52 protein-coding genes, 1 tRNA gene and 2 pseudogenes (1 of these 55 running past the window's edge) are annotated in these 57,671 nt (G+C 46.0%); 12 read left to right on the forward strand and 43 right to left on the reverse strand.

Annotation, left to right across the window (positions count from 1 at the left end; translation table 11 throughout):
• The first annotated feature begins 173 nt into the window (after positions 1-173).
• A complete protein-coding gene (locus tag H8K33_RS10570; RefSeq protein WP_186891010.1) occupies positions 174-1,070 on the forward strand; it encodes a polysaccharide deacetylase family protein in 897 nt (298 codons plus the stop codon).
• A gap of 26 nt (positions 1,071-1,096) precedes the next feature.
• Here the strand turns inward: H8K33_RS10570 and H8K33_RS10575 are convergent, their stop codons facing one another.
• From H8K33_RS10575 to H8K33_RS10685, 23 genes are all read right to left on the reverse strand, one after another.
• Positions 1,097-1,684, reverse strand: a complete 588-nt coding sequence (locus H8K33_RS10575) for a 4'-phosphopantetheinyl transferase family protein (protein ID WP_186891011.1) — start codon at positions 1,682-1,684, stop codon at positions 1,097-1,099.
• Between the two features lie 30 nt (positions 1,685-1,714).
• The gene (locus H8K33_RS10580) at positions 1,715-2,170 is read right to left on the reverse strand and encodes an excinuclease ATPase subunit (RefSeq protein ID WP_186891012.1); all 456 of its coding nucleotides are present in this window, start codon (positions 2,168-2,170) and stop codon (positions 1,715-1,717) included.
• A 74-nt stretch (positions 2,171-2,244) separates the two neighbouring features.
• On the reverse strand, positions 2,245-3,474 hold the full coding sequence (locus H8K33_RS10585) for a beta-ketoacyl-ACP synthase (RefSeq protein ID WP_186891013.1): 1,230 nt from the start codon (positions 3,472-3,474) through the stop codon (positions 2,245-2,247).
• Positions 3,471-4,202, reverse strand: coding sequence for a 3-oxoacyl-ACP reductase FabG (fabG, locus tag H8K33_RS10590; protein WP_186891014.1), 732 nt, complete (start codon positions 4,200-4,202; stop codon positions 3,471-3,473). The genes H8K33_RS10585 and fabG overlap by 4 nt, the downstream gene beginning before the upstream one ends.
• Before the next feature lie 89 nt (positions 4,203-4,291).
• Complete coding sequence (locus H8K33_RS10595; RefSeq protein WP_186891015.1) at positions 4,292-4,777, reverse strand: hotdog family protein; 486 nt, start codon at positions 4,775-4,777, stop codon at positions 4,292-4,294.
• Entirely contained in the window at positions 4,770-5,972 is a 1,203-nt protein-coding gene (locus H8K33_RS10600; RefSeq protein ID WP_186891016.1) for a beta-ketoacyl-ACP synthase, read from the reverse strand. Before H8K33_RS10600 ends, H8K33_RS10595 begins: the two co-directional genes overlap by 8 nt.
• 7 nt (positions 5,973-5,979) lie before the next feature.
• Entirely contained in the window at positions 5,980-6,564 is a 585-nt protein-coding gene (locus H8K33_RS10605; RefSeq protein WP_246443516.1) for a DUF3261 domain-containing protein, read from the reverse strand.
• Entirely contained in the window at positions 6,554-9,001 is a 2,448-nt protein-coding gene (locus H8K33_RS10610; protein WP_343043813.1) for an MMPL family transporter, read from the reverse strand. The genes H8K33_RS10605 and H8K33_RS10610 overlap by 11 nt, the downstream gene beginning before the upstream one ends.
• On the reverse strand, positions 8,998-9,627 hold the full coding sequence (locus tag H8K33_RS10615) for an outer membrane lipoprotein carrier protein LolA (protein ID WP_186891018.1): 630 nt from the start codon (positions 9,625-9,627) through the stop codon (positions 8,998-9,000). Before H8K33_RS10615 ends, H8K33_RS10610 begins: the two co-directional genes overlap by 4 nt.
• Positions 9,621-10,067 (reverse strand): acyl-CoA thioesterase, encoded by a 447-nt coding sequence (locus tag H8K33_RS10620; RefSeq protein WP_186891019.1) that lies wholly within the window; start codon positions 10,065-10,067, stop codon positions 9,621-9,623. The genes H8K33_RS10615 and H8K33_RS10620 overlap by 7 nt, the downstream gene beginning before the upstream one ends.
• A 17-nt stretch (positions 10,068-10,084) precedes the next feature.
• On the reverse strand, positions 10,085-11,641 hold the full coding sequence (locus tag H8K33_RS10625; RefSeq protein WP_186891020.1) for an HAL/PAL/TAL family ammonia-lyase: 1,557 nt from the start codon (positions 11,639-11,641) through the stop codon (positions 10,085-10,087).
• Positions 11,628-12,611: an LpxL/LpxP family acyltransferase gene (locus tag H8K33_RS10630; RefSeq protein ID WP_186891021.1), complete on the reverse strand. Its 984-nt coding sequence runs from the start codon at positions 12,609-12,611 to the stop codon at positions 11,628-11,630. The genes H8K33_RS10625 and H8K33_RS10630 overlap by 14 nt, the downstream gene beginning before the upstream one ends.
• A 4-nt stretch (positions 12,612-12,615) precedes the next feature.
• Positions 12,616-13,407, reverse strand: a complete 792-nt coding sequence (locus H8K33_RS10635) for a glycosyltransferase family 2 protein (RefSeq protein ID WP_186891022.1) — start codon at positions 13,405-13,407, stop codon at positions 12,616-12,618.
• Between the two features lie 16 nt (positions 13,408-13,423).
• On the reverse strand, positions 13,424-14,500 hold the full coding sequence (locus H8K33_RS10640; RefSeq protein ID WP_186891023.1) for a class I SAM-dependent methyltransferase: 1,077 nt from the start codon (positions 14,498-14,500) through the stop codon (positions 13,424-13,426).
• The gene (locus tag H8K33_RS10645; protein ID WP_186891024.1) at positions 14,494-16,368 is read right to left on the reverse strand and encodes an AMP-binding protein; all 1,875 of its coding nucleotides are present in this window, start codon (positions 16,366-16,368) and stop codon (positions 14,494-14,496) included. Before H8K33_RS10645 ends, H8K33_RS10640 begins: the two co-directional genes overlap by 7 nt.
• The gene (locus tag H8K33_RS10650) at positions 16,361-16,921 is read right to left on the reverse strand and encodes a COG4648 family protein (RefSeq protein WP_186891025.1); all 561 of its coding nucleotides are present in this window, start codon (positions 16,919-16,921) and stop codon (positions 16,361-16,363) included. The genes H8K33_RS10645 and H8K33_RS10650 overlap by 8 nt, the downstream gene beginning before the upstream one ends.
• A 9-nt stretch (positions 16,922-16,930) precedes the next feature.
• A complete protein-coding gene (locus tag H8K33_RS10655; protein ID WP_246443518.1) occupies positions 16,931-17,194 on the reverse strand; it encodes an acyl carrier protein in 264 nt (87 codons plus the stop codon).
• Positions 17,195-17,206: 12 nt separating this feature from the next.
• Positions 17,207-17,461, reverse strand: a complete 255-nt coding sequence (locus H8K33_RS10660) for a phosphopantetheine-binding protein (protein ID WP_186891026.1) — start codon at positions 17,459-17,461, stop codon at positions 17,207-17,209.
• Positions 17,454-18,242, reverse strand: coding sequence for a lysophospholipid acyltransferase family protein (locus H8K33_RS10665; RefSeq protein ID WP_186891027.1), 789 nt, complete (start codon positions 18,240-18,242; stop codon positions 17,454-17,456). The genes H8K33_RS10660 and H8K33_RS10665 overlap by 8 nt, the downstream gene beginning before the upstream one ends.
• The gene (locus tag H8K33_RS10670; RefSeq protein WP_186891028.1) at positions 18,229-18,996 is read right to left on the reverse strand and encodes a beta-ketoacyl synthase chain length factor; all 768 of its coding nucleotides are present in this window, start codon (positions 18,994-18,996) and stop codon (positions 18,229-18,231) included. Before H8K33_RS10670 ends, H8K33_RS10665 begins: the two co-directional genes overlap by 14 nt.
• 335 nt (positions 18,997-19,331) lie before the next feature.
• Positions 19,332-19,985 carry a DsbA family protein gene (locus H8K33_RS10675; protein ID WP_186891029.1) on the reverse strand — a complete coding sequence of 218 codons (654 nt, stop codon included), beginning with the start codon at positions 19,983-19,985 and terminating at the stop codon, positions 19,332-19,334.
• Between the two features lie 35 nt (positions 19,986-20,020).
• Positions 20,021-21,130, reverse strand: coding sequence for an anhydro-N-acetylmuramic acid kinase (locus tag H8K33_RS10680; RefSeq protein ID WP_186891030.1), 1,110 nt, complete (start codon positions 21,128-21,130; stop codon positions 20,021-20,023).
• A 77-nt stretch (positions 21,131-21,207) separates the two neighbouring features.
• Positions 21,208-22,602 carry a M23 family metallopeptidase gene (locus H8K33_RS10685; RefSeq protein WP_186891031.1) on the reverse strand — a complete coding sequence of 465 codons (1,395 nt, stop codon included), beginning with the start codon at positions 22,600-22,602 and terminating at the stop codon, positions 21,208-21,210.
• Between the two features lie 264 nt (positions 22,603-22,866).
• Here H8K33_RS10685 and tyrS point away from each other — a divergent pair, with 264 nt between their 5' ends.
• From tyrS to H8K33_RS10700, 3 genes are read left to right on the forward strand one after another with little or no spacing between them, the layout of a single operon-like run.
• The gene (gene tyrS / locus H8K33_RS10690; protein WP_186891032.1) at positions 22,867-24,126 is read left to right on the forward strand and encodes a tyrosine--tRNA ligase; all 1,260 of its coding nucleotides are present in this window, start codon (positions 22,867-22,869) and stop codon (positions 24,124-24,126) included.
• Positions 24,123-24,578 (forward strand): D-aminoacyl-tRNA deacylase, encoded by a 456-nt coding sequence (gene dtd, locus H8K33_RS10695; protein ID WP_186891033.1) that lies wholly within the window; start codon positions 24,123-24,125, stop codon positions 24,576-24,578. The genes tyrS and dtd overlap by 4 nt, the downstream gene beginning before the upstream one ends.
• A 10-nt stretch (positions 24,579-24,588) precedes the next feature.
• On the forward strand, positions 24,589-25,257 hold the full coding sequence (locus H8K33_RS10700) for a histidine phosphatase family protein (RefSeq protein ID WP_343043814.1): 669 nt from the start codon (positions 24,589-24,591) through the stop codon (positions 25,255-25,257).
• Between the two features lie 106 nt (positions 25,258-25,363).
• Here H8K33_RS10700 and H8K33_RS10705 read toward each other — a convergent pair whose 3' ends face one another.
• Positions 25,364-26,731 (reverse strand): amidohydrolase, encoded by a 1,368-nt coding sequence (locus H8K33_RS10705; RefSeq protein ID WP_246443519.1) that lies wholly within the window; start codon positions 26,729-26,731, stop codon positions 25,364-25,366.
• Between the two features lie 666 nt (positions 26,732-27,397).
• Here H8K33_RS10705 and H8K33_RS10710 point away from each other — a divergent pair.
• Positions 27,398-27,646, forward strand: a complete 249-nt coding sequence (locus H8K33_RS10710; protein WP_186891034.1) for a DUF6289 family protein — start codon at positions 27,398-27,400, stop codon at positions 27,644-27,646.
• Between the two features lie 654 nt (positions 27,647-28,300).
• Here the strand turns inward: H8K33_RS10710 and H8K33_RS10715 are convergent.
• Positions 28,301-29,134: an FtsW/RodA/SpoVE family cell cycle protein gene (locus tag H8K33_RS10715; protein ID WP_186891035.1), complete on the reverse strand. Its 834-nt coding sequence runs from the start codon at positions 29,132-29,134 to the stop codon at positions 28,301-28,303.
• A 320-nt stretch (positions 29,135-29,454) separates the two neighbouring features.
• Between H8K33_RS10715 and H8K33_RS10720 the strand changes: the two genes are divergently transcribed.
• The 4 genes from H8K33_RS10720 to H8K33_RS10735 all read left to right on the forward strand — a co-directional run bounded on the left by H8K33_RS10720 (position 29,455) and on the right by H8K33_RS10735 (position 35,181).
• The gene (locus H8K33_RS10720; RefSeq protein WP_186891036.1) at positions 29,455-30,153 is read left to right on the forward strand and encodes a FadR/GntR family transcriptional regulator; all 699 of its coding nucleotides are present in this window, start codon (positions 29,455-29,457) and stop codon (positions 30,151-30,153) included.
• Positions 30,154-30,480: 327 nt separating this feature from the next.
• Positions 30,481-31,887, forward strand: a complete 1,407-nt coding sequence (locus H8K33_RS10725; RefSeq protein ID WP_186891037.1) for a glycoside hydrolase family 88/105 protein — start codon at positions 30,481-30,483, stop codon at positions 31,885-31,887.
• 55 nt (positions 31,888-31,942) lie between these two features.
• Positions 31,943-33,229 (forward strand): DUF4861 family protein, encoded by a 1,287-nt coding sequence (locus tag H8K33_RS10730; RefSeq protein WP_246443521.1) that lies wholly within the window; start codon positions 31,943-31,945, stop codon positions 33,227-33,229.
• A gap of 104 nt (positions 33,230-33,333) precedes the next feature.
• Positions 33,334-35,181: a glycoside hydrolase family 28 protein gene (locus H8K33_RS10735; protein WP_186891038.1), complete on the forward strand. Its 1,848-nt coding sequence runs from the start codon at positions 33,334-33,336 to the stop codon at positions 35,179-35,181.
• A gap of 59 nt (positions 35,182-35,240) precedes the next feature.
• On the opposite strand, the pseudogene H8K33_RS10740 reads toward H8K33_RS10735, so the two are convergent.
• The 7 genes and pseudogenes from H8K33_RS10740 to H8K33_RS10770 form a co-directional block, all read right to left on the reverse strand.
• A pseudogene (locus H8K33_RS10740) lies at positions 35,241-35,750 on the reverse strand (sulfite exporter TauE/SafE family protein); the annotation flags it as partial.
• Positions 35,751-35,849: 99 nt separating this feature from the next.
• Positions 35,850-37,109, reverse strand: coding sequence for a serine hydrolase domain-containing protein (locus tag H8K33_RS10745; protein ID WP_222613385.1), 1,260 nt, complete (start codon positions 37,107-37,109; stop codon positions 35,850-35,852).
• 216 nt (positions 37,110-37,325) lie between these two features.
• Positions 37,326-37,508, reverse strand: a pseudogene (locus H8K33_RS19900) (transposase); the annotation flags it as partial.
• Positions 37,509-37,668: 160 nt separating this feature from the next.
• Positions 37,669-39,039: a pectate lyase family protein gene (locus H8K33_RS10755; RefSeq protein WP_222613386.1), complete on the reverse strand. Its 1,371-nt coding sequence runs from the start codon at positions 39,037-39,039 to the stop codon at positions 37,669-37,671.
• A gap of 188 nt (positions 39,040-39,227) precedes the next feature.
• Positions 39,228-42,173 carry a TonB-dependent receptor gene (locus H8K33_RS10760; RefSeq protein ID WP_186891041.1) on the reverse strand — a complete coding sequence of 982 codons (2,946 nt, stop codon included), beginning with the start codon at positions 42,171-42,173 and terminating at the stop codon, positions 39,228-39,230.
• Positions 42,174-42,834: 661 nt separating this feature from the next.
• Entirely contained in the window at positions 42,835-43,407 is a 573-nt protein-coding gene (locus H8K33_RS10765; RefSeq protein WP_186891042.1) for an outer membrane beta-barrel protein, read from the reverse strand.
• Positions 43,408-43,626: 219 nt separating this feature from the next.
• Positions 43,627-44,082: an Lrp/AsnC family transcriptional regulator gene (locus tag H8K33_RS10770; protein ID WP_186891043.1), complete on the reverse strand. Its 456-nt coding sequence runs from the start codon at positions 44,080-44,082 to the stop codon at positions 43,627-43,629.
• A gap of 283 nt (positions 44,083-44,365) precedes the next feature.
• Here H8K33_RS10770 and rocF point away from each other — a divergent pair, with 283 nt between their 5' ends.
• On the forward strand, positions 44,366-45,289 hold the full coding sequence (gene rocF / locus H8K33_RS10775) for an arginase (protein WP_186891044.1): 924 nt from the start codon (positions 44,366-44,368) through the stop codon (positions 45,287-45,289).
• 52 nt (positions 45,290-45,341) lie between these two features.
• Here rocF and cueR read toward each other — a convergent pair whose 3' ends face one another.
• Positions 45,342-45,749, reverse strand: a complete 408-nt coding sequence (cueR, locus tag H8K33_RS10780; RefSeq protein WP_186891339.1) for a Cu(I)-responsive transcriptional regulator — start codon at positions 45,747-45,749, stop codon at positions 45,342-45,344.
• Positions 45,750-45,754: 5 nt separating this feature from the next.
• Entirely contained in the window at positions 45,755-48,163 is a 2,409-nt protein-coding gene (locus H8K33_RS10785) for a heavy metal translocating P-type ATPase (protein WP_186891045.1), read from the reverse strand.
• A gap of 212 nt (positions 48,164-48,375) precedes the next feature.
• Between H8K33_RS10785 and H8K33_RS10790 the strand changes: the two genes are divergently transcribed.
• Positions 48,376-48,579 carry a heavy-metal-associated domain-containing protein gene (locus tag H8K33_RS10790; protein ID WP_186891046.1) on the forward strand — a complete coding sequence of 68 codons (204 nt, stop codon included), beginning with the start codon at positions 48,376-48,378 and terminating at the stop codon, positions 48,577-48,579.
• 110 nt (positions 48,580-48,689) lie between these two features.
• On the opposite strand, the gene H8K33_RS10795 is transcribed toward H8K33_RS10790, so the two are convergent.
• On the reverse strand, positions 48,690-49,427 hold the full coding sequence (locus H8K33_RS10795) for an LrgB family protein (protein WP_186891047.1): 738 nt from the start codon (positions 49,425-49,427) through the stop codon (positions 48,690-48,692).
• Position 49,428: 1 nt separating this feature from the next.
• The gene (locus H8K33_RS10800) at positions 49,429-49,836 is read right to left on the reverse strand and encodes a CidA/LrgA family protein (protein WP_186891048.1); all 408 of its coding nucleotides are present in this window, start codon (positions 49,834-49,836) and stop codon (positions 49,429-49,431) included.
• Between the two features lie 663 nt (positions 49,837-50,499).
• Here H8K33_RS10800 and H8K33_RS10805 point away from each other — a divergent pair.
• Positions 50,500-51,885 carry a hypothetical protein gene (locus tag H8K33_RS10805; RefSeq protein WP_186891049.1) on the forward strand — a complete coding sequence of 462 codons (1,386 nt, stop codon included), beginning with the start codon at positions 50,500-50,502 and terminating at the stop codon, positions 51,883-51,885.
• A gap of 507 nt (positions 51,886-52,392) precedes the next feature.
• On the opposite strand, the gene H8K33_RS10810 is transcribed toward H8K33_RS10805, so the two are convergent.
• The 7 genes from H8K33_RS10810 to petA all read right to left on the reverse strand — a co-directional run.
• Positions 52,393-53,154, reverse strand: a complete 762-nt coding sequence (locus tag H8K33_RS10810) for a substrate-binding periplasmic protein (protein WP_186891050.1) — start codon at positions 53,152-53,154, stop codon at positions 52,393-52,395.
• Between the two features lie 352 nt (positions 53,155-53,506).
• Positions 53,507-53,582, reverse strand: a tRNA-Thr gene (locus H8K33_RS10815).
• A 69-nt stretch (positions 53,583-53,651) separates the two neighbouring features.
• Positions 53,652-54,131 (reverse strand): ClpXP protease specificity-enhancing factor, encoded by a 480-nt coding sequence (locus tag H8K33_RS10820; protein WP_186891051.1) that lies wholly within the window; start codon positions 54,129-54,131, stop codon positions 53,652-53,654.
• A gap of 75 nt (positions 54,132-54,206) precedes the next feature.
• Entirely contained in the window at positions 54,207-54,818 is a 612-nt protein-coding gene (locus tag H8K33_RS10825; RefSeq protein WP_186891052.1) for a glutathione S-transferase N-terminal domain-containing protein, read from the reverse strand.
• 100 nt (positions 54,819-54,918) lie between these two features.
• Complete coding sequence (locus tag H8K33_RS10830; protein WP_186891053.1) at positions 54,919-55,683, reverse strand: cytochrome c1; 765 nt, start codon at positions 55,681-55,683, stop codon at positions 54,919-54,921.
• A gap of 25 nt (positions 55,684-55,708) precedes the next feature.
• The gene (locus tag H8K33_RS10835; RefSeq protein ID WP_186891340.1) at positions 55,709-57,121 is read right to left on the reverse strand and encodes a cytochrome b; all 1,413 of its coding nucleotides are present in this window, start codon (positions 57,119-57,121) and stop codon (positions 55,709-55,711) included.
• On the reverse strand, positions 57,121-57,671 hold the 3' portion of the coding sequence (gene petA / locus H8K33_RS10840) for a ubiquinol-cytochrome c reductase iron-sulfur subunit (RefSeq protein WP_186891054.1). The gene runs 64 nt beyond the window's last position; the window shows 551 of its 615 coding nt (coding positions 65-615); the start codon falls outside the window, past its right edge; its stop codon occupies positions 57,121-57,123. The genes H8K33_RS10835 and petA overlap by 1 nt, the downstream gene beginning before the upstream one ends.

The raw sequence follows: 57,671 nt of genomic DNA on the forward strand, positions 1-57,671 counted from the left end.
TGGCAAAACGCACGATGGACAGCGTTGCATCTCTTGCTGGGGCGGCCAGCCGCAGCGGCGAGATGCGCCTTGCCATCCTGCGTTTTGCCAAGAACGCATTGCCCAAATATTAGGTCAACACGCCCTAATAGACAATGCCGTAAAATCCTAACATTTCAGTCTCTGCCGCTAAGATGAACTACATCTATTTTCGCTATCTATTGTTTTTATTCATATATATTCCCTTTTTGAATACTTCACATGCAGAGCAGCCACAAAGTATCTCGATTAACTCACCCGCCGCCTCCCCTACTCCCATTCGATTTCTACTGACATTTGATGATGGCCCTAGTGCCTCCGAGTATGACAATCCTAGCGAAAAAATATTGAATGTTCTGAAGACGAATCCTTTTCAGAACGACATCAAAGCCATTTTTTTTACTCAAACTCAGGCCAAAGGCGCTGGCGGTTCTGAGCATGGTCGTAAGCTATTAAAACGAATGCATGACACGGGTCATGAGCTGGCCTTTCATACAGCGACACCAGGACATGCCAATCATCGCTTTTTATCTGAACAAGAATTGCGGTGTTCATTGAAACAAGGTATTGCTGACTTGACGGATGTGCGAAGTAGTTCACCACAGTTAGTACGGCCACCATTTTGGAGTTATGACGAAAAGACTTTAGCGATCTACCATGAAAATAATCTGCAGATGTTATTGACGGATTTGAGTGCCAATGACGGTGTGATTTATGTCTTTAATTTTAGTTTTACCAAGCGCAAGAATATGCGCAAAATGTTGTTGGCCTTGCGCCCACGCTGGCAGGCGGGAGAATTACCGAACCTTGATGGTGCAACGCCTATCGTCGTGACTTTCCATGATATTAATCGTTACACCGCGAGTCACATGGAAGAGTATCTAGAGATTTTGCTAGATGTGGCAAAAGAATTAGAGATGCCGACGACAACACTTCCTTTTTACGACAAGCATGATGAGATGCTGCGCGCTGCCCTGTTGAAAACGACTAAAGATAGTAGTGTTAAACCAGCGTTGCCGGGAATTTGGAATTGGCTATGGAGCTGGCTTTGAAGCTGATTCTGAAGTTAGATTGGTCACTAAATGACCTCTAGTATTTCTGGCGTTTGAGTAAAAGCTTTGTCGCTACAAACAGCAATGGCAAGTTCTGGATGAGGTAGATGGCGTAAATCCTGGCAAGCTAGATGTAATTTCAACTGCGCCTCTTGAGCCGCCCAACAACGATAAAAATACTCACTCTGTTCTGCTGTGCTTAAAGCATGTAACGTCGCATTTTGTTGTGCATCGAAACTATGTGCGGCTAGCGCCAACACATCACGTTGTCTATCAATGACTTCAATATCTAAACCGATTTTTGCGTCGGTTCTGATACCGCAAGCGATCCATTCCCAGCTATGTGAAATACTAAATCCAGGTTTTTCGGTATTCAGTAAATTTAAATAGGGTGCATTGTTTGCTTGTTCGATTAACGGCACTGCTGCTGCTGATATGCCCAAATGCAAAGCGAGATGTTGGCGGAGTAAGTAACGACCAACGAGAAATTGTCTGGCGCGTTCCGCTCTCTGAAAACGAAGGTAACGCGCCATCTCGTCGTGAGAAAGATCGCATTTCAGACTATCTAAGCGCGAGTCTGGAAAGTCTTTGAGATGAGCAAGGTAAATGTACATAGTGAGATTTCACCTTGCTCAACGATACGATTAATTTTTGATCTTAACGAAGTCGCCTTTAAGTGCGACACCTGCCATGATTGCGCCCGCATGGCATTCAAATTCTGTTTCGCTGGAGAATTCCACGTTGTTGTAATTGCTGACGATATTGATGACCGCATTGGCGCCTAGCTCTTTGGCACGTGCTTGTAGTTGCAACATAGCGGATAAGAATACCCAGTTACAGGCTTTTTCATCCGATTTGCCGAAGGCATTGGTTTTTTTACTGGTTTTGTCGGACACAAATCGTTGCTCAATTGCTGGCGTTGCTTGTTTGCCGAAATAGAATTTGACTGAATCGCCCAGACGCGCAGTGGCATCATTCGCTGCCATACCTCCTACTATTGGTAACATCACTTTTCTATCATTTGCATGTGCGTCATTGCTTGCAAGATTGAGTGTAGTGACGAGTGCTATGCTACAGACAGCGAAGATGAAGGGTTTCATTTTTTATTTCCTTATAGTGATTTACAAGTGAAGATTTAAGATCAAAAATTTGGCATTAAAGTGCTTTTAGTTTCTCACATCCATTTTTTAAAAATGAGTGATGTATTAATGCCGCCAAACGCAAAATTGTTTGACATCACATAATCGCAATGAATTTCTCTCGCTTCATTGCTGATGTAATCAAGTACCGCGCATTGTGGGTCTAATTGCGTCAGATTGATAGTCGGCGCAAACCAGCTTTCACGCATCATTTGTATGCTGATCCAGGCTTCTAAAGCACCGCAGGCACCTAAGGTATGTCCCATATAACTTTTTAAAGAGCTAATCGGTATGCGTGCGCCAAATACTTGCGCGGTGGCATGCGATTCGGCGATGTCGCCGTGTTGCGTACCAGTGCCGTGAGCATTTACGTAGCCAATATCATCGGGCTGCAAATTGGCATCTTCTAAAGCTAATTGCATCGCGATCTTCATAGTTTCTGCATTCGGTTGAGTGACATGACAACCATCGCTATTCGTACCGAAACCAACCAACTCTGCGAAGATGGTAGCGCCGCGTGCTCGTGCATGTTCGAGCTCTTCCAATATCAGACAACCAGCGCCTTCACCTATCACCAAACCATCGCGCTTGGCATCGAATGGACTAGGCGTGGTGTCTGGTGCTGTGTTCTTAACACTGGTCGCGAATAAGGTGTCGAATACCGCAGCTTCGGTGGCGCAAAGTTCTTCTGCGCCGCCAGCGACCATCGCGATTTGTTTACCGCTACGTATCGCTTCATAAGCGTAACCTATTCCTTGACTGCCAGAGGTGCAGGCCGACGAAGTCGTAATGACGCGACCGGTAATGCCGAAGAAAACACCAACATTGACGGGTGCGGTGTGGGCCATCATCTTGATATAGGTGGTGGCGTTAATGCCCTTGGTGGTGCGCTCTTCCATCATGCGTCCAAAATCGCCGATGGCGCTGGGTGTGCCGGCCGATGATCCAAAAGACACGCCCATCTTGCCACTGGTCAGTAGCGGATGTTCCAGCAAACCGGCCTGTTCCAGCGCTAGTTCACTGGCACGGGTTGCCATTAATGCGACCCGACCCATGCTGCGTATGGCCTTTCGGTGGTAACGCTCATTCAATTCGAATGGTGCGGCGGGTACGCCTAATTGCGTATTCAGGCCTTCATAGTCGGCCCAATTGTCCATGCGCACGACAGCATTTTTGTAGCTACCTAAATGCTGGCGTATGCTGGTCCAATCATTACCGAGTGGGCTAATACCTGCCATGCCTGTGACCACGACTCTATGATTCATGCCATACCTCCATTCACGGAAATAACTTGTCGTGTGACATAGGCGGCGTCTTCATGCATCAGAAAACTGACGACCGCGGCGACTTCTTCCGGTTTGCCGACCCGGCGCGCGGGTATCAGTTTCATGGCTTCTTCTAAAGGCACTTCACTGATCATATCGGTTTCGATTAATCCTGGTGCAACGCAATTTACGGTGATGGCGCGTTTTGCCAGTTCGATTGCCAAAGCTTTGGTGGCACCGATAATCCCAGCTTTGGCGGCGCTGTAATTCACCTGTCCACGATTGCCGATCAAACCAGATACCGAGGCCATGGTAACGATGCGCCCTGGTTTGCGGCGCTGTACCAGTGGCATCACCAAGGGATTGAGTACATTGTAAAAACCGTCCAGATTGGTTTGCATGACGAGATCCCAATCTTCACCTGACATCGCCGGAAAAGCATTGTCGCGCGCGACGCCCGCATTGCACACTACACCATAGTAGCAACCGTGTTCTTCTATATCCTGATTCAGGATCGTTGCAGTTTGTTCGCGTTGACTAATATCAAATTGCAATACGCGCACCTTCCTGCCTAGTTTGATGATGTCTTGTGCGACGGCGTCTGCCTGCTGACGTTCGCTACGACAATGCAGGACGAGGTCGTAACCATCACGTGCTAAGCGCAAGGCAATCGCTTTGCCTATGCCACGTGAGGAACCTGTTACGAGTATGCTTAGATTTTTATTCATAAAAATGTCGTACTTATTTTTTGGAAGCCACTTATTTGGGCAAATTATTTGTAGAGCTATTTTTTACTGACCTGAGGTATTGCTCAAAATCATATCGGTTTTCCTTGCAGAAAATCCGCAACATTGTTGGGCTGAAACACAGTAATGGTGGCCGTCGCTAAGGCTGTTTCAGGATGCTTTGTATCGTGTATTGTGCATTCAAATGCACCCAAACCATTATCACCCTGTAAAGCGCGATGAATATGAACGTGCAAAATAGCGCCCAGTGTAAACTGTGCCGCCCGGCTTTCAAAGCGTCGTGTCCCAAGCAAGAAGCCCACTTTGACAGCTTCACCTCTGGTATGCGCCAGATAGCCAGCATGGGCAGCGATTGCTTGTGCCATGTACTCAATGCCAACCCAAGCACCGACACCGTTACCATCATAAAACAGGCTGGTTGCATGGATAGTGACTTCGGCACACAGATTTTCTTCGTCCGCCATGACGACGCTATCTAATAAGACCATAGGATCTTGATGCGGAACCAGTTTATGAATAGGCGGATAGCTGCGTGCTTCTTCCTTCACTTTATTCATGGTCTACCCTCCCTAATATCAGGCTGGCATTTGAACCGCCAAAAGCAAAGGAATTACTGAGCGCATAACGTAGCGGTCTGCCAAGCTTGCTCTGGCTTTGACTTAAATTGAGCGTCGGTAATTCGGGATCAGGTACGCCATCCCATAAATGCGCGGGCACCTGACCTTCAGGATTGTCGTCTTGCATGCTAATCCAGCATAAAGCAGCTTCGATTGCCGCCGCCGCACCCAGCGTATGCCCCGTGAAGCCTTTGGTGGAACTGACCAAAACTTGTTCACCAAATAACGCATGAATTACGCGGGACTCCATCGCATCATTTTGCAGTGTAGCAGTGCCGTGCATATTGATGTAGTCGATATCTGCGACAGAGATTTCTGCACGATTCAGCGCTTGTTGTATCGCCAAAATAGCGCCAGCACCTGTCGGATCAGGGGCTGACATATGATGGCCGTCCGAAGATTCTCCCCAGCCTAGTAAAGCAACAGTAGAAGGTTCTTTGGACATTAAGAACAAAGCCGCACCTTCACCAATATTGATGCCATCGCGATGCAGGCTCATAGGTCGACATTGTTGCTTGCTGACGGATTCCAATGCCGAAAAACCGGCGACCGTAAACGCGCACAGGCTATCTACGCCGCCAGTAATCACGGCATCGCATACACCCATCTTAATTAATCGGGCGGCGCTCGCCATCGCTTTGGCACTGGAAGAACAAGCGCTGGAATGCACATAAGCAGGTCCACTCACTTGCAATTCGGTGGCAAGAAAATCAGCAACTGAGCCCATCTCTTGTTGCGCGTAGTGAAAATCTGGTGGCAATACACCATGTTCAGCGTGATAGCGTAAGGCTTGTTCAGTGCCGCTAATACCTGAGGTACTTGTACCCAGCACGATACCTATGCGATCTGCGCCGTATTTTTGTCTCGCGGCTTCTATCTCAGGGCGAATTTGCTGTAATGCAGCTAGCGCCAGTTGATTATTCCGACTGCCGAATTTTAATTGTAAGTGAGGCGGCAGATGACTAATCTCAGGTAACTTGGATGTCACCACGCCCAACGGCAAGCTGTTGCCGCTGGACCAGGCATCGGTCATGCGAATACCGGTACACGCGTGCTTGAGTAAGTTCTGCTTAACCTCGTCTAGCTGGTCGCCCAGCGCGCAGATAATGCCGCATGCATTGAGAAAAAATGTCATAGGATTTTTATTCTTTGGCTGTCTGTATGGTCAGGCGATATTTGTAATGCAGATTATCCAAAGTCACGGTGCCTGCCCAGCGTGCTTCTTCGCTGTAATGAATCTTGGCGATGACGGTATCGTTCTCATACAGCACACGATCACGGCCAATTTCGGTGATGCGCCATGATGGGGGTAAATGTTGTGCGATAACTTCCACTGGCCACAGGGTTAACTGAATATCCTCCAGCACATCTTCGGCACGCACTTGTTGCGGCAACATGAAGTGACGCCAGGTTTTGATTTCTTTGCCATCAAAATGCACAGTCAAAACGCGTTGTCCAAATGCCAGACCCACTAATTCCAAGCGCTCTTTATCAATTTCTAATGCAGCATCAAGATCATCCGTTTTATTTTCACGTTCTACTTTTAAGTGCTGCTGAATACTGATATTCGCGCCCAGTGTTGCTGGTGTTAGTTTCAGATTAAGACGTTTTGCCGCAGGCGGTGGCGCTTCGCTGCATGCACTCAGCAGGACTACCATGCTGAGGCTGATTGCGAGATGTTTGAAATGCTTGAAGGCCATAGTTGTCCATGTCAGATTAGCTTGCATCGGTTTCTCCATGAGCGGTAGAGGTTTGCGCCGTATTTTTATTGTGAATGAAAAAAGGCACAATAAACCAGACCAAAGCCGTGCCAATTAACATCGTTAATCCAAAGGCACGCAAAGCGGGCGTATTGCTCAAAGCAAGCAAGCCAAATGAAAGTATGGTGCTGGCGGCGGATAAGCCAGTTGCCAACCACGCTAAGTTTCTGGATTGTGTTGCTGCCTCTTCAGTGGTTTGGCGGTTTTGTTCTTGCATAAAAATGCCGTAATCTACCCCTATACCTAGCAGCAACATTAGGGCCAGTATATGAAATAACTGTAAGGCCTGAGCACTGATACCCAGTAGCGCTAGTGTAAAAATACTTGCCAGCGCGGCTGGTGCCAGCGTGCGCCAGGTGTCCTTGCGATAACGGTGAAACATCAGGCCGAAAACGAGCAAATAAGCGCCGATTAATACCCAGCCCATATTCTGACGATAGCGTCCAAGCACAGAAGAAATTTCGGCAATCTTATCAACCCATTGCACACCTTCTACGCCCGTAGCAAGTTGACTTAACTTGCTAATTTCGCCGTACTTCAAACCCTTGATCGCGACGATGCTGGCGTAATGATTGTCTATCTTGCCCAGCCATAAATGACGCGTGGCCTGACTCGCCGTGCTTAGGAAAAAGTTCTCTACGGTCAGTGTCTGGTTTGACTCTAATAAATGTTGCCGTATGTTTGCCTGCCACGCTGCATCTTCTTCGATTTTTTCAGCAATGATTTTGAGTGGGCCGTCTTTGCTTAAAAGCTTGTCTTCTATTAGTGCGCGATTATCGGTTTGGGTTTTCATTGAAGGCACCCAATTGGAAATCGCCTGATAACCACTTAATACTTTTTGTGTGATCAGCGGATCTAAAGCACGTTTTAAATTCTCTTCACGTTGCAAAACAACTTCTGCCGATTCGCCGCGTACCAGAAAATATTGTACCGGTGTTGGCGCATCTAACAATTTACCAAACTTCATTTGATCGCTGACCAGATGTTTGGGTGGCGTTTGCAGAGAACGGATATCGTCATTGGTACTAAGACGTGATAAACCATAAACACTGACGACACAAATCAATAGCGCGACGATCCAGAGACTACGTGACTTCTGCGGCAGCATGAAAAATTGCAAGAGATGATTGTAGCGCTCAACCAGTTTGCCACTTTTCAGTGAGTTCGCATGGACCAATTGTGGAAACCAGCAAACCACGGTGAACCAGGCAAAGATCAGACCCACCGCAGAAAATACTGCCATGTGGCGTAAGCCTGGAAATGGCGTTAACGCTAATCCAAGATAACCAATAATCGCACACAATAACGTCAGCAAGAGACCAGGAATTAACTGTCTGAGCAAAGTTCGGGAATCGACTTGGGCGGTTCCCAGACGATGGCAAAGAAAATAAATACCATAGTCCTGTGCGATGCCAATCAGACTGGCGCCAAATACTAGCGTCAGTAAATGAATGCGATCAAATAGTAAAACGCATACCGATAAAGCACCTAAGAAACCAACGCCGATTGACAGCAATATCAGGCCGATAGGTTTCAAGGAATGAAAGCTGATCCACATCAATACGATGATACCAATCAGCGAACCTAAGCCTATCGTTGACACTTCTTGATTGGCTTGCTGTCCTGCGGCAGCAGCATGCAGCACGACGCCGGTGCTGATGATCTCGATTTTGTTGTTGGGATTTTGTGATGCGCTGGCACGTGCTGCCGTCGCTGCCTGTTCTAGTAGTGGAATAACTTTTTCTTGCGCGGTTAACGAAAATGCGGGCGGCACTAGAGTAATAGGTAGCAGGATGTATTGCTGTTTGGCGTCTGCCACGAACAGATGACCATCACGTGGACGCACTGGCGTTTCTTGTGCTCGCTCTTGTACCCAGGTGTCGAAAGTGCCAAAAGGATCGTCTTGAAATGCACCGAGTTTAGGACCAGAGAACGCACTATAAAGTTTGCTTAATGCGGTATTTGCCCATGCCTCGGATGTGCCGGTTTTAAGCTGATTTTGTTGTTGTACGGTGAGTAAGCCTAGGCGATTTTTTTGGAATGGTGCCAGCCAATCGCTTTGGGTTTTTTCACTTAAGCTGGTGATGTCAAATAAGTCTTTGTGCGTGGCGAGCACTTGGGTGTAGGCATTCGCAGCTTTTTTTGTATCTTCCCAGTCTTCTGCACCAATCAAAACGATGACACGCTGTTGCGCAGCATCGACCATGTGGGTAAACGATTGCTGCAATACCGGATCGCGTTCTTGCACGGGTAACAGCGCCAGAATATCGGTATCTGGTGTGATGCGTTTACCCAGCCACAGATAGCTATTGTGAGCCACCAATAAAGCAACGACCAATGCCCAGATGGCGAACCAGCCCCAGCCCTTGGTTTTCATCGAAAAAAGTAAATTCAGGCGTTTCAAAATAAAGCAGCCTCTTCCGCGGTGATGGCAGTTTCACCAGTTTTGATCTCAGAAAAAACGATGCTGGTGCGATCACCGCTAGCTTCGTTCATTTGTATATTTTTGACGTAGATGCCACCGTCCAGTGCGATCACGCCTATGGCCTTAGCTAAAGCAGCTTCGCGGGCCTTGAGATTGACTTTCCAACTAGTTACGTCAACGCTACCTTCAACTTCAAACAAAGATTCGAGCTGGCTTAAATCGCCAGACAAGAGGGAAAACAAGACACTGTTAATCATACGCACGACGGGCTCTTGCTTAGCATCTAAACGCATCGCCATGCGTTCACCTTGAAAATGGACGATCTCGTCGCGCGTCAGGCGTAAGGTATTTGGAAACGGTTGCAAGGTGCGCCACAGCACGCCTTTGCTCGCCAGTACGCAGAAGCGTCCATTCGATAGTAGCGGTTTTTTCATACCCACCAAATGCTTGGTTTGGTCGAAACGACCACAAAGAACTTTTGGTTTTGCCAGCATGTTTTGAATGGCAGGCACCGGGTTTGCAGCTAAGGCTTGATCGCTGAAAAAGCCAGACAGCAGTATCAAATTCAGGCAGAAGATTTTAATTTCTATTTTAATTTTTAGCATGCTGGTATTCCTAATTTTTCAAACAAAATCGGAGGCGAGACAAAACACATTTCGCCTTTATGTATGTCTACCGCGACTTGTGTGGTGCTGGCGCGTGTCAGTCTTTGTCCGTTGCTGGCATCGCTGATCAGATAATTAATCACTAAGCGGTTTTCCCATTCCACAATCTCGGCACGCAATGTCAGCTTTTGTCCAAAACTGGCAGAAGCGATGTAACGCAATTGCATGTCGATGACAGGCCAGGCATAACCCGATGCTCTCATCTGTTCATAGTTGTAATTGATCTTATCGAGCAGCGCGCATCGCACAATTTCCAGATACTTCACGTAATTACCATGCCAGACAATTTGCATAGGATCGAGATCAAAGAACTGCACTTGCAGTTCTGTTTCTGCGAACCATTTGCTGATCTGCTTATTTTTACGGATGATTTTAGACATAAGGTTTGAAAACCAGTTTACACATACAGTTGCCAGTTTTGCGACCGCATACTTTCCAGTAATTCGCGCAACTCTGGGTCTAAACGACGATCCTCTTGTATCGGTGCAATTTGTGTTTCCAGCGCTTGCATCATCTGAGTGACCGATGGCGATAGTGTTAGTTCAGGATTGCTTTGCTGGCGCAACCAAACACCCTGTCGCACTGTAATGAGTAAAGCGGCTGCAACCTGTTCTGTCAATTCAAGCACGCGCAGGCAATCACGGGCGGCAATTGTGCCCATGCTGACTTTGTCTTGATTATGGCATTCAGTTGAACGCGAAAAGACCGAAGCTGGCATGGTGAGTTTTAGTGCTTCGGCAGTCCAGGCCGATGCGCTGATTTGTAAGGCTTTCAAACCGTGATTAATCGCTGCACGTGGACCTTGCATGCCAGATAAATTGGCGGGTAAACCATGGTTGTAACGGCTATCGACCATCAATGCCATTTGACGATCCAACAAATCTGCCAGATTGGCCACCGCATTTTTCATACCGTCCATGGCGAAAGCAATATGGCCGCCGTAGAAATGTCCGCCATGTAAAACGCGTTCATTATCGGCATCGATAATCGGATTGTCGTTAGCGCTGTTTAATTCATTTTCAATCGCCTGACGGAAGAACGGCAGGGCATCAGCCAGTACACCGATCACGTGCGGCGCGCAACGTATCGAGTAACGATCTTGCAGGCGTTTGCCATTGCGTTCTGCTTCGCCCGCAGGTAAATCTTGACGCAGCCAAGCCGCGATGTTTTGCATACCAGCGTGCGGTTTCACTGAAAACAGGGTTTCATCGAAATGGTGAGCGTTACCGTCTAAAGTAATCGAGGCCATCGCTGTAATGCGGGTAGTCAATTGGGTCAAATACGCAGCTCTATCGTAGGCCAGACAGGCCAGCGCAGTCATGACTGCTGTGCCATTCATAATGGCCAGACCTTCTTTAGGGCGCAGGCGTAAAGGCTGCATGCCAGCTTCTTGCAATGCTTGTGCCGCCGTAATTTGTACGCCATTGCGCATGACTTCACGTTCGCCGCAAAGGACAGCTGCTAAGTAAGACAGCGGTGTTAAATCGCCGCTGGCGCCGACCGAGCCTTCGGAGGGAATTAGCGGCAATAAATCGGCATCGAGCAGGCCGGCGATTTGCTCTAATAACTCTATGCTGACACCAGAAAAACCCTTGGACAAGGAAGCCAGACGTGTCGCCAGTACCGCGCGGGTTTGCTCTGCATCCAGATATTGACCGAGGCCGCAGCCATGATAGGTGTACAAATGATGAGGCAATTCAGCGACTAAATCGGCGGGAACATTGACGGTGCAAGAATCGCCGTAACCCGTTGTCACGCCATAAATCGTGCCCTCTTCGCGTAGCAAGCGATCTAAAAAATCAGCACCACGGGTAATCGCCGCACGAAACTCGGGCGCGGTCGATAGTTTTGCCTGCGCCTTGGTTTGCGCCAGCGCGACGATATCTTCTATCGTTAAACGGGAGCGATCAAATTGAACCACAGGTTGGGAGGAATTGAGGTCAGCGGGATGCATCAGAAATATCCAATTGGGAAGCGGCACTGCTGGTACTGTCACCAGCCAGATGCCAAAAATCATAAAAATTAAACCATTGTAGCGGTGCACGTTCGCAAAAAGCGCCTAAGCGTTCAGCGTACTTGCTCGCCAATGTTTGAAATGTCTGTTCTCGTTCTGAGCGTTTGGGGTTGACCGATTCGCAGAGTAATTCGAAGTGCACTTGTGGCACACCATTAACGGGTAAGGAGAACAAAAGATAGACAGGGCAGCGTAATAAACTAGCCAAGACATACGGACCTATGGGGAACGCGGCTGGTTTCCCTAAAAAACTGGCGATAGTCACGCGTGGGTTGGGCGATACCGGTACACGATCGCCTGCGATCACCACAAAACCACCTTGCGCGACTCTTTCCGCTAACAGTATCGCGGTAGCGGGTGTCATGTCGGTCACTTGCAATAAATCGAGCTGACTGTCTGGATTAAGTTTTGCCATCATGCGATTGAAACTTTGTGCATGTTTGGTATGCACTAAGATAGTCAGTCTGACTTCGGGAAAGCGACGCGATAAGACACGACACATATCAATATTGCCCAGGTGTGAACAGATTAATATCGCACCCTTTTTTTCCACGACTTGTTGGTGCAAAGATTCTTGTCCGTAATATTCGACCTGATCAACCTTGAACAAACCGCCCCATAACAGCATCTTGTCGAGTATGGTTTCGGCAAAGGCCGCGAAGTGATGGATCACACCGAGTAAGCTGGTTGAAACTTGCAAAGACGTATGCGTGTTAAGTTGTTGCAAGTAGGTTTGCGATGCGTTTCGCGCTTTTTTTTGCGTCAGTACATACCAGCACAACACCGGATACAAAACGATGCGGAAAGGCCAGCGCCCGAGCAGACGGTAGATCCAAAAGAGCAAACGCATGCCAGCCACAAAACTGACTTCATTCAAACTGGCCCAATGCATTTTCTTTGATTCTTGCATGATGCTAGTCTCGTTTTTTCTGTTTGGTGCGCTTTATTGTACGCATCAATAAATGTGGCAGACGCAACAGCATGCCAAAAAATAGGCGGGTATGCATGGCGGTGATCAAAGCGTTATCGCGCCATACGCGGAAATGTGAGACACCATCGGCTGGGTAGCCAACCCGTGTACCTTCATTCACCACTTCAAGTCCATCCCAATACAGACGTACCAAAATATCCGTATCAAAATTCATACGCGAACCAATTTTGTGTCGCGACATTAACGTGATCACGGGGGCAACAGGGTAGACTCGAAAGCCACACATAGAATCGCGGATGGCGAAGGAGAGTGTATTAATCCAAACCCAAACATGAGTTAGGTAACGTGCATACAAGCGCAGCTTGGGAACCGATTCATCGTAAATCGGATAGCCAGCGATGACTGCGGCTGGATATGTCTCTGCTTGTTTTAAGAATCTTGCGATATCGGCGACACAATGCTGACCATCGGCATCAACTTGCAGTAAATGGCTATAGCCATTTTTTGCCGCGTACTCAAATCCAGTTAAGACCGCCGCACCTTTGCCCTGATTTTGTACATGCCTTAACAATACGACTTGCGCTGAATATGTTTGCTGTAGCTGATCAAGTACCGTTGCACATGCATGGCTACTGCCATCATCCACCAAGATACAAGGTGTGTCAAAACGCAGCACCGCTTCAACCACCGCCGCAATGGCATGCTCATGGTTATAAACGGGAATCACCACGCAGGGCTTAAAGCTAGGATTCGAATTAGAGTTCAACGCAGACATAGAGATCAATAAAAATTTAAGCTACTTTTGCAAAACGCAATAAGGAATGGCAATAGCCAATACCATCGCGCGCTGTGAGCAATTTTAATCCCGCCGCTTCTGCCAAACGGATGTAATCAGTGCTCTCGTAAATTTTGCTATTACCACTCGCCATCGCCGTGAAATAAGGCGAGGTATTGATTAAGCAATAGGAGGCGATGTCGTATTGTTGCCTATCCCAAAAAGTATCCATAATCAGCAATTGTCCATTCGGCACTAATGCCTTTGCTGCTCGTTCTAAGATGCTGAAAATAGCGGATTCGGAGAAGCAACTGAGAAATTGGCTCATCCAGATCAGATCCATGTTCTCGGGCAAGGTCGCTGTGGTATCGAGTAAATTAGTCGGATGAAAATGCGCACGCTCATGCAAACCTTGTGCATTCAAATTTTCTTCCGCAACTTTGAGCTGCACTGGTAGGTCAACCAAATGCAATTCAGTTTCTTGGTTATAACTTAATGCCGCATAACTAAATTTACCGGTATTCGCGCCAATATCCATTACACGTCGTGGCGCAGTCGCAAATACGTCAGGCATGATGCTCGGGAAGGAGGTATCGGAATAAAAATGATCAAAATCGAACCAACTGGTTTTTGCCGGTTCTGGCAGCGTCGATAAACCTTCATAAATTGTCGCCCATGGACCCAAATTCGCCAGACCCAGTGGCTTTTCTTCGTCTAGCGATTGCTCAAGCTGGAACAGGCCTTGGTAGCAGACATCATGCGTGAAGTTGATATTGATTTGCGTGATGGAATCCGTCAGTACGCAATAGCCTGTTTTATCCAATACATAATGGCCCTCACGTAAATAGACGATGCCAGCAGACAAGCAAGTTTCCAGCACCAGTTTTAAAGCATAGCGACTCCATTTCTCTGTCGCCACTAAATTTTCTAGTGAGATACCTTCGCTACCTGCATCAGCCAAAGCTTGCAACATACCTCGTTTCCATGCATAACGTACGCACTGGAACACGACTGGGCCGAAAGCAATTTTTTGTGCTTCAAAACGTGCGGCAAAAGCACTTTGTTTTTCAGGCGAGAATTTTTTATTTAACATGGAGTTTGAGCTTGTTCAAATAAAACACGACCCCCGGCATGTTGCCCGGCGTCTGAGAAATAACGGAACTGTAAGGCTTGTTTTTGTGCTTGATGAATCAGTTCCATATACACGGGTGTTTCTGCACAGATGACTTGTTGAAATTTGAGCGCTTGAATACCGCAGAAATTTTCTGGTAACGCAAAATACTGTCTGCCGAAATGAATTGCCCAATCAACTTGCACTACACCGGGAAGTACAGGTGCAATAGGAAAATGTCCTTCAAAATACAGCAAGTCTTGAGGGACAATAATTTCGAGAAGTGCGCGCTCAGGCTCTTGTTCTAATAGGCGCCAGTTCGGCTTTATCGGTTGTTTCTTTAATGTATTTGAATCGCCTTGGACTTCAAGTTTGTCTTGGCTTTGTTCTATATTTTCTAATTTGTCTAATAAAGCCAGCAACTGCGCCTGTGTTGTCTTACCTTGTGAATTGACAGGTAAAGCATCCAGATAGCGCCACCGACGTGGTAAGGCGATGGCTTCGACATGCTTGCTGAGTATGCCGCGCAATTGTTGATTCAATGCGAATTTCCCTTGCTCTTGCAAAATCGCTTGCCCTTGTTCCGTTAACACGATGAAGGCGTAGATGTTTTGTCTCTGACTATTCTGTTCAACGAGCAGTTCAGTATTAAGCAACAAGCGAGCTTCATTTACGAGCCCGCTAGACAGCAAAGCCTTTTCCATCAAATCGAGCGAGATACGTTTTTCTTCTATTTTGACTATGCGATCTTGACGTCCGAGTAATTGAAAATGCTGTTGGTTTATCGCATTGACCTGATCGGCAAGGCGGAACCATGTGGTATCAGGCAGATGTGGTGATCGGATTTCTAGCAAATTATTATCGGCAGCAATACGCCACGCCAGTTGCGGGAAAACCTGCCAAGCTTCTTGGTGCGTTTGAACACGCTGACGCCAGGCGATGCCACCTGTTTCTGAGCTGCCATAGACTTCAATTGGCGTTTGTCCCCAGAGCGATTGGATCGCCTCGACGCTGCTTATACTTAAAGGACCACCAGAAGAAAAGACCGCGCGCAATTGCGTTTTTATTTTGGCCCAATCCAGGTGTGCAGGCAAACGTTTCAAATGCGCGGGACTGGCTATTAATGCGCAAGTACCTGTTGCCAAATGCTGCTGTAATTGCTCAGGAAAATTGAGCGCATCCGCATAGATTGCACGGCCTGTGGCAAAAGGCCACAGCACTTTAAATAATAGGCCATAAATATGTTGATGCGACACCGTGGCGTAGATGGTCGCTGAGCCTAGTTTTTCGCCAAAGAGTGACTCTAGCGTAGCAATTTCGGTGGACAGTTGCGACCATTTTTTGGGAATGGCTTGTGCTTCACCAGTACTGCCTGAGGTGTACACGATCAAAGCAGGAAACTCATCTGCTAATACTGGCAGAAAATCAGTACGCGCCATACTGGCTGCGAAAGCAGAATTGACGATTGCAGGCAATTGAGTTTGAAGTTGCGTCTGAAGTTGCGTCTGAAATTGTGTTCGCAGTTGCGTCCTGTATTGATCAGGAAATTCACCGATAAAGACATCGACTTCTTTGACCAGATTGCGGCAATTATTTTCTAAAGTATCTGCTGGCAGAACAACCGTTTTGTGCGCATGCCATGCGGCAAATAATGCTGCCGCGAATTCTATGCTGTCGTTGAGATAGAGTGCGATTTTGTGCTGCGGTATTTGACTGATGTTTGCATGCCAGGTCGCTACTTTTTGGGTGAACATCTCGCGCGTAATCGCGGTCTGAGCTTGCCATCCTATGATGCTGACAGATTTCGCAGCAACAGACTTAGTAGATAAATTTTGGTGAAGATTAAACATGATGACGGCGCTTAAATCGAATTCGAACCAGATATTCGATCACAAATAAACTTCCCATCAAAAGATAGGAAACCACGCCGGTGTACAGCGTCCAGATTTCTTGCGATGCCCAGATCGCGGTGATCAGTGCCATGCTGCCATTAAACACAAAGAAAGCACACCATACTTTCGTCACATTGCGGGTATAGCGAACCGCCACGTCCGGCAAGTCAGGCTCGGTAATCCGTGCAAAGCGTTCCACCATAGATTGTGGTGTCGAGAGACTGTAAGCAAACGCGATGAGAAAAGCCAGATTGACTAAGACCGGATAGAGTTTCAGGGGCAATAAAGCGTTGGTCCAAACGGCAGCCAATACCATCATTAATCCGCACAACGCCGACCAGCGCGCCAGCTTACTGATTTTCAATGCAGGTAAACGTGTTGCAACTAAAACGAGTAATAACACAGCCAACCAGCGCGGTTCTACCTGCCCTTTGCCAAACCAGATTGCCAAGGGATAGATTAGGGTAAGAATGACCGTGAGCGCGGTCAACAAGCGGTGGTCAATGGACATTACTAGACATTACTCCGGTTTTAAATTCGAGAGTGCGTCGATCACATCACCGATAGTACGAATTTGCTTGAATACTTCTGGCTGCAAACGCAAGCCCGTCATTTGTTTTAATCTGACCGCCAGATCAACCGCATCAATGCTGTCGATATCCAAATCAGCATATAAATTGGACTCCAGCGTGAGGTTGGACTTGTCCAGTTCAAACATGTCTGCTAACAGATCAACGACCCATACAAACAATTCATCTTTACTCATTTCACTAACAACAACCATGGCCGTATTTCCTTACTTCTTTCTTTGGGTTTCAATTAATTTTGCCAGCGCATTCACCGAAGCGAAATGTTGGCGCGTGTCTTCTGCGTCGGCAGAGAGGGTGATGCCGTAGCGCTTCTGTAGTGCGACGCCCAATTCCAATGCATCGATCGAATCTAAGCCCAAACCATCGACAAAAAGTGGCGCGGCGTTATCAATGTCGGCAGGCTCTATGTCTTCGAGTTGCAAAACATCAATGATCAATTCTTTGACTTCTTGTTCAAGCATGATGTGCTTTTTCCTGGTTAAAATAGTGTTGTAAAAATTCTGTCAGATGACGTGCTGCCATCACTTCAGAATCGCCTGTCTCGGTAAAACTTTGAATCGGAATATCGTCTTTTACATCAATAACAAACTGCACTTGCCGCTCTGGAATTCGCCACCAAGGCTCACCTTTACCTAAGGTTTGAGGTTCACAATGAATGACTACTGGCGTCAAGTTTTGTAAGCCCCGAACCGCGATATTTGCAGCACCCCGTTTTAGCTGTATGTCACCGTTGGCCGGTGTTCTTGTTCCCTCAGGAAAAATAATTAAATTATTCCCGTCCTTGAGTGTAGCGATGCAAGCTTCTAATAATTCGCTACCTTGCTCGTTATTGATATAGGCCGCCGCCCGCACTGGACCACGGGTAAATAAATTATTCCATAGGCCACTTTTGACGATGCAATCAGCATGCTTTACAAACGCCATTAAGAAAACCGTATCAATCAAGCTGGGATGATTAGCGAGCAACAATAGCCCCTTCCGTTCCAGTTTTTCTTCTCCAATAATTTGATAACGTAGTACACCCAAAAAACTCATTAAACCAATGAAGCCGCGAAAGCTATAACGAATAATGGCTCTGGCGAAATGTATCCGTATCCTCGGCCGTCTAACAAAAAAATATAAGCAAGGAAAGACCAGCAGCCACAAGATAATTCCACCTATGCCAAATGCACTAAAGCTAAATCCGGTCGCGAACAGTCGCCATAGACGTCCAGCCTGTTGCCGTAACTTAGACGGTGACATTATTGCGTGACCAAAGCCAACGTTGATTACCCACAATGCGTTCCAATATGAGTTGCTCGCTTAAGTAAAAACGCAAAATTTCTAATCCTGGCGGAGGAAGGTCAATTGCTATGTCATTGTTTTCGTTCGAGCTCGCTTGCGCATTATTCCAATGCAAGCTAAAACTGTCTTTAGTTACTGGAACGATTAACCAAGCCCATGCATAGGCTTGCTCAATGCATTCTTCGAATTCATGAAAAAATTCTGGCAATGCTTGTTCATAATTAACCAGTAACACTGCTTTCGCGCCATCTTCAAGTAATCCACATGCTTCTATGATTGCATGTTCTATCGTGCTTGAACCCGCCGCAATCGCGATATGATTACTGCGGTCTTTACGCGCAATGGAGAACAAGCCTGCCGTCGCATTATGAACAGCCGAACTAAAACCTATGGGTGAAACGCTTCCTTCCGCTATTTGTTCTTTAATGAGCTCAATTGAGTGAATAACCTCGCCATGGCGTGAGCAAAAAATCGTTGGTACTTCGTTCACATCATCCACGCAGGCATAAGCAACTTCCAGCGCCATGCGACCAAGTAATCGAGCACGACGACGCAGCATCGCTGGCATCGCTTTAACTGCTGGCGATTCCCCATCAGATTCTTGTATGACAGATGCATGCTGCAACCATTCTTGCCAAGCCTGATCCGAATTGAGTCCAGGTGCCCATTGCGCATGTTTTGCTATTGAGAAATGAACGCGATTTGAAGACATAAAAATAGAGGAAATTACACCAAGGGCGGAGCTGAAAAGAACTTATACATTGAACACTCAGTAACTACCACTATTTATTGGTACCAATGTAGGAATGAAGTATTTGTCTAGAAGTTTATCGCCAAAAATAAGTTAGCAATAATATCATGCGCAACAAGGGAACTCAATTCAAATAGCTATCTTCGAGCGATCTCAAAAATTGAAATAATGATGGGTAACAGCCAATTTCCATCGGTTACGCAATAAAACAAACGATGTTTTCGAGAGTTTGAAATAAATGTCATTTAAGTAAAATTTACTTAAATGACAATCAAAACTTAACGCCAGCACTCCCACTACACTACGGAAATTTCTCTCAAATTCTCGATAAGAATTTCCGCTTTCACATAACCAGAACTCAGCATATGCAATCCATCCTCGCGCACCAATAACAACACTGGAAAACCTCGCACACCCCATTGTTGAATCTGTTGGAAATGTTGACGTGTTTCGTCTTTGCATTCGGCGGAGCATAAAGTTTCTAAAAAACTTTCTTGATCAAAGATTTCACTTTGCTCATATTCATTCAAAGCCTTCACTGCAATCTCCGCTAACACCGCTTCTTTGGTGATATCTTTAGCCTCGGCATAAAACGCGTGCTGAATTGCCTGAAACACTGCAAAGTTAATGATAGTCGGCATGTCTTGCGTCAGCATTTTCGCTGCAACGACTGCACGACAAGCAGGTTCCGTATCATAAATAAAGTCTGGTTTATTCAGACCCGTCATATCAAACGGCAAGCCACTTACTTGCTGCACTTTCTCCCAATGTGACAAGATCATGTCGCGCTGATCTGCGTCCATTTTTTGGGTGTTATAAGCACGTAGTCCTCCAAGCACAATATCTAACTCAGCGTCTGGCATGTCAGCCAAAAATCTTTGCAGCTCCAAACTAAATCCATAGCACCAAGAACACATTGGATCGGCAATATAGAGAAATTTTAATGTCATCTTATTTGTCGCTATCTATCTTAGAATGAGAAAAATCAAGCTGGGTACAATGCACCCAGAACACGTGCGCCGCGTGCAGCAGTTACTTCACTCAGGCTTGCCGTCTTCCCCTGCACAAACCTCTGCGCTAACCAAGCAAAAGCGATTGCCTCAACGTGATTGGCCGCGATCCCCAAACAGTCTGTTGTATCCACATGGAGCTGCGGCATTCTGCGTGCAAGTTCGTGCATCAATGTCCGATTACACGCCCCGCCTCCGCATACATAAACTGCCCGGCAATCCGGCGCAAACTCGGCAATTGCTTCACTGATTGTCTGCGCGGTAAAACTGCACAAGCTGGCCTGAACATCAACTGGACTAAGAGCACTGAGCTTATCCAATTTCGCTTGCAACCAAGGTAGGTGAAATAAATCTCGCCCGGTACTTTTTGGCGGAGGCGTTCGTAGAAACACTTCATCACATAAGCTGGCCAACAGTGTCGAATCACACTGACCCTGCGCTGCCCACGCACCATCTGCATCATAAGCAACACCATGGTGTTGATGTATCCACGCATCCATCAACAAATTGCCCGGCCCAGTATCAAATCCTATGGTCCGACCGTCTGCGTATAAAACACTAATATTACTAATACCACCAACGTTTAACACCACACGGCACTCGCCTGACTTGGCAAACATCGCACGATGAAATGCAGGAACTAAAGGAGCGCCCTGCCCGCCCGCTGCAATATCGCGACTACGAAAATCGGCAATCACATCAATGCCAGTTAATTCAGCAAGGAGAGCCGGATTATTCGTTTGTCTGGTGAAACCCAAATCGGGTCGATGCCGTATTGTTTGGCCATGTACGCCGATGGCTTGCACTTGGCTATCAGGACATTGAAGGCGCAACTCACTCACACAGTCAGCATAGATTGTCGCTAATTGATTCGCCAATAAGGCTTCGCGTTCAATTTCGTTTTCACCAGCTTGTTGCAACGCCATCGCTTGTTTCTTCAAATCGACCGAAAAAGGAAGGTGCGCGCTAGCGAGCAATTGCAAACTTGCACCTTCGTGCTCTGGCATCTTGACCAAGACACCATCAACGCCATCTAAACTAGTTCCTGACATCAGACCAATGTAATGTGTCGATTTTTCTCGCATATTGAAAGGCCTAAAATAAGTGAGCAAAACAAAAAAGCCGAACTAAGTTCGGCTTCCATTAAATGGAGAGTTTTGAATTAACGTGCCGCCACCAAAATTGCGGAATTTCGCTCTGGTCGCAACAGATCAAAACGATGTGCCATATCGGCAGCGACAGCTCTGAATTTCGGCAATTCATGTGCCGCCAGCGCAGCCGCACTTTGCACGCTAATCGTATTTGGATCACGTGGTTCGTTATTCACACGGAATTCATAATGCAAATGTGGCCCAGTTGACCAACCTGTAGAACCAACATAACCAATGACTTGACCTTGGCTTACGCGCGTGCCTTTGCGCGCACCTGGTGCGAAGCGGCTCATGTGCGCGTACGCAGTACTGTAGCCATTCCAGTGCTTAATGATCACCATATTGCCGTAACCGCCTTGCGGGCCAGCATGATCAATGGTGCCATCAGCAGAAGCACGAATCGGCGTGCCAGTGACAGCCGCAAAATCGATGCCTGTATGGCGTTTCCATTTCCCAGAAATGGGATGCACACGCATAGAGAACCCGGACGAGACGCGAGAGAATTCTAATGGCGATTTCAAGAAAGCTTTCTTCAAAGACTTACCGTCGAAACTATAGTAACCACCCTCGCCAGCACCTTCATCAAACCAGACCGCTTGTGATAATTTTCCAGAATTTTTAAATTCACCAGATAATAAACGACCAGTCTTGACCAATTCGCCGTTCAGCCAGAATGTTTCATACACAACGTTAAAATAATCGCCCCGTTGCAAGCGACGAAAATCAACGCTGGTTTCAAACATCTTCACGATTTGATCTGCTACAGCCGCTGGAATCAAGGCTTTGTCAGTTGCGACGAATAATGATGATTGAATATCGCCTGAGCGCATCTCGATACGGCGCTCTAATTGCTCACTCACCTCGGCAGCTTGAAAGCCATTTTGATCATGACGTGATACTAACAATGTTTTAGCACCATTATCAGTACCATCTAAACCCACACGCAACCATTCCAAAGTGCCTTCGTCGGTGGTTTTGACGCGTATCGATTTACCAGCACGCGCTTGTAAAACGCCACGCGCAATTGGGTCTGTTTTCAAAAAATTGCTAGCATTCACATCATCAACACCCAAACGCTGAAGTAAAGATGCCAGCGTGTCGCCACGTTGTATCTTCTCTTCTTTCACATAGTGCTGTTGCTGTAACACGATTTTAGAAATTTGCTCATCTAAAGATGGCAAAACCAAGTCTTGAGTCACCGTCTTGACCGGGAGATTGGAAGCGTCTGGTGCTAATGGAGCAACACCGACCGCACCCACTGCACATACAGCAAAGAACAAACCCGTAAACGGAATCACACGCGATGCACGCATACCACGTGCGTTCGCAATACTGACTTCGATCAGGGATTTGACTTTAACTTGCGTAGTTGCAGCTAATTGACGGAATTTATCGGATAAACGCATGCAATAAGTTAAAATTGATATTTCGCTGTCAGATCATGAAATCTGGCACCAAATAGCTTGTTTGCAAACCCACTTCTTTTATTTTTATTAAGTTATTGTCTAAAATGGGGGCGAAAATTAGTCGCCCGATTGTAAAGCAAATGGCGAATAATGCAAGCTAACGATTATGCGAGCGAGCGATTTTTTTCGCTAGTCTTGTTACAAAACTTTTTGACCTACTTTGATTCATCTCGAATTCTATTTAATTAATTAGCAAATACCATCATGACTTCGCCACAACCAAATGACAAAGCGCCAAGCGCAACCACTCTTTTGCCGCTTTCTGATGCAGTGCAGCACGCATTGGCAGTTACCAAACGCGGTGTCGATGAATTACTAATTGAATCGGAATTTGCACAAAAACTAGCGCGTAGCGAAAAAACAGGTAAGCCACTACGCATTAAATTAGGACTTGATCCTACAGCACCTGATTTGCACCTGGGTCACACCGTGGTGCTGAATAAGATGCGCCAATTGCAAGATTTAGGGCATACCGTCATTTTCTTGATTGGTGACTTCACCTCGATGATCGGCGATCCATCTGGTCGTAACGCAACTCGTCCGCCACTCACCCGCGAACAAATCGAAGAAAATGCGCAGACGTATTTCAAACAAGCTTCTTTAGTATTAGATCCTAGTAAAACGGAAATTCGCTATAACTCCGAGTGGTGCGATCCGCTTGGTTCACGTGGATTGATCCAGCTATCATCTAAATACACAGTCGCGCGCATGATGGAGCGAGATGATTTCACCAAGCGTTTTAAAGCCGGTACACCAATTTCTGTACACGAGTTCTTGTATCCATTGATGCAGGGCTATGACTCTGTCGCTTTACATGCAGATCTCGAACTGGGTGGAACTGATCAAAAATTCAATCTGTTGGTCGGTCGTGAGCTACAAAAAGACTACGGACAAGAACAGCAATGTATTTTGACCATGCCTTTATTAGAGGGCTTGGATGGCGTCGAAAAGATGTCCAAGTCTAAGAACAACTACATCGCGATTACCGAGCCAGCGAACACCATGTTCGCCAAAGTCATGAGCATTTCTGATGAAATGATGTGGCGCTACTATGATTTGCTGTCATTCTGTTCTTTAGAACAGATCGCGCAATACAAGAAATCAGTTGCTGAAGGACAAAATCCACGCGATATCAAAGTCGCGATTGCCCAAGAAATCGTCACGCGTTTCCACAACAAGCAAGCGGCGGAAGATGCTTTAGCAGATTTTGTGAATCGTTCCAAAGGTGGTATTCCTGACGACATCGCTGAAGTTACATTGAGCGGTGCACCAATCGGTATTGCACAATTACTGAAACAAGCCAATCTGTGTGCATCGACTTCAGAAGCGATGCGCATGGTTGATCAAGGCGGTGTGCGTATCGACGGTGCAGTGATCAGCGATAAGCAATTACAAGTGCAAGCTGGTACGGTTGTGCTGCAAGTTGGTAAACGTAAATTTGCGAAAGTCACGCTGACAGCATGATCGCCTTACTGCAAAGAGTAAGCAATGCGAAGGTCGTCGTCGATAGCGTCACTATCGGCGCCATCGACGCTGGGCTGATGGTACTGGTTTGTGCTGAACGCAATGACACCGAAAAAGATGCTGAGCAATTATTAAGTAAATTGCTCAGCTATCGCGTGTTTTCAGATGATGCTGGCAAGATGAATCGCAGTGTGAGCGATGTGCAAGGGGGATTGCTGTTAGTCCCGCAATTTACCCTTGCCGCCGACACACAATCCGGCACACGCCCCTCATTCACACCAGCTGCGCCACCTGCACTCGGTAAGCAACTGTTTGATCACTTTGTCGCGTTGGCAAAACAACGACATGCACGCGTCGAAACTGGCCAATTTGGTGCTGATATGAAAGTCACGCTGACCAATGATGGCCCGGTAACCTTCTGGTTACAAACCAAAGCCAAAGTAGACAAGTAAAGCAGAAATAGTGCGAACAGAAATTTTACTCATTCGCCATGGCGAAACCGCTTGGAACGCTGTGCGCAAGTTGCAAGGCCACTTAGATATCCCACTCAATGCTGAAGGGCGACGTCAAGCCAAAGCATTAGCAGCAGGATTACAGCAAGAGCCACTGTCAGCGATCATTTCCAGCGACTTACAACGCGCTATGCAAACGGCTGGCGAGATCGCCCGCTTACAAGGCTTACCAACCCGCATCGACACGGCATTGCGCGAACGGTGCTTTGGTGATTTTGAAGGAAAACTGTATAGCGAATTGCCCGAACTTTATCCGGATGAATACGCACACTGGCGTTCACGCGATCCTGATTTTCATTTCCCCGCAAAACAAGACGATGCTGACAATGTCGGCGAAAGCATACGTGAATTTCAACAACGCACTGTCAACGCAATTTTGCACTACGCAGCACAATATCAAGGTAAAAAAATCGCCATCGTCGCTCACGGCGGCGTACTCGAATGCGCCTATCGCGCTGCCATGAATTTACCGCTCAATGCCGAACGGACGATTACAATTTACAACGCGAGCATCAATCGTTTTTCTTGCAACAACGGTCAACTTTCGCTCATCGATTGGGGTGACATTACGCATTTAGGAAATGAAATCCTTGATGAAATTGCGGGTACAGCGAATTAACCTGCATAGTTTAAATTCTTGTATTGTTATGCCTCTCAATCTTGAACATCAATTCTAGATCTAGCTTCTTTATTTGACCAGTCTGAAAGTTTTGATCAAATCACGATTACTTCTTCAACAAATCCAACAAAGCAATCACACTCGCTTCAACCCCAGCACGCACTGCTGGCTCAGGGGTAATCTTGAATAAAGGACTGTGATGACCTGGTACCGCAGGGCCGCCTTTACTCTCTCTCTCAAAATCTTCTTTTGGCGTGCCACCGATTGAAAAATACACGCTGGGAATATACGGCTCACTCACGAAGAAAGGAAAGTCTTCTGCGCCCATACCGTCACGCATTTTCGGTGTAGCAAAAGCGTCCTTGCCTAGTTTTTCCGTCCATACTTTTTTCAAATGCTGGGTCAGTGGAATATCGTTCAAAGTGGGTGGCGTTGGGGTATCAACTTCCACAACTTCTGGTAACAAATTTTCTGGTAAACCTGCTGCGCGCGCTGTATTAAGTGCGACGCGTTTTATCGCAGACAATAATAGAGCGCGCGTTTCTTTGCTTTCGCTGCGCACACTTAATTGCAGTTTCGCTTGATCTGAAATGATATTGGATTTGGTTCCCGAATGAAAAGAACCTACCGTGATTACCGCTGGTTCGCGTGGTGCGACTTCGCGAGTAACGATGGTCTGCAAAGCCAATACAATTTGCGCACCAATCACCACTGGGTCTTTACCTAAATGCGGATATGCACCGTGCGTACCGACACCGTGCACAGTGATCTCCACAGTATCGACGCCTGAGTAGGGAGATCCTTCTTCTGCGACGATTTTGCCCGCTTCTGAACCAGAATCAACATGAAACGCCAACGCATACTTAGGTTGCCCAAAACGTTTCCAAATTTGATCTTTCATCATCGCGGCCGCACCACCAACTCGCTCTTCGGCTGGTTGCCCAATCAACATCAAGGTACCCGACCATTGTTGCTTACGCGCGGCCATTTGTACTGCGGTACCAACTAAACTGGTGATATGCACATCATGACCACAAGCGTGCATCACATGCTGCAATTTTCCATCTGGATCTTTTTGCTGTACTTTCGATGCATAAGGCAAACCCGATTTTTCTTCTAGCGGTAAGCCGTCCATGTCTGCTCGCAGCATCACCAATGATCCCGCACCATTTTTCAAGATCGCGACCACTCCCGTCTTGCCAACCCCTTCGGTAACCTCAAAGCCTGCTGCGCGCAATTCCTTTGCCAAACGTGCCGCCGTATTGGTTTCCATAAACGACAACTCTGGGTTTTGGTGAAAGTATTCGAAAAGCGGTTTGAGTTGAGATTGGTAATTTTTTGCAATGGCGGTCTTCAGTTCGCTATCGGCAGCATATGCGGGTTGACCAAAAGCGCCCATCAGCGCCACTGCTATTCCAGCTGAACGTAAGTTGTGTTTGAGGCTTGATCGAATACATTGGTAAGTTGGTTTCAAGTGCGTTCTCCATGAATTAAATCGTCGGTATTGAATTTCAATTGTGCACCAAACAGTACGCAATTAAATGCAAATCAGCTTGAGCTAAGGTCTTTTATTGAAAATTAACCACACAGCCTGATTGCTCCACAACAAATAATTTATCAAAAAATACATGGCAAAAATAAATTACCTTGACTTGGAGTTTTCGTAACGCGACGGAATCAAGCTAAACCTAACCTACAATCGACGAATTCACTTTTTTTACAGAGTTCGATTACAAGTAAACGCCTTCGATGAATCACAAAGTAGCGATCCTGCACCGAAATAAAGTAAAGGTATCCTCGTGGTCTTTAAAAAGTACAAATGTGTGTTGCAAGATAACACAAAGACGGCATGAAATTCTTGGTTGTTGATTCACTCCCGCTATGAACCTAAATCCAAGAGCGACAAACACACACATCATTTGTCCAACAGAGCTAATAAGAATCATTGGACCATAACATTCCAAGAGCCCTCGCATAGAGTGAATTAATTTTTCTAAAAGGCAAAAGTTGATCAGCACTATTTAAAAATCATAGCTTTGCATCAAGCAAAAATTGTTTACACAAATTATAGGCATTGAAATATACTTTATATGCAACCATTAGTTGCATGTAATTTTAATATTCACTTAGGAGTTTAAAATTGAAAAATATTAAATCAATCGCTTTAGCATCTACATTGATCGCTGGCGCAATTATTTCTGCAGTCGCTTTCGCACAGCCAAAGTATCCATTCACCCGCACCTATTACAGCGATGCAAGCCACACAACTATCGTTGGGTTCTACACTCAAGGATGCACAAGTTCTGGATCTTCGGGACAAGTTACTAATTATTACGAAACTATCGAAGATGAGTCTCGCCCATGCTGGAAACGTGGTTGGGAAGAATAATAGTTAAATTAGATAAAATTTATCTGAAGTACAAGTTTGAAAAGTGAGAGTTACTTGCTTTGAAATTGATGTAGGTTCGATGTAAGCCACAATGAAGGTAACTCTCATGTTCCAAATTATTCTATTAAGAACAATGATTTATAGAAGTGAAGAAGGCATATAGTCTAGACAGCGAATCCTTGCTATCTGAGACCCAAAAATACCATTTATGACAAGGTCACTTATTGCGTATGAATTTCAACTGAAAGATAGATACTTTGGAATTTCAAGCGATCCAATCGCTATTCCACCGTAAGCGAATTAACCAAAAGCGCCCATCAGCGCCACTGCTATTCCAGCTGAACGCAAGTTGTGTTTGAGGCTTGATCGAATACATTGGTAAGTTGGTTTCAAGTGCGTTCTCCATAGTTTAATAAATTAAGCGATCATCAATTTCGTGCTTCAATTGTGCACGAATCAATGAGCAATGGAGCCTCTTACGCAATTTACCGCGAGATTTATTGAAACTTAAAGTGGTAATTTGACGGTGATACAACAGACCTAGTCTTTACTCAAGAAAAACTAGGCAAACAATCTATTAAGATCCACACTTTCCATCAATCGATTAACACAATTTCGATTGAGTCAGAACGCTTTAAGTTCGACAATCAAGGTTCAATGAAGCTTTCGATTAGCAGCGTATGCCATGAATGCGTAACCCAATATTGGTCCTGCACCGAATCCTAATAAAGGCATCGGCGTTAATTGCAAATAAGCACAAACGTCGATGACCAAGTAGTACAAAGCGAGCATAAAAAATCCTGACTGCTGGTATCGACGCCCCATTAAAATTAGGATCAGTGGTGGCAAGACAACAAATAGTAAGGATACGCCAGCAAATCCTATATGAATCGTTGCTGCTAATTGAATCACTCCTTCAACATAAGCCACTGGTTGAAGCGGATCTGGCTGTGCTGACGACCACATCGTCGCGACCAACAAAGGCACAATACAACTTGCCTTCATCAATGTTCTAGCACCTGAACGCGCAATAGAAATTACACCAATTGCGGCAAGCGCCAAACTCTGCGACGCATCGGGTTGCCAAGCTAAAGCAAGGCTAATTACAGGATAAAAGAAAATCCATGAGCTCGTATCACTCCGATTTTCATGAATCAAACTTTCTAGCAGAATTAGAATCAGCGGGAGTACACAGGCTGCGATGTATAAACGAAAGCCTCCCAGCACTAACCATCTTTGTGGACTCGTCGAAGAATCCAACAAAGGTGGCAAGAAAAGTAGCAGACTTAAAAACACAAGCAAATATACCTGACTCTTAGTTGACCACCCACTAGATCGCCGATTGGAAAATGCATAGGCACAAACTAAAGCTAGCGCACCAAGCACCACTTGTTGTATCCACAAAATCTTGCTGACATCGGCGAACCGCATTAAGACAATGCTCATCAGCAAAGCGGGAATCGGAGCAAGGAAGAGTAGTGATCGCATGAATAATCGTCTTTTAAAAATAGCCATTGAAAAAAGTTATTTTAATAGACAAGCGACAAAATCAATTCGATTTATATAAAATATTTCTACCGCACTAAAAAACTCACTTGCTACCTCACTTCAACAATTCACTTCAACCCGTAACCTAAGTACACAAGCACTCACTCACAAGCTTCAACAAGGTTCTCCACGCAATCACTGCTTGCGACATTGGACAGACCAATTTAGAATAAACCTTGTCAGCTTTACTCCATTTTCGGTGTTCTTCACCAAACTCACTATCAAACTCAATCTCAAACTCATTACGACGTTAAAATTCAATGAAAAAAGTTGCTGCTGCATTAGACAATATCACGCCAGAACCACGCTTATATCGCGTTGTCTCTAACCGCATCCAACAACTGATTAAAGATGAAAATATCGCCGCTGGTGAACGTCTTCCTTCGGAACGCGATCTCGCAAGTAAATTGAATGTCAGTCGCGCCTCATTACGGGAAGCCTTAATCGCCTTGGAGCTTGGTGGAATTGTCGAAGTACGTGGTGGTTCGGGTGTGTACGTTAGTGAACAAGCAAAAGCGGATGCGGATGTGTTAGAAGTTGGCCCTGGTCCATTTGAAGTCTTATCTGCACGTCGATTGATTGAATCCGAAGTTGCTGCGATTGCGGCAAAAAACGCAACAGACTCCGCAATTGACGCGATTCTCAAAGCGGTCTTGGAAATGGAGCGTCATCATGACAATCGCAATGAGAATGAAATGGCAGATCGTAATTTTCATTTAGCGATTGCGCGCGCTACCGGCAATAGCGCCTTGGTTGGTGTGATTGAATATTTGTGGAACCAGCGTGGTAGTTTGTGGCATAAGCTGAAAGAGCATTTTCAGACAGAAGAATTACGCAAACAAACACTGCTTGACCACCGCGCCATTCTAGAAGCGATCGCCGCTCATGATGCGAATGGTGCTAAACAAGCAATGCGCGCCCATCTTGATCGAGTCAGCCGAACATTCTCACGCGGATAAGTTCACCGCTTTTCCCTCTCAACACCTCATCATCGAACGACAAACATCTAACTTTGTCGTTTGCATCTCTTTGGTCTGAATTTATCCATAATTCACGACAAGTCAACGCACATTTTTCAAACTAAAATAAATCTTAAACATCAGCATCGCGGTGCTTATGTCATAAAGTCACATCCATATTTGAAAATATTCTCTAATAAAAATACGACATTCGGCTAGTCCACATTGCATATTTGGTCTTACCACATTAAAATGGTCTGACCAAATTTCAGCCTTTGCAATTGCCGTATTCGACAACGATCAACTCAAAACCATAAAGAGACTGCTATGAAACTCCAGACTACCTTGCTCTGCTCCTTACTATGCTCGTGCCTGCTAAGCGATATTGCATTGGCCGATAAGCAATATAGAAATCCAGATAATCCTAATTTGGCAGACAAGGGAGAAGGAACTTATCCGATTCCTTATAAAAAACCCGTCATTAAAGAGATTACCGATTCCTTACATAAGATTCGTAACCATCTTGAATCAACGACACCAACGCGGATTATCAATAAATCGACTGGCGCACCCATCACCGATCTAAAAAAACCAATAAAGGAAGCGATCTTTGAGCCAAGCAAAGGCGATTACGGCATCATGGTGTATGAGATGGGCGTGGTGCATTCCGGCTTATTAAAAGCCCGCGCCGCTACAGATGACACACGCTTTACCAATATGACCGAACGTCATTTCCGCTTCTTCGCTGACACCATGCCATATTTCAAGGCGCAAGAAGCGCAATTTCACTTGGAACGTGCGAATAGTTTTTCACGTTTTTTAGACCCTCGTTCATTAGACGATAGTGGCTCCATGTGCGCTGCGCTAATTCGTGCGCGATTCGCCAAAGTTGGGCCAGATTTAAATCATATGATCCAGATCTGCGGCAACTGGGTATCCAAACAGCAGTTCCGTTTAGCGGACGGCACACTCGCACGCAAACGTCCACAGGCAGTATCCTTGTGGGCAGATGATATGTATATGGGCATTCCTGCGCTGGCGGAATTAGGGCGACTCACTGGCGACAATGCCTACTTCGACGATGCGGTGAATAATGTTCTACAAATGTCGGCGTATATGTTCAATGCACAACGCGGCTTATACACCCATGGTTGGAACGAAAATAACCCTGACGCACCACGCTTCTACTGGGCACGTGCAAATGGTTGGGCGGTATTAGCGATGTCTGACCTGCTCGACGTACTACCGAAAAACCATCCTGGCTATCCGAAAGTGCTGAATCAATTACGTGCGAACCTGAAAGGCATTGCCGAGCTTCAATCGGGTAAAGGCTTATGGCATCAAATGCTAGATAGAAATGACTCTTATCTCGAAACCTCTGCAAGTGCGATGTTTGTGTATGCGATTGCACATGCCGTCAATCAAGGATGGATTAGCCCAAGCACTTGGGGTTCGATTGCGCAAGCAGGCTGGATAGGTTTATCGACGCGCATCACCGACAAAGGCGAGATTGAAGGAATCTGTGTCGGCACAACTTTTGCGAGCGATCAAGCGTATTACTACAATCGTCCAACCAGCGTCGAAGCCTTACACGGATATGGCCCGATGCTGATGGCCGGCGCTGAAGTCATACAGATGTTGAAAAATCCTGCATTTAATATTGAACATAAAGTGAGAACCTATCATTACGTGCCAACGGGTACGGCAAAAACAGATTACCGCGAACATCATTGAAACCAAGCGCAGGAAAATGGAAAACACCTCAATGTAATAGTGATAGGAACGAGATATGCTTCAATTCAGCCACCATAAGATGAACCAATCCAGTAAGCGCAACATGCACGTTAAGCTCAAGGCAATCGCGCTTGCATTGTGTCTTTTACCCGCGATCAGTCTGGCACAAGACAAGTTCAAGGTAACGGTAAGCCATCAACTATCCGATGCGCGTCCTTCAGAGACCATCACGATTCCATGGGCGCAAGTCAATCAATACTTGCCAGGCGCCTTGATACAAAAAATTGCGATCAAAGATCAACACGGCAAAGTGTTGCCACATCAAGTGACGAATATTGCGCCGCAAGCGAAAGACCCACAAGGAGTTGGCATTGCTTATGGCGAACTGATCTTTCAACATCATTTTGCCGCTGGAGAAAAACAGGCGAGTTTTACGATAGAAAAAATCGATACCGTCGCGCCAGTATTCGAAACAAAAACTTTCGCCAGACAAATACCTGAGCGACTCGATGATTTTGCGTGGGAAACCGACAAAATTGCACACCGTACTTATGGTCCCGCACTCGCTGCTCCAGCTCCAGCTGGGGTCACGAAGGAAGTGTTAGTGACGAGTGGCATCGACATCTGGTTTAAGCGTGTTCCCTATCCGATTGTTGATCGTTGGTATAACAAGGGACACGATCATTACCATAAGGATGAAGGTGAAGGCCTCGACATGTACAACGTAGGCAGGTCTCGCGGTTGCGGTGGCACCGGTATTTGGGATGGAAAACAACTGCATACCAGTATCAATTATTCGCATTGGAAAATACTCGCCAATGGACCAATCCGCACAATCTTTGAATTGAGTTACCAAAGTTGGGATGCTGCTGGCGTTGCCGTCACGGAAACCAAACGCTTCACCATTGATGCGGGTCATTACCTCGACAAAATTGAAAGTACGTTTCAATTTAATGCACCAGCCTCGAATGCAAATTTAGTCGCCGCCGTCGGCCTGAACAAAACGCCGTCTGACAAAGGACAACAAGCAAAGATTCAGGTAGACAAAGATCAAAGCTCATCTTCTTTATCACAGTGGATAGAGCAATCGAGTAACGGTGCAATTGGTACGGCAATCATTCTCCCTGATGCAAATGGCTATAGCGAAGATAATCTTAACCACCTTATCTTAAAACCTGTCGTTAGCGGTCAAAAAATGACTTACTACGCTGGCGCCATTTGGGATCGTTGGGGCGATGTGAAATCACAAGCAGCTTGGCTAGATTACTTAAACAAAATGGCTGCACGCTATCGTGATCCGGTCAAAGTGAGTTTAAGCAGCATAAACAATCAGAAGCCTTAAGTTTTGCCTTAATTTTTCTCTATATTTGACTGTATTTGCTTTCATAAGCAAAACACGCACATCAGTTTTCGACCTAATTTTCGACCCAATTTAGCGAGCACCTCATGCCAACACATCAAGCAATTAACCCACAGCGTCGCGCATTACTGCGCCATTCCAGCGCTGCCAGCCTGTTCGGTCTATCTACATTTTCACCACTGAGCCAAGCGATCACCCCCAAAGCAAATCCAGATCCGTGGCAACGTGCCGATCAAATCATCGGGCAGTTTGCTAAACCATTTAAATTTGCCAAACGCGATTTTCTGGTGACGCAATTCGGTGCTAAACCATGCGAGCTGCGAAACATCAACGGGCAAGTTGCATCAGATACGGAAGGTGCGATCGAGGGCGTCATTCCAACGCCTCAGACCGGCTCGTTCGATTGCTATCAAGCGATCAATCAAGCAATTCTGGCTTGTAATAAAGCCGGTGGTGGGCGCGTTGTCGTTCCTGCTGGAAATTGGTATTGCGCGGGACCCATTCGTTTACGCTCCAATGTTCATCTACATCTTGCCGCGAATGCGCATGTCTTCTTCAGTGCTAATCCAGCCGATTATGCCAAGTATGGCGATATCGATTGCGGTAAAAATGGCAAACTCGTGATCTCTCGCTGGCAAGGAAATGATTGCCTTAATTATTCACCGATGGTCTATGCCTACAATGAAAAAAATATTGCCATCACTGGCGAAGATTGGACCAGTATTTTTGATGGCCAAGGTGGCACACCATTTGAGGATGGTTCAGGCAATTGGTGGGATTGGAAGGGTCGTAAAAATCCTAAGAAACCGATTCAATTTTCTGAAGTGAATGTCAATGTTAACAACCCGGACAATCTGGATCAGTTAGCACCTAGCCTGACTGAAGATGCGAAAAAATTAGTGCAAGGGATAGGCGATAAATGGCGCACAGACTCACGCTTTCTGCCTGTGTTGTCTGAACTTGGCATACCGACTGCGCGCAGAATATTTGGCGTTGGACATTATTTGCGTCCAAGCATGATTGAGTTAATCGGCTGTCACAATGTTCTGTTACAAGGCTATAAAATCCAATCTGCGCCATTCTGGTTACATCATCCCGTGAAATGCCGCAAAGTCCATATCAACAAAGTGAATATGGATAGCATGGGACCCAACAGCGATGGTTTTGATCCTGAATCTTGCGATACCGTCTTAATTGAAAATTGTACCTTCAATACAGGCGACGATTGTATCGCGATCAAATCAGGGAAAAACCGCGATACGCAATTTGGCCCAACGCGCAATATCGTTGTTCAACACTGCGTCATGAATAGTGGACATGGTGCCGTGACTTTGGGTAGCGAAATGGCAGCAGGGATCGAGCACATCTACGCCCAACATTTAGATTTCCGCAACATGAATTGGGATCACGACCCTTTGAACACAGCCATACGTATGAAAACGAATATGAATCGTGGTGGCTTCTTACGTCACTTCTACGTGCGTGATGTCAGCATTCCGAATGGTGTCAAAACCATGCCTGCGTTTTATAAGCCTTTACCAGATTCAGTCATTGCACCTCAATCCGTTCCATCCACAGCGGGGGCGGTGATCACCATTGATTGTGATTACGCGCCAGCAGATGACAGCGTACGTACCCGTCCACCAGTGATATCTGACATCCATATTTCTGACATCAAAGTTGGTACCGTCAATATCGGTGGAGGAAATTATTCGAGCTACCAAGCATTTGTATTGCTTGGGCCAGTCGCTTCTAGTTACAACGGCAAAACAAAACAAGCGATTTTGCCGATACAAAACGTCAGCATCACTAATTGCGACTTTGGCACAGTGCGCAATGATAAGGCGCCATGGTTCTTACATCATGTACAGAATCTGCAATTGAAAAATATCACGATCAATGGCAAATCTTATTCGGAAACGATTTCTACCTAGTCTTGATTTACGCTACAGCATGCGAGTCATTGTTTTCGCAATGACTCGCAAAATACGCATCAAAATTGAAGCGCATCATACAGCAGCTTGATTCCTGATATACCCAACAAAGCTGTAGCGAGTGAGAAGAAATAGCGTTCAGGAATCATCTTCAAAACATACAAACCCAACCACACACCCAAAGGCGCGAACACCGCCAAACTTGCGGCGATTTTCCAACTATCCAAGGTAAAAAATCCCATTGCTGCATACGGCAACAATTTTCCAGCATTGAGCACCGTAAAAAATACAGCAGTAGTTGCGACAAAGGTTTGCTTAGCCAAATTCTTTGCCATCAGATATACCAAAATGGGTGGCCCACCAGCGTGCGCAACAGTACTGGTCACACCGGATACCAACGCACATACGCGTGCAAAGTGTTTGCCCGGTAGCTGTTGCCAATGCAGACGTTGACGTAACTGGAAAATGCGATCCAGCATAAAGCTAATGGCGATAATGCCTATCATGCCTTTGATATAGCGATCAAACAGCAAACTCATCGCCAAAGCGCCGATCACGATGCCAACTAATCCAGCGCAACCGCCATATTGAGTAACTTAACTGCACGCCCTCTACCACCGTGAGCTCATCACTGGAACATTAGAACAGACCCCGTGTCTACCTAGACCTCATTGTTTCGCGGCTTTATCTGCTTGAGTCTTAATTTGCAATGCATGCTTCCAAAGTGTCTCGAAGATATGGTAGTAGTGCCCAGATTCTTCGTCATGCATCGAGGTGTTTGTAAATAGGATCACCCCTATTTCCTTATTTGGATCTGCCAGCATGATTGTTCTCACTCCAGGATCGGATCCGTTATGCCCGATCCTGGTGGTGTCGTGCTTCGTGGCCCAAAAAATTCCAGAGTTGACCGAGTCTTCCCCTTGAAGGTTGACATTATCTGGCTTGTTTGCACTCGTGTACTGGAACCTGAGCATTTCCTCGACTGACTTCTGCTTAAGGATACGCGCCCCTTCATATTCGCCGTCGTTCAACAGAGCTGCAAAGAACCTAGCGAGGTCGGAGACCGAGGTTCGGACGCCGCCTTCGGGATATGTCGTTATCCCATAAAGTGGAATAGGAATGCGGAGACCTTGCGCCACGTATAGTCGGGCGTGCTTAGCGGGTGAAATCTCAGACAGAAACCAGCCTGAGTTGCTCATTCGTAGAGGGGCGAAGATGTGGCGCTTGGTATAGGCGTTTAACCTTTCACCGACCGCACGCTCGACGATGTAACCAGCCAGTCCAGCGCCGATGTTCGAGTACTCGCGGTGTGTGCCGGGCTTGGTCTTGAGGAAGTTGTCGTTAGAGTAAAGCTTACCATCGCGGGCGAAGTAGCGCTGCAGGAACCCGCCAAGCGCTTCCGGGGAATCGCCTCCGAAGTGATACACGCTTTCGTAGGCCGCCTGTCTATCTGTGATTCCCGAGGTGTGGGTAGCTAGCTGCCTTAGCGTAATGGGCTCGCTCGGATGATGGGGATTGATAACCTTGAAAGGTAGGTAGGAGTTGATGTTTTCATCAAGGGAGACTTTCCCCTCTTGTACCGCTCGCATCAGTGCTGCACCAGTGAAGGTTTTGCTGATCGATCCTATGTTCATAATTGTATCGGGAGTGAATGCTATCGCGTGTTCCTTGTCGGCGAAGCCATATCCTTTCATCCAGACTACTTTCTTGTTCACGATGATGGCGCCACCAACTCCGACCATCCCGCCATCTTTGATTCTCTGCTCGACAATGGCATCAATTTGGGCGTTCACATCTGCAGATTGCGATTTAGCCGCTGCACCTTCTTCTGATGACATGCTTGTTTTCATTTCGATGCTGTTACACGCCGACGATAGCAACACCAATGAGGAAAAAAATAAGACATCCTTTAAACGTTTAATAGACATCGCCCACCCTTAATAATAAGAAAGAATTAATACTATACATTTCAACATCCTTTGATACTTCGGAAATATTCTTTGAAATGTATAGAAAATGTATGCTTTTAGTAAAATTCAGTGTTATCTTCGCGGGAAATGAGATGCTGCCCCCCTTCTTTTAACTCTGTTGTTAAAGGTGATCTGGTTGTTGAGGTAGGATTTATCGTAACTGTAGCTAATACAACTCAGGCATACATGAACACGATCCTTCATCAAATGCCCTTCAACCACCTTACACTTTCTTTGCTGCGCTAAATCTCGGAATATCTCACCGAAATGCTGACACAACGCTCCATAAATCACTTTCCTTCTGCATTTCAGTATAAACACGATGCGATATTTACAATCCCATCTCAGGTGACTCAAACTTTGGTATTCTTTCGTTTGAAACTCCTTCTTTTGGTAGAGATAGAAGTTTCAAACCGACCGTCGTATAGATCACGACCTTGGTAAGCCCCCCCAGCAGAGCCGCGGAATGGAGGTCAGGCCTAAATTTTTCTCAATTCTATTTTTGTATTGTGCATCGTCACTTGCGATTCAACTTAGGCAACCATCTCTGTGTATCCCAATCCTGTTCAGAAAAGCCCAACTGCACTTCCTTGGTATGAGGATAAGCACTGACTTCACGCTCGTCATTAATGATCGTTCCGCGTCCTTCGGCAATGTAGTAGATCACGCGAGTGTCATCCTTATCTCTATCCCAAGGTCTGGCACCTGCATGGCGTAGCAATTCCGATTCCACTGATCTCGCATCCATCACTTGCAGCCCTCGCGGCCAATCGATTGGTGCTGCTTGAACCAAGAACTGCGCACGCGTTTCGCCATAGCGACCAAATAGCGGCAATTGATTTCCGAACTGGTCAACTGCGATATTATCTTTCTCAAAATAAGCGAGATCTCCATCACCACCCAACATCATTAGTGGCAATGCTTTCTTGGTCGACATACCACCACGCAATACATTGCCGACGACATTCAACTGCCCTGTTTGATAAGCATGATCCCCCCACTCAAGTGCCATCAAGTTGTAATGAATCGCCTTCGAGCGCGGGTTATAAATCAGATTATTCGCCACTGTCGCACGAGCACCACCTTTCAATAAGGGATTACGTTCGACGTTATGCGCCCAAATATTGCGATAAAAGATCACCTTAGTCACATTATCATGAACCAAGCTCCCTTTTGAGTGCTCGCCTTTAGTATGCGTGGATTCAGCCAAGCCTTCCGCTGCTAGGTTGTTCGAAAACAGAATATGATGACTAGTCCCATTGCGCCATTCATCTGGCGTATTACCTTTAAAGCGCGGCCCAGAAACCGACATATTTTCATCAATTGCCCAACTCATACTACAGTGATCAATGATGACATGATGTGCTGCTGAGATGTTCAAGCCATCGACTTCCCAGCCACTCGCTTTACTTTGGCCGTCCGCACCGGTTCGAATGCGAAGATGTTGAATGATGACATTCGATGCACGAATATTTATCCCTCCGCGAATTAAAGTAATTCCCGGTGATGGCGCAGTTTGCCCTGCAATCGTGACAAAACCTTCGCTCACTTGAAGCACGCTGCGCTGCAAATCAATAACGCCGGCGACTTCAAATACGATCACTCTTGCGCCCTTGGTTTCCAAAGCAGCACGCAAGGAACCTGGTCCATCTTTTTGCAAATTTGTGACGCGAATTATTTGACCACCTTGCCCGCCAAGCACGTCATCCAGCCAGGCAATATTATTTGGAAACGTGTAATTCTTCAGCAGCGTATCGATTTCACCCGCACGACTGGACACAGGGATAAAAGAGCTGACGAGAATAGTCAGTGCGATAAAAAGATTGAATTGAAAACGATATTGAGTCGCACTTCGCACATTGGGTAACATAGCAGTCAATTGACACATCACTTTTCTCATATAGTCGAGTCGCTGTAGAGCTAATAAATTCGGCAAATTCGTTCTTACTAGTATCAGCTTTGGACATAAAAAAATAGCGCAACTTAACGGGGAATCTTGTTAAATTGCGCTATCGTCTACCGCACACGATGATCAATCAAACCAATCACCGCTTTCGTCCTGGGGAGGATGAAACTTTAGAATTTATAACGAACACCCAGTAAATACTCACGGCCAGTCACATTGTTGACCACCACACTATCACGCAAGCGACTAATGAATTGATCGTTGGCTTGGTTAGTCAGATTAGAGCCCTCAAAGCTGACCTCCCATTGATTATTGATCTTGTAAGTGACAGACATATCGACGTTGACGGTGCTGTTTTTACCTTCCACATCATTATTATTCTGACCTGGAACACGGGTCACAAAAGACGAACGTTTAGATGCTGAAACACGCGCACTGAATGCACCATCATCGTAATACAAAGTCGCGTTCCAAGACTTAGGTGACAAGTTCAAAAGATCATCTGTAATCGTCACTGCACTAGTCGGTGAAACCACATATTCAATCTTCGATTTCACGTAGGTGTAGTTCAACAAAGTACCGAAGTTTTTGCCCCAAGCTGGTAAGAAAGTAAATGGCTGTTGATAATTCAACTCAAAGCCACTCAACTTACCGCCCTTGGTATTAATTGGTGCGGTAACTTGAAATACTTCTTCGCCAGTAAAGTTCGCTGGCAATAAGGACATTGGCAAGCCAGTGTCTTTAAACGCGACGTTAGTACGAATGCTTTGGATGTAAGTATTAATATTCTTCTGGAATAAGCCCAACCCTAAGAATGCATTTTTACCGAAGTACCACTCAAAATTGGAATCAAAGGTATCGGCACGGAATGGCTGCAACAAAGGATTTCCACTAGTAACTGACAACGTACCTGTAGTTGAAATCGTGCCACCTGGATTCAAGTTACCTAATTGCGGACGCGCCATTACTTTAGCGGCAGCGAAACGCGCAATAAAATCACGGCTCACATTAATCGCGATATTCGCCGATGGCAAAAAGTCGTTATAGGTATTGCGTACAGTGACTGGTGTACCACCACCTGCTGCTTGATAACCTGTCGCGATTTGCTCGGTCTGTACATAACGCGCACCAAAGTTACCGCGTACACGATAACCAGCTACAGTATTATTGAAATCACCCATCAAGAAAACGCTCTTATCGTTTTCTTCGACAGCACGATTATTACCACGTGCATTGCCATTCGTAATCGACGACAAAGTAAAGTCACCTGGGCCACCTGCTGGACCACTCTTCAAGCAATTACAATAGATGTCATAAGCTTTAGCAATCGCGTTCAAATCAGGAATCAACCATGAAGTTGGCGTACCTGCTGGCAGATTTTGCCCGCGACCAAAACCGGTTAATTGGGTCGTTAAACTCGCGATATTTGTTCCTGCATTCGGCGCGAAGATCGTGTCATTCTGATTGACGCGGCGTGACTCGTAAGAATCGAAATTATATTTCTTCAAGTCTGCACCAGCGCGCAGAGTCAATTTATCTTCAATCGCATCCCACGAAAAATCAAGATGCACAACATCATTGCGATTGTTCGCGCCTTGCGGACGAATACGAATTTCACTCGTCGTGGTGTTCGGTACCGTACCCGCCTGTGTGCCGGACGTCACTTGTGGCACGGTAGCCAAAGTCATCGGCCCTGTTGCGGAGGTCACGTCAAATGGATACGTGATCACTGGCATACGATCATCACCACGGAAATCTAAAGCGTAACCGTTCACATTGATCGCATCCAACGTCGTCGTCGTTTGCACAGGATTGGCGAACTTGGAAGTTGCGCGACCAATACGTGCATTCATGCGGAAAGTGTCGCTGAACTGATGGTCCAATGTCAAAGTTGGTTGTGTGAAGGTCGTGGACAACTCATCAAAGCGCGATTCTGCACGCACATCGACGCCGTTGTACATGCCGTACAGCAGCGCACCATTCGGCGCGTATTCAGTTTTTACGACACTGGTTTGCGGCTTACCACCTTGGCTTGCGGAACGACTAAAAGAAATCGCTTCCAGAAAATCTTCTTGACGTGTTGCATCTAATTTTGAATACAACATATCGAAAGAAAACAGCGTACCGCGTTGTGGCTTGTATTGCAAAGAAGCGGTTAAACCAAGACGATCTTGATCATGCGTCAAACGGCCATAACGTGGCAAACGTGGCACAAAATTATTCGCGGAACTAGCTAAATTGTAGGCGGCGATATTGTCTGCAGTTCCTGGCAAACGCGATACACCTTGTGCTGCGGGGCCGCAAGTCGTGGCGGTCGAGTTTGTCGGATTGGCCGGCGTCACACCCATCGGTGCACACCAACCGCCAGAAGATGGTCCATTGTCCCAACGTACCGTACTAAAGCCTTCTTCAAAAACGCGTCGCTTAGAAAACGCACCGGACAATAAAGCACCAAAGGTATTATTCGCGAAGGTGTTCGACACTAAGAAACCAACACGCGGATCCGTTTTTTGTGACAAATCATTGTAGCGACCTTTGGCCATCACGGTCGCATTAAAACCGCGCAAATCAAATGGGCGCATGGTTTGCAGATCGACAGTCGCGCCGAGTGAGCCCTCGTCCACATCTGCAGATGCGCTCTTGCGAACAGTCAGTGAATTAAATAATTCGGATGGGAATACATTGAAATCAAATCCGCGTGAGCGGTTGGCGCCACCGGAACTATCGGTACCGCCTGTGGTGGCCAAGCCCTCCACACCATTAATCCGAACTCGCGTGAAGTCTTGCCCCAAACCACGCACTGTAACACTGCGCCCTTCACCCGCATCACGATCAATCACAACACCAGGAATACGTTGCAGAGATTCAGCCAGATTCGTATCAGGAAACTTACCCATGTCTTCAGACTTGATCACGTCCACGATGCCATTATCATCGCGCTTTTTGTTGAGCGCACTTTCCAATGATGCACGCAAACCAGTGATGACCACTAGCGTCGGTTGCTCATCCACTTTTGGCTTCGCTTCCTGAGCATAAGCACCACTGATTGCCATCGCCAAAACGGAAGTCGTAAAGGCAAATCGACCGATGTCTTTCCTTAAATTTCTGTTGCGCATGATATTCATCCTTTGGTCTCGAATAATTTTTATTGAGTCAGATGGCGAAAATATTGTTTGCTTTACTGCAGACTATCGGGCGCTGATCAGACGCTCTAAAAGTACCGCAACAAGCCCGACATCTTTCGACTTCTCTAACTTTGATTCGATTCTAAAAGTATTTGCCAAGCCAACGCGAGAACTTTCAACAGTATCAAAATATTAATTTTTACAAAAAACTCTTCCACCGAGAAAGATCAACTAGTTTTAAAAAAAATCATAAATACATCAATTTCAACCAAAACAATACTAAAAGTCACCAAAATCATCCAAATAAAAAAATATTTCCAAATAAAAATAATCTTATTTGCACTAAAAAAGCACTTTTATTGCATAAAAAAATTATCTTTGAATCGTCCAAAAAACAACAATTGGTCTTACCAAATGTATTTTTGGTTCACCAAAATAAGTTATTTGGTCAATCCAGATAACTTAAACTGTCCTACCACTTAGCACAATTTTGAACTAAAGCTACAAATTAGATGGGCATGAAAAAAGCAGCCGCGCGGGCTGCTTTTAACGACGTATGAACCACTTATTGCTACCGTTTTAGATCACGGAAATTCCATCAAATTTCAATCATAAGATCTTGATTTGGAAAATTCACACTAGTAACGCGAACTTAAAACTCGGATTGCACACCAATCGAGAAATTAGTTACACCAGAAGTGGTCTGTGTAAAGCCTGAAACTTTGACACGACGGTGATCAACTTCAGCGCGAATCGCGATTTTCTTATCGACGTAATACAAAGCGCCCAATGAAATTAATGGCTGTCCAGAATAGTGTGTTTCAGATGCAGCGAAGTCACGTGTACTTGCAACGATTTCACCTTTCATAAAGGCGACGCCTAATTTAGCGAAACCAACAAAATTGTTCATCGGCGTCGTTTTTACAATCGCGGCCAAATCTGCACCACGACCATTAAAAGTCGCCTTCAGAGCGGAATCACTAGCGCCGACTTCATTTAAATAGATATAACTGCCTTCAACACCGAAATTAGGTGAGAACTCATAGCCGCCATACAGCTTCCAGCTAGCAGCTGCAGTGTGGCAGCTTGTTGAACCAGCACAATCAAAATTCCATTTTGCACGTCCAACAGAACCACCAAAATAAGAAACCTGTGCTGCCGCATGAGCACTAACTAATGCACTACCTAAAACGAAGGCCGCAGCCAGAATATTTTTCTTTAACATGAAGTTCACCTATAGATGAGTTTTAAAAAAACTGCTTCAAGCACCGCCGCCCTGATTAGTGAGTCAGACGAGAATTTGCCGCAATTTCGTACAAAATTGGCATTTTACCCGCAGGCAATCACCTACGTCAGGATTTATTTGCAATTCGTTGCAGAAGTCGCAGATTCGAGCGTTTCCTAAACATCTCTCAAACGTCTAAGAAGCGTCCAATGGCACAACTTAACGAATCGGCAATGCACTGACAGGCTTAATTTCTTCCATACAGATCATCGAGCGCAAATTGCCAACGCCCTGCACTTGCATTAATTTATCGGTCAAAAACTGTGACAAACTCTTGAGATCACTGGCGACGACCTTCAATAGATAATCAAAATCCCCCGAAATCGTGTGGCATTCAATAATATCGGGAAAAGCGCGTAAATTACGCTCAATTTCACGCACATTTCGGTATTGTTCACGATCAAGCGATAAGCTGACGAAAGCCATCACGCCAAGACCAATCGCTTCTGGCGCAACCTGAGCAGTGTAGGCGCGAATCACCTTCGCTTCTTCCAAGGCGCGAACGCGACGCAAGGTTTGCGGTGGCGAAAGGTGGATCTTTTCGGCTAGCTGTAAGTTACTGATGCGACCATCTTCCTGCAAATGACGCAATATACTTAAATCGTAGTTATCCATTCCAGCCTCATGAAGTTCAAAAATTCCACATAGAATAATAAAAGAGGAATTAAATTACGAATTATCGGCACATTAGGAATTTAATTTCTCGTTCATAGATTATATCCAACAATTACGAAATCAAAAATTTTCTATTTAGCTCTATAATTCAGCCTTATCAACGCCCTCAAGTCATTGAGTTTGGCGACGATGAACATGAATTCGATGTGCTTGCGTGCAGACTATTCGCACACAAATTGCAGCACCTAATCCAATCAGCTCTTTTGAAAGCGAATGCTCAATAATGAAAACCATCTCACTCATAGGTGCACCTACGGATGTCGGCGCAAGCGTTAAAGGTGCAGGCATGGGACCAGATGCCTTGCGCGTCGCTGGTCTAGTTCAAGCTTTAGAAGCAAGAGAATTAGCCGTAATCGATCACGGCAATCTGCATGGCCCTGCAAACCCTTGGCAGGCACCAGTTAATGGTTTACGTCATTTAAATGAGGCGATTGATTGGAATCAGGCAGTTTATAACGAGGTCAGCAGTGCGTTACAAGCAGGTCATATGCCGATGATGTTAGGTGGCGATCACTGTCTGGCAATCGGCTCAATTAGCGCGGTCGCTAAACATTGCAAGGACCATGGTAAGAAATTACGCGTCTTATGGTTTGATGCGCATGCAGACAGCAACTTATCCACAATCAGCCCAACCGGTAATATTCACGGCATGCCAGTCGCGTGTTTGATGGGACATGGTCCAGAGCAACTGATTGCTTATGGTGGCTACACACCAGCGATACAAGCAGATGAGATTCGTCAAATCGGTATTCGCAGCGTCGATGACGGCGAGCGCCAGTTTATCCATGACATGGGCATTCCCGTTTTTGATATGCGCTATATCGATGAACATGGCATGCGTGCGGTGATGTTGAAAGCCTTAGAAGGCATTGATCAGAACACCCATCTGCATGTGAGTTTTGATCTTGACTGTCTTGATCCTGATATCGCACCTGGCGTCGGCACCGCGGTTCTTGGCGGCCCGACTTATCGCGAAGCGCAACTGTGCATGGAAATGATTGCAGACACAGGCTTACTTGGTTCATTGGATGTGGTTGAGCTCAATCCAGCTTTAGATTTACGCAATCAAACCGCGATTCTGGCAGTCGATCTGATCGAAAGCTTATTCGGTAAATCGACTTTGGTCAGAATCAATCCTAAAGCCTAATCTCCGTCGCTTGATGGTCACTCAGTCACTAAAACACCATGAGTTTGGTGTTTTAGTGACAGGCTTTATGTGTATCGTCGGACAGCCGATCAAGTATCGGACAATCTGGTCGCTGATCTCCGTGACAAGCCTGTGCCAGATGTTCTAATTGCTGACGTATCAACAGCATTTTTTGAATTTGTTCATCAAGCTCAGCGATATATACGCCAGCAAGTTTTTTTACCTCTGCACTTTGCCGACTACGATCTCGCCACAAGCCAAGCAAGGTTTGTATGCGCTCTAATGAAAATCCCAAGTCACGTGCGCGTCGGATAAATTGCAGTGTATGTACATCATTCTCACCATACTGCCGATAGCCGGCATCAGTGCGCCCTGCAGCATGTATCAATCCTATGCTTTCATAATAACGAATCATTTTTGCACTAACACCTGAAGCTTGTGCGGCCTGACCTATGTTCATCCCCTTCATGGTTTTTCCTCAGTCATCGATGTAGGTGTCCAATAACGCAATAGCAAAGCATTCGACACCACACTGACGCTAGAGAATGCCATTGCTGCACCCGCCAGCATCGGATTCAAATAGCCAAGAGCCGCCAACGGTATGCCGACAATATTGTAAATAAACGCCCATCCAAGATTTTGACGAATCTTACGATAGGTTCGCTGCGATATGGAAATCGCGTCGGCAAGCAGTAAGGGATCACCGCGCATTAAGGTGATGCCTGCGGTATGCATTGCAACATCGGTTCCGGTAGACATGGCAATACCCACATCCGCTGCCGCCAACGCAGGAGCATCGTTAATGCCATCACCGACCATGCCAACCCGAAAGCCCGACTGCTGCAATTCACGCACAATATTCGCTTTATCCGCTGGTAGAACTTCCGCACGTACCTCTGTAATGCCGACAACTGCCGCCACAGAATTTGCGCTGCCATAATTGTCGCCACTGAGCATAATCGACTTCACCCCCAATGCATGCAAGCGCTTTACTGCCAATATTGCACTGGCTTTTACCTGGTCACCAAAACTCAACAAGCCAGCTAATTGCAAATCGCCATCCATCGATAAAGCCAAAAATGAAACCGTACGACCAAAACCCTGCTGCTCCTGCGCCGCTTGCTCAAATGCACTCACATTGACACCCAATTCCTGCATCCAGCGCAGGTTTCCCAGATATACCGTGGCACCATCTAATTGCGCCTGAACGCCACGACCTGGAGATGCCTTGGCATCCGTCACAGCAAGGAGCTTTATGCCTTGCTTCTGCGCACTGTGCAATACCGCATGTGCCAGCGGGTGATCGCTGTATTGCTGTACAGCCGATGCCCATTCCAATATTTGTTTTTCGCTATATGCATGACTAATCACTGCGGCCACCGTTGGCTTACCCTCAGTCAAGGTGCCCGTTTTATCAAATGCAATGGCCGTCAAACTATGTGCAATTTCCAACGCCTGTGCATCCTTAATTAAGATACCGAATTTGGCGGCAACGCCTGTACCTACCATAATCGCCGTCGGTGTTGCCAAACCCAAAGCACAAGGACATGCAATGACTTGTACTGCTACGGCATTCAACAATGCAGCTTGCCAATCTCCAGTAATCCATCCCCATGCTAGCAAAGTCAATCCAGATATACCGAGAACGATAGGTACAAATACCGCACTAATTTGATCAACTTGCGCTTGTATTGGTGCCTTTACCGCCTGCGCATCTTCGACGAGTTTAATTATTTGCGATAACATGGTAGCACCGCCAATCCCGCGCGCAGTCACCAGTAACAATCCATCGGCATTCACAGAACCGCCAATCACCATGTCACCGACATGCTTGCTGACGGGCATGCTTTCACCAGTCAATAACGACTCGTCCAGATGGCTAATCCCTTCGATAATTTCACCATCGACAGGCACACGATCACCAGGGCGAACAATTACCAAATCACCGACCTTTAGTTCGGCGACAGGAACTTCAATATCAACCCCATCACGACGTAGCAAGGCAGTCGTGGCGCGTAAAGACTCTAGCGCTCGTAGCGCTTCGACAGTTTGATGTTTCGCTTTCGCTTCCATCCATTTACCAAGCAACACCAAGCTGATCACCACAGCCGATGATTCAAAGTACAGATGCTGCATGCCATGCGCCACGTGTTCGCCTGCGTCCAATAACAGATAGATCGATAATCCATAGGCAGAACTGGTACCAATCGCTACCAGCAAATCCATATTACCGCTCCCTGCTAATGCAGCCTTCCAACCAGCCTTGTAGAAGCGGGCACCAAGCCAGAACTGCACAGGCGTTGCCAATGCTAGCTGCAACCAGCCAGGTATCAACAAATCAATTCCCACCATCGCCAATAACATCGGCGCCATCAACGGCAAACTCAACACAATCGCGATCACTACCAACCAGCCCTGACTCAAGCCTGCTCGGGGCGAGGTATGGATGCTGAGCTTGTCTTCAACCAGATGTGCGACGTAACCAGCCTTTTTTGCTGCCGCTAACAAGCTACTCAGTTCGACCTCTGCTAGCGCTGTTACTTGCGCCTTTTCTGTCGCCAGATTGACACTGGCATCTAATACCCCTGACACCGCCTTGAACGCTTTCTCAACACGACCAACACATGAGGCGCAGCTCATATCCGCGACCGTCAATGTCCATGTTTTGGTCGCTACTTGATAACCTGCTTTTTCTACGCTAGCGATCACTGCTTGAATATTTGCACCGGGCTTCACGCTAACACTGGCTTTCTCAGTGGCCAAATTGACGCTTGCTTCCAACACAGCATCGGTCGCCAGCAAGGCTTTTTCAACTCGCCGCACACATGACGAACAGGTCATGCCCTCAATTTGCAAATTCAATTTACTATTCATAGAACTTTCCTCTGATCTGGCCATCATCTCAAATGTCTTAGTTGTTTCGGGCAAGGATTTCTTTGCCGCAGGCTTCACCGTAGAAATCAGGATATAGCTTCCCACCATGGGAAGGTCAAGAAAATCTTAAAAAATCATGACGGAGCGCAAGCGAACAGGATTCAGAGCATCTACAATCACGTCATTCAAACAATCGGATCAGGAGAATTCTCATGCCACAGTTTCAAGTTGAAGATATGACATGTAAGCACTGCGAAGCGACCATCAGCAAAGCAATCAAGGAGCTGGATGCACAGGCCAACATCGCCATCGACCTGGCTGCACATTCAGTCAGCATTGAATCAGCGCAGAATGAAGCCTTACTTGAAGCAGCGATACGTGAAGCTGGTTTTACGCCCGTTCTCGTCGCTGCATAAATTGAATGCGTGCAAATTAGAATCGACTGTGTAGTGTCAACTAATTAGCATCAACTGACTGGCATCAACGACTTAGCATCAAACCGTCAGCAAGACAGAATTAGCTTCTGCTAAAAGAAGTAATTCACAATCACTGGCACCAAGCTTGGTGCCAGCAACGCGGTCAGAACACCATTCAAGCCCATTCCTAATCCGGCAAAAGTACCAATTTCTTTACTGACCTGAAATGCACGCGCCGTTCCAATTCCATGTGCCGCTAAGCCAATTGCAAAACCACGGATTTCTGGTGAACTAATGCGCATCCAATTAAACAAATAGCGCGCTATTAAGGCGCCGAATGCACCAGTCAAAATAACGATTGCGGCGGCAATTGAGGGGACGCCACCAATCTTATCGGCAATGCTCATCGCAATTGGCGTCGTCGCTGATTTTGGGCCTATCGATAAAGCTAATTCTTGCGAACCACCCATCCAAATCACGATGAGCACAGCAGAGATGATCGCCGTCAATGATCCACATAACAAACCGACCGTCAAAGGAAGCAAACTACGGCGCAGCTTTGGTAATTGTCTTGCTAAAGGAATTGCCAGCGCAACCGTCACAGGCCCAAGCATAAAATGGATCATCTGTGCAGAAACAAAATAACGCTCATAGGAAATATCTGTCGCGCTCAGCACAAGAATAATCATAGCAACCGCCATGACGACTGGATTGGCCAGCGGCGAGAAATGAAACTGAGAGGAAATCCACATTGCAAGCAGATACGCGCATAACGTCAAACTAACTGCTAATAGTGGCGAATGGGCAAGGTAGTTCCACGTAGACGCAAGTTCTAAGATTGATGTCATGTTATTTTTCTGATTTTTCTAATGGTGTTTGCGACGATGTACTAGCATCCATAAGCTGATCGGATGACGCGACATGGTGTGGCATCAACCAACGCATACTCAGGGCTGTCACTGCAAGTGTCAACAAAGTACTCACGACAAGAGCGAGCAACAAGGCAATCCAATGTTGTGAAACGCTATTAGCAGAAACCATAATCCCAACACCCGCTGGAATGAAAAATAAAGACATGTGCTTGAGCACATGATGGCTGGATTCTTCAATCTTTGCCATCAAGCGTGGCGAAGCGAGTAAAGCGAAAAACAACAGCAACATTCCGACAACTGGACCTGGAATATTCAAACCCAAAACAAACACACTGGCTTCACCCAGACACTGAAAAACCAACAAGATCGCAAATGTGTAAAACATCAGTAACAGCCTCCTCAAGTTGCAACAAGCTAAGTCACCATGACCGACGCTGAAAATGATTGTAGCGTGGTTTCAGCCTTTGAATCTAAAAGTACTCGACAAGCTGTGTACCCAAGATAGAAAAGTGAGATGCAATGCCATGTCGATTTCTGTGCCTGGGAGGGTTCTTCTAGAGACATCTACACAACTGGCGCACAGTTGGTCTTGCACAGATCTCCTTTATCTGAAACCAAGCGTCTTCATTCGTACAAAAACTTTCGATCTCTGTTGTACTCAAGCTGTCGTCAATTCGAAAGTGAACAAGTCCGCTTTCGAACAAACGATTCTAGTGATTGATTTGACTCACTGTGGCTGATATGAACTTAATAATTGGTCACTTGACATGTAAATCACTAAAAACTACACGTTAAGAAACCATAGTATTCCCAAAAGAAGCCTATTTTGGCTGGCATGATGTTTGCGAGTACGTGAATAACCGGTGTAGCAGAATCGCCTATTGATGATTTCTTTACCTGCCACCTGTTAAGTTCTTAGCGAAACAAATATTAGCTAATTCTTAGGAGCAGGTCGCCTACAGTTCGACGTAATCAGGTCGCTCACTCTTTAGCTATTTCTTGTTTCTCTATTCAATCCATTGGCTGCAAGACTAGGAGGAAACATACTATGCAACGACCCGATTTCAGTCGCAACAACAACCGAGGTGTACTGTCCACAATTTTTGTGGGCTTAGCGCTTAGCCTTGCATCAGCCACCGCTGCGCTAGCACAAAGTTCAGCCCCCTCCACACCTAAATCTCCCCCAGTTCCGAGCTTTCCCTGTGGTGGTCTAAATCCAATTGGGGTTGAGCTGAAACCCATCCCTAAACTCAGCAATGGTGAATTCACCAATCCTGGCGCAGATTGCGCGATGTGGCAAACCTTTATCTATCTGAACTGGCCCGCTAAATCAGGCCAACGCGGCATCCCCGACACTTCGGCCTTGTTTGGCGCACCAGGAACAACTGTTTGGGAAAGTTTTCTCACTGAAGAGCAAGTGTTCCTTCCAAATGGCGCTCAGCCACAACCGTGGAATAATCAAGTCGTCAATGCAACGCTTCCCAAAGAAGTCGCAAGTGAATTCGCTGCGGGCAGCATGCGAATGTTGACACGTACCGCGAAGGTATCACCCACCGTTGCCAAACTTCAAGCAACCTTGAAAGCGCGCAAAAGTCCGAACATTCCACTCGATGAAATCACCCAGGCAGATGGAAATATTCTATACGACCAACAGAAAAATCCCGTGTATTACGATGTGGCGATGAACAAAACGCAGTATGACTACATCACGCAAAACAGCTTATATAACGCCACCACACAAGCCACCTTCGCTAAAACGACGAACATTATTTTGCCGTCTGGCTCGATTGAGGTTAAAGCAGCTTGGAAAGTGCTTACCCCAGTCGAAGCAAGCTCCGGACGCTTTCATCTTGCCAAAGGATACGTCCCTGGCTCTGCTGATGGTAAAGCGGTCACAATCGGCTTGGTCGGATTTCATATCTTTGCTAGCGGCGGTAAACAAAATGCTGGGCTGTGGTCGACTTTTTATCAGGTGGATAATGCACCGTTGATGGGTGCAACAGGTAAGCAAGCCTACAGTTTCAATAATCCCACGAGCAAAACACCGGTTAACACCAAAGGAACTAACCCTACCCAAGTGGTGCAGGTATTTCCCGATGATGTGAATGCCGCAAAAATCAACGCACAAGCTCAGAAAATCATCACACAAGGCTACGCCAAATCACCTTGGCAATACTACGCCATGGTCGATACGCAATGGTCTAAAACAGTTCTCAATCTGAGCACCCCAATCCCACAGACGGTACCACTTTCTGCTGGCAAGCCAGGCGACATCAGCACGAACACCTTGATCAACCCTGTATTGGAAACATTCATGCAAACCAAAGGAAATAGCTGCATGGGCTGCCATGCTTTTGCCACCACAGCACAGAAAGCTAGTAAAACTGCGACAGGTTTTAGCTTTATGTTCGGCAGTGCGCAAGCGCCGAAATAATCGACAGGAAGGATTGATTTTTTATAGAGGCATTTCCAGTTCATAGCACACCAGATGTGCTATGAACTTCGCCCATTTTTTGTCGGAACGGCTCATGTTGATTCTAGCGCTTTCATCCAAGCCAGCATGACATGTGTAGATGTTGAGAATGAACTCAAACACACATGAAAACTCAACTAGCCTAATGCGCGACCAAATTTTAAATCTGCTGTTTGCAAATGCATCACCGTGCTCTAGCCTAAGTGTGCATCTCGATCCAGTCACTCAATCCAATCTGTTGATACAATTTCTCGATCCAATTTTCGGCCGCTCGCGATGCTTATGCGGAAGTTTCCACGTTTGATATTTGCACAGACTTCAACGAAAAGTGGCGCTCAATATTGAAAGCAGGCACATGACTTCGGTCTTATAAGTGATGAGATAAATTCAGCACAAGGACGCAGCAACATTGAGCACAAATTTGCGGTGTTAAGAATTGGCCGTACAACGGCAATAATCAACAGCTAGTTAATGCGGTTTCGTATAGCGCTGAACAATCGCATTCATTTTTCCCTCGCGACGTAGCTTATCTACACTACTTTGCAATTTCTCGATAAGAGTCGGATCAGAGCCAAGATTCATACCGAAATACAAAGAGCCTCCATCATAAAGCTTGATCAGCTTAATCAACTTGCCGGCGGGAATATCATATTGCTGTTGATTCATTGCCATCCCAATTTCGGTGTTAACCACAGCGTCAATCTGGCCTGACTTCAGCATGCGCATTTCATCGCTATTTGAATTGAAAATACGAATTGCTGACTTCGATACTCCCGCTTCAAGCAATTCAGTTAATGAGGCTTCAGCGCGAATCGCACCGACCTTAAATTTGTCGAGATCTTTTAGAGTATGGATTTCATTGGCAAGCTCCGCCCGTACGTAAACCCAAGTAGTTCGAGGCAAAATAGGACCAATCCAAACAAATTGCCCCTCTCGTGCTGGAATGCGAGCAATCGTATAGATTAAGGTATTTTTTGTTTCTTGCACTGTTTTGTAAGCGCGTGTCCAGGGTACGAGTTGAAATTCACAATGCAAATTTGCATTGATGCATGCAGTACGTAAGATGTCTGTCGAAATGCCGGTTACGTCCTTGCCATTCAGAAAATTATATGGCGGCCACTCTTCCGTGTAAGCTTTTAAATCAACCGCAGTCGCATTCATACTATTCATCAAGAATAGTATGGCGACACCATAAAAAAGTTTCCAGATTTTGCGCGCAAGCAATCGCATGTTCAGTATGTCCAACCAATAATCGAAGTGCATCGAAGGGGGTAATTTGAGGCATTATGGCACAAAGAATTATTGCTCTATAGCATAACTTCCTAGATTTGCCTCAGCGTGGTATCTCTGCATCGCAAGCGATACTTCATATGATCGGGCGTGTGAATTTATCGTGATACTTCACTACCTAGCGCGGTTCCAAAAAAATGCTTAGCTAGCGGAAGACAAATCAACACAGAACGCCAAATTTGCCGATAAGATATGTTGAGAAAAATACGTTGAAAAGATGCGCAGAGAAGACAGACCAACTTTCTCAACGCAATAAAAAAGGGCTCACATTTCTGTGAGCCCTTAGTGCTACTGGTGCCGGTTGCCGGAATCGAACTGGCTACCTGATGATTACAAGTCAACTGCTCTACCAAGTGAGCTAAACCGGCGGTAATCTTTTCAACACTGCTTGCAATACAATTTGTTTTGCAACGAATCTTGAAGAACAAAATTATAGACTACTTTATGACTTTTAGGGAAGGTTTTTCTGGTTTTTTTTGTGTTTCTTTTGTGTCTTCCTGTTTTTCCAATTCAGCCACGAGGTTTTCTTCCTTATTGCTTACCGAAGCCAAACCTATCACTGGCTTGACTGGCTCGACAACTGGCGCATCAGAGTCCAGGGTATCTTCCACATCATCAAAAACCATGCCTTGACCATTTTCACTAGAGAAAATCGCCTGGATATTACGCACAGGAATATAAAGGTCGCGCGAAACGCCACCAAACCTAGCTTTAAAACTGACTGCATCATTGTCCATTTTCAAACCACTTGTCGCAGAAAATGCAATGTTCAGAACAATCTCACCCTTACGCACAAATTCCATCGGGACTTGTACCGCACCATTTACTTTTACCGACATATACGGTGTAAAGCCGTTGTCAGTGCACCATTCGTAGATGGCACGTAATAAATATGGTTTTGTAGAAATTCCTGACATGAGCTTGCATTACTTTCTAAATAGTTTCGAAAAGTTGCGACCAGATTTCAATGCAAAACCTGATCGCAGATATCATTAACGACGCATTACTTTTTCAGAAGGTGTCAATGCTTCAATATAAGCAGGGCGAGAGAAAATACGCTCTGCATATTTCAACAATGGCGCAGCTGTTTTTGACAAATCAATACCATAGTGATCCAGACGCCACAGCAATGGAGCTACTGCTACGTCAAGCATAGAAAATTCTTCACCGAGCATGTATTTATTTTTTACAAATAAAGGTGCTAATTGCGTCAGGCGATCACGAATTTCAGCACGCGCTTTATCCAATACTTTAGAAGACGCATTGTTCTTTTCGTTCTCCAAAGTATGCACGTGTACGAACAATTCTTTTTCAAAATTGAACAACATTAAACGTGCACGAGCACGTTGCAATGGATCAGCAGGCATCAATTGCGGATGCGGAAAGCGCTCATCAATGTATTCGTTGATGATATTGGATTCATACAAAACCAATTCGCGCTCAACCAAGATTGGCACTTGACCGTACGGGTTCATCGTGGAGATATCTTCTGGCTTATTGAACAAATCAACGTCACGAATTTCAAAATCCATGCCTTTTTCAAACAGGACTAAACGGCAACGTTGTGAAAATGGGCAGGTTGTACCTGAGTAGAGAACCATCATTTTTATAGTTCCTTAAAAACGATTAGGGTGAGGTGCAAAAAGCAGACCTCACCCTGGGATGACACATCCACCAGTTATCTGATGGACGACTAATTTACGATTACTTCACTTCTTTCCAGTAGGAGGCATTCAAGCGCCATGCTAAGGTCGCCAGCAAAGCCATGAACATCACAACCCAAACGCCCAAACGCTTACGTTCATTCTGCGCTGGTTCGCCCATCCACTGAAGATAAGCAACAAGATCACCGATGGCATTGTCATATTCAACAGCGTTCATCGTGCCTGGCGTTAAAGTTTCGAAGCCCACGAATTTGTGTTCCATTTTAGATGGATCATGTGCATCTTTAACTTCTTCAAACTTTGCTCCACGCACACCTTGCAATTCCCACAAAGCATGTGGCATACCAACGTTAGGGAACAACATGTTGTTCCAACCAGTTGGGCGACTTTCATCTTTGTAGTAAGTACGCAAATACGTGTAGAGCCAGTCAGCGCCAGTACCTGCACCAGAAGCTTTAGCGCGGGCAATCACCGATAAATCAGGTGGAACTGCGCCAAACCATTCTTTCGCGTCTTTCGCGCTCAGACTAGTTTTCATCAGCTCACCGATTTTCTCACCGGTAAACAATAAATTGCTCTTGATTTGGTCTTCCGTCAAACCGATATCACGCAAGCGGTTATAACGCATAGACACTGCAGAGTGGCAATTTAAACAGTAATTGACGAAGAGCTTTGCGCCATTCTGCAACGCAGCCAGATCAGTAGTACGTTCTGGCGCACGATCCAGTGGGAAACTTCCACCACTGGCTAAAGCCAATGCTGGAGCGAATGCCAATGTAAGGATCAGTTTTTTAAGTAATTTCATGCTAGTTTTTCCTCGCTTAATCTGATCAGTGCGCAGCAAACGTTACGCGCTTTGGCACAGTCTTGAACGTACCCATACCGCTCCACCAAGGCATCAACAAGAAGAAACCAAAGTAGATCAATGCACATACTTGAGATACGCGTTCACCCATCGGTGATGGTGCTTGCACACCAAGGTAACCCAAAACGACGAACGCGATACCGAATACGATATACACATATTTGTGCCAATCTGGACGGTAACGAATCGATTTCACTGGAGACACGTCTAACCAAGGCAAGAAAGCCAAGATCACAACAGAACCACCGAACAAAACCACACCCCAGAATTTTGCATCCAAACCGAAAGGCATCATGCCGATGATCGCCACTAATGCGACCGCTGCAATTGCTGCCTTTGTCATAAAGCCCAAAGAAGACTTCAACCAGATCAGCGCAACATATGCCGCGACACCCGCTTGAATCACAAACAAGAACTCAGACGTCGTGGCACGCAAAATTGAGTAAAACGGCGTGAAGTACCAAGTTGGAGCGATGTGCGGTGGCGTTTTCAATGAATCGGCTGGAATAAAGTTGTTGTACTCCAAGAAGTAACCGCCCATTTCTGGCGCAAAAAACACAACTGCAGTAAAGATCGTCAAGAACACTGTCACGCCAAAGATGTCGTGGAAAGTGTAGTAAGGATGAGAAGGAACACCGTCAACTGGGTGGCCGTCTGCATCTAAGTTTTCTTTGATTTCGATACCATCAGGGTTGTTAGAACCGACTTCATGCAAAGCGATCAAATGCGCTACTACTAAGCCCAACAAGACCAAAGGAATCGCAATCACGTGGAAAGCGAAGAAGCGATTCAATGTCGCATCAGACACCACATAGTCACCACGAATCCACAAAGACAAATCTGGGCCGATGAAAGGAATTGCGCCGAACAAGTTCACAATAACTTGTGCGCCCCAGTAAGACATTTGGCCCCAAGGTAAGAGGTAACCGAAGAAAGCCTCTGCCATCAGACACAAGAAAATCGCAAAACCAAACAACCAGATCAATTCACGTGGCTTACGATATGAGCCGTACAACAAAGCACGTGTCATGTGTAAGTACACAATGATAAAGAAGGCGGAAGCACCGGTCGAATGCATGTAACGCACTAGCCAGCCCGACGGCACTTCACGCATGATGTACTCAACTGATTCAAATGCTAACTTTGCATCTGGTTTGTAATGCATCACCAGGAAAATACCGGTAACAATCTGGATTACCAATACCAACATCGCCAATGAGCCGAAGATGTACCAGAAGTTAAAGTTTTTTGGCGCGTAATATTGACCCCATTGATCATTCCACAATTTCGTCAGTGGAAAACGGGAATCAACCCAATTCAATGCTTTCGCTGCGATAGGCGCATCGTCAGGAAGTTTTTTCTCAACAAATGCCATGATTAAGCCTCGCCTTTCTCATCTTTACCGATGATAATTTTGGTATCTGATAAAAACATATGCGGTGGCACGTCCAGATTTTGTGGCGCAGGTTTATTCTTATAAACGCGACCAGCCAAATCAAACGTAGATCCGTGGCATGGGCAAATAAAGCCGCCTTCCCAATCATCTGGCAAAGAAGGCTGCGCACCAGGCGTGAATTTGGAAATCGGCGAACAACCCAAATGAGAGCAAATACCGACAGTGACCAAAAATTCACTATGTTCTTTACGAGAACGCGTTTGCTTGTCGCAATACGCTGGCATATCCATCGTGTATGGCTTCTCAGATTTTGGATCCGCCAATTTTGCTTCTGTCTTTTTCAGACTTTCCATCATTTCTGGTGTACGTCTTAAAATCCACACTGGCTTACCGCGCCATTCTGTCGTGCTCATTTCACCTGGTTTTAAAGCGGAAATATCCACTTCAACCGGTGCACCCGCCGCTTTTGCGCGCTCGGATGGTTGAAAAGTACTCACTAGTGAAACCGCCGTGCCAACACCTACTGCACCAC

Origin of the sequence: Affinundibacterium amnicola (genome assembly GCF_014284275.1) — a bacterium.
GTDB lineage: Bacteria > Pseudomonadota > Gammaproteobacteria > Burkholderiales > Burkholderiaceae_D > Undibacterium > Undibacterium amnicola.

What these genes read in the sequence shown, in the direction of transcription:
- H8K33_RS10570 (WP_186891010.1), top strand. Translation starts at nt 174, where the DNA reads ATGAACTACATCTATTTTCGCTATCTATTGTTTTTATTCATATATATT.
- H8K33_RS10575 (WP_186891011.1), bottom strand. Translation starts at nt 1,684, where the DNA reads ATGTACATTTACCTTGCTCATCTCAAAGACTTTCCAGACTCGCGCTTA.
- H8K33_RS10580 (WP_186891012.1), bottom strand. Translation starts at nt 2,170, where the DNA reads ATGAAACCCTTCATCTTCGCTGTCTGTAGCATAGCACTCGTCACTACA.
- H8K33_RS10585 (WP_186891013.1), bottom strand. Translation starts at nt 3,474, where the DNA reads ATGAATCATAGAGTCGTGGTCACAGGCATGGCAGGTATTAGCCCACTC.
- fabG (WP_186891014.1), bottom strand. Translation starts at nt 4,202, where the DNA reads ATGAATAAAAATCTAAGCATACTCGTAACAGGTTCCTCACGTGGCATA.
- H8K33_RS10595 (WP_186891015.1), bottom strand. Translation starts at nt 4,777, where the DNA reads ATGAATAAAGTGAAGGAAGAAGCACGCAGCTATCCGCCTATTCATAAA.
- H8K33_RS10600 (WP_186891016.1), bottom strand. Translation starts at nt 5,972, where the DNA reads ATGACATTTTTTCTCAATGCATGCGGCATTATCTGCGCGCTGGGCGAC.
- H8K33_RS10605 (WP_246443516.1), bottom strand. Translation starts at nt 6,564, where the DNA reads ATGCAAGCTAATCTGACATGGACAACTATGGCCTTCAAGCATTTCAAA.
- H8K33_RS10615 (WP_186891018.1), bottom strand. Translation starts at nt 9,627, where the DNA reads ATGCTAAAAATTAAAATAGAAATTAAAATCTTCTGCCTGAATTTGATA.
- H8K33_RS10620 (WP_186891019.1), bottom strand. Translation starts at nt 10,067, where the DNA reads ATGTCTAAAATCATCCGTAAAAATAAGCAGATCAGCAAATGGTTCGCA.
- H8K33_RS10625 (WP_186891020.1), bottom strand. Translation starts at nt 11,641, where the DNA reads ATGCATCCCGCTGACCTCAATTCCTCCCAACCTGTGGTTCAATTTGAT.
- H8K33_RS10630 (WP_186891021.1), bottom strand. Translation starts at nt 12,611, where the DNA reads ATGCAAGAATCAAAGAAAATGCATTGGGCCAGTTTGAATGAAGTCAGT.
- H8K33_RS10635 (WP_186891022.1), bottom strand. Translation starts at nt 13,407, where the DNA reads ATGTCTGCGTTGAACTCTAATTCGAATCCTAGCTTTAAGCCCTGCGTG.
- H8K33_RS10640 (WP_186891023.1), bottom strand. Translation starts at nt 14,500, where the DNA reads ATGTTAAATAAAAAATTCTCGCCTGAAAAACAAAGTGCTTTTGCCGCA.
- H8K33_RS10645 (WP_186891024.1), bottom strand. Translation starts at nt 16,368, where the DNA reads ATGTTTAATCTTCACCAAAATTTATCTACTAAGTCTGTTGCTGCGAAA.
- H8K33_RS10650 (WP_186891025.1), bottom strand. Translation starts at nt 16,921, where the DNA reads ATGTCCATTGACCACCGCTTGTTGACCGCGCTCACGGTCATTCTTACC.
- H8K33_RS10655 (WP_246443518.1), bottom strand. Translation starts at nt 17,194, where the DNA reads ATGGTTGTTGTTAGTGAAATGAGTAAAGATGAATTGTTTGTATGGGTC.
- H8K33_RS10660 (WP_186891026.1), bottom strand. Translation starts at nt 17,461, where the DNA reads ATGCTTGAACAAGAAGTCAAAGAATTGATCATTGATGTTTTGCAACTC.
- H8K33_RS10665 (WP_186891027.1), bottom strand. Translation starts at nt 18,242, where the DNA reads ATGTCACCGTCTAAGTTACGGCAACAGGCTGGACGTCTATGGCGACTG.
- H8K33_RS10670 (WP_186891028.1), bottom strand. Translation starts at nt 18,996, where the DNA reads ATGTCTTCAAATCGCGTTCATTTCTCAATAGCAAAACATGCGCAATGG.
- H8K33_RS10675 (WP_186891029.1), bottom strand. Translation starts at nt 19,985, where the DNA reads ATGACATTAAAATTTCTCTATATTGCCGATCCAATGTGTTCTTGGTGC.
- H8K33_RS10680 (WP_186891030.1), bottom strand. Translation starts at nt 21,130, where the DNA reads ATGCGAGAAAAATCGACACATTACATTGGTCTGATGTCAGGAACTAGT.
- H8K33_RS10685 (WP_186891031.1), bottom strand. Translation starts at nt 22,602, where the DNA reads ATGCGTTTATCCGATAAATTCCGTCAATTAGCTGCAACTACGCAAGTT.
- tyrS (WP_186891032.1), top strand. Translation starts at nt 22,867, where the DNA reads ATGACTTCGCCACAACCAAATGACAAAGCGCCAAGCGCAACCACTCTT.
- dtd (WP_186891033.1), top strand. Translation starts at nt 24,123, where the DNA reads ATGATCGCCTTACTGCAAAGAGTAAGCAATGCGAAGGTCGTCGTCGAT.
- H8K33_RS10715 (WP_186891035.1), bottom strand. Translation starts at nt 29,134, where the DNA reads ATGCGATCACTACTCTTCCTTGCTCCGATTCCCGCTTTGCTGATGAGC.
- H8K33_RS10720 (WP_186891036.1), top strand. Translation starts at nt 29,455, where the DNA reads ATGAAAAAAGTTGCTGCTGCATTAGACAATATCACGCCAGAACCACGC.
- H8K33_RS10725 (WP_186891037.1), top strand. Translation starts at nt 30,481, where the DNA reads ATGAAACTCCAGACTACCTTGCTCTGCTCCTTACTATGCTCGTGCCTG.
- H8K33_RS10730 (WP_246443521.1), top strand. Translation starts at nt 31,943, where the DNA reads ATGCTTCAATTCAGCCACCATAAGATGAACCAATCCAGTAAGCGCAAC.
- H8K33_RS10735 (WP_186891038.1), top strand. Translation starts at nt 33,334, where the DNA reads ATGCCAACACATCAAGCAATTAACCCACAGCGTCGCGCATTACTGCGC.
- H8K33_RS10745 (WP_222613385.1), bottom strand. Translation starts at nt 37,109, where the DNA reads ATGTCTATTAAACGTTTAAAGGATGTCTTATTTTTTTCCTCATTGGTG.
- H8K33_RS10755 (WP_222613386.1), bottom strand. Translation starts at nt 39,039, where the DNA reads ATGTGTCAATTGACTGCTATGTTACCCAATGTGCGAAGTGCGACTCAA.
- H8K33_RS10760 (WP_186891041.1), bottom strand. Translation starts at nt 42,173, where the DNA reads ATGCGCAACAGAAATTTAAGGAAAGACATCGGTCGATTTGCCTTTACG.
- H8K33_RS10765 (WP_186891042.1), bottom strand. Translation starts at nt 43,407, where the DNA reads ATGTTAAAGAAAAATATTCTGGCTGCGGCCTTCGTTTTAGGTAGTGCA.
- H8K33_RS10770 (WP_186891043.1), bottom strand. Translation starts at nt 44,082, where the DNA reads ATGGATAACTACGATTTAAGTATATTGCGTCATTTGCAGGAAGATGGT.
- rocF (WP_186891044.1), top strand. Translation starts at nt 44,366, where the DNA reads ATGAAAACCATCTCACTCATAGGTGCACCTACGGATGTCGGCGCAAGC.
- cueR (WP_186891339.1), bottom strand. Translation starts at nt 45,749, where the DNA reads ATGAACATAGGTCAGGCCGCACAAGCTTCAGGTGTTAGTGCAAAAATG.
- H8K33_RS10785 (WP_186891045.1), bottom strand. Translation starts at nt 48,163, where the DNA reads ATGAATAGTAAATTGAATTTGCAAATTGAGGGCATGACCTGTTCGTCA.
- H8K33_RS10790 (WP_186891046.1), top strand. Translation starts at nt 48,376, where the DNA reads ATGCCACAGTTTCAAGTTGAAGATATGACATGTAAGCACTGCGAAGCG.
- H8K33_RS10795 (WP_186891047.1), bottom strand. Translation starts at nt 49,427, where the DNA reads ATGACATCAATCTTAGAACTTGCGTCTACGTGGAACTACCTTGCCCAT.
- H8K33_RS10800 (WP_186891048.1), bottom strand. Translation starts at nt 49,836, where the DNA reads ATGTTTTACACATTTGCGATCTTGTTGGTTTTTCAGTGTCTGGGTGAA.
- H8K33_RS10805 (WP_186891049.1), top strand. Translation starts at nt 50,500, where the DNA reads ATGCAACGACCCGATTTCAGTCGCAACAACAACCGAGGTGTACTGTCC.
- H8K33_RS10810 (WP_186891050.1), bottom strand. Translation starts at nt 53,154, where the DNA reads ATGCGATTGCTTGCGCGCAAAATCTGGAAACTTTTTTATGGTGTCGCC.
- H8K33_RS10820 (WP_186891051.1), bottom strand. Translation starts at nt 54,131, where the DNA reads ATGTCAGGAATTTCTACAAAACCATATTTATTACGTGCCATCTACGAA.
- H8K33_RS10825 (WP_186891052.1), bottom strand. Translation starts at nt 54,818, where the DNA reads ATGATGGTTCTCTACTCAGGTACAACCTGCCCATTTTCACAACGTTGC.
- H8K33_RS10830 (WP_186891053.1), bottom strand. Translation starts at nt 55,683, where the DNA reads ATGAAATTACTTAAAAAACTGATCCTTACATTGGCATTCGCTCCAGCA.